At 63.8% G+C, this 57,671-nt stretch carries 53 protein-coding genes and 1 tRNA gene (2 of these 54 only partly in view); 28 read left to right on the top strand and 26 right to left on the bottom strand.

The window, feature by feature from the left end:
- From HNP00_RS04735 to HNP00_RS04725, 3 genes are all read left to right on the top strand, one after another.
- On the top strand, positions 1–107 hold the 3' end of the coding sequence (locus HNP00_RS04735) for an N-acetyltransferase (RefSeq protein WP_184736464.1). It extends 814 nt beyond the left edge of the window; only the last 107 of its 921 coding nucleotides appear in the window; its start codon lies off the left edge, out of view; the stop codon is at positions 105–107.
- Between the two features lie 63 nt (positions 108–170).
- Positions 171–244, top strand: a tRNA-Leu gene (locus tag HNP00_RS04730).
- Positions 245–467: 223 nt separating this feature from the next.
- Positions 468–1,823: an ABC transporter substrate-binding protein gene (locus HNP00_RS04725; protein WP_184736462.1), complete on the top strand. Its 1,356-nt coding sequence runs from the start codon at positions 468–470 to the stop codon at positions 1,821–1,823.
- A gap of 182 nt (positions 1,824–2,005) precedes the next feature.
- On the opposite strand, the gene HNP00_RS04720 is transcribed toward HNP00_RS04725, so the two are convergent.
- Genes HNP00_RS04720 through HNP00_RS04705 form a run of 4 tightly spaced genes read right to left on the bottom strand, consistent with a single transcriptional unit; the run spans position 2,006 to position 6,050 of the window.
- Entirely contained in the window at positions 2,006–2,791 is a 786-nt protein-coding gene (locus HNP00_RS04720) for an ABC transporter ATP-binding protein (RefSeq protein ID WP_184736460.1), read from the bottom strand.
- Positions 2,788–3,801, bottom strand: coding sequence for an ABC transporter ATP-binding protein (locus HNP00_RS04715; RefSeq protein WP_184736457.1), 1,014 nt, complete (start codon positions 3,799–3,801; stop codon positions 2,788–2,790). The genes HNP00_RS04720 and HNP00_RS04715 overlap by 4 nt, the downstream gene beginning before the upstream one ends.
- Positions 3,798–4,766, bottom strand: coding sequence for a branched-chain amino acid ABC transporter permease (locus tag HNP00_RS04710; protein WP_184736455.1), 969 nt, complete (start codon positions 4,764–4,766; stop codon positions 3,798–3,800). Before HNP00_RS04710 ends, HNP00_RS04715 begins: the two co-directional genes overlap by 4 nt.
- Positions 4,767–4,775: 9 nt before the next feature.
- Positions 4,776–6,050, bottom strand: a complete 1,275-nt coding sequence (locus HNP00_RS04705; RefSeq protein ID WP_184736746.1) for a branched-chain amino acid ABC transporter permease — start codon at positions 6,048–6,050, stop codon at positions 4,776–4,778.
- A 423-nt stretch (positions 6,051–6,473) separates the two neighbouring features.
- Between HNP00_RS04705 and HNP00_RS04700 the strand changes: the two genes are divergently transcribed.
- Positions 6,474–7,361 (top strand): Bax inhibitor-1/YccA family protein, encoded by an 888-nt coding sequence (locus tag HNP00_RS04700; RefSeq protein WP_184736453.1) that lies wholly within the window; start codon positions 6,474–6,476, stop codon positions 7,359–7,361.
- A gap of 15 nt (positions 7,362–7,376) precedes the next feature.
- Here HNP00_RS04700 and HNP00_RS04695 read toward each other — a convergent pair whose 3' ends face one another.
- From HNP00_RS04695 to galT, 3 genes are read right to left on the bottom strand one after another with little or no spacing between them, the layout of a single operon-like run.
- Positions 7,377–8,615, bottom strand: a complete 1,239-nt coding sequence (locus HNP00_RS04695; RefSeq protein ID WP_184736451.1) for an acetyl-CoA C-acetyltransferase — start codon at positions 8,613–8,615, stop codon at positions 7,377–7,379.
- A gap of 52 nt (positions 8,616–8,667) precedes the next feature.
- Positions 8,668–9,837, bottom strand: a complete 1,170-nt coding sequence (galK, locus tag HNP00_RS04690; protein ID WP_184736449.1) for a galactokinase — start codon at positions 9,835–9,837, stop codon at positions 8,668–8,670.
- Complete coding sequence (gene galT / locus HNP00_RS04685) at positions 9,834–10,985, bottom strand: galactose-1-phosphate uridylyltransferase (RefSeq protein ID WP_184736447.1); 1,152 nt, start codon at positions 10,983–10,985, stop codon at positions 9,834–9,836. The genes galK and galT overlap by 4 nt, the downstream gene beginning before the upstream one ends.
- 103 nt (positions 10,986–11,088) lie before the next feature.
- Between galT and HNP00_RS04680 the strand changes: the two genes are divergently transcribed.
- The 4 genes from HNP00_RS04680 to HNP00_RS04665 are packed head-to-tail and all read left to right on the top strand — an operon-like array spanning position 11,089 to position 15,285.
- Positions 11,089–12,039, top strand: coding sequence for an aldose 1-epimerase family protein (locus HNP00_RS04680; RefSeq protein WP_260404758.1), 951 nt, complete (start codon positions 11,089–11,091; stop codon positions 12,037–12,039).
- Positions 12,040–12,080: 41 nt separating this feature from the next.
- On the top strand, positions 12,081–13,406 hold the full coding sequence (locus tag HNP00_RS04675; RefSeq protein WP_184736443.1) for an AI-2E family transporter: 1,326 nt from the start codon (positions 12,081–12,083) through the stop codon (positions 13,404–13,406).
- A gap of 3 nt (positions 13,407–13,409) precedes the next feature.
- The gene (gene ilvA, locus HNP00_RS04670; protein ID WP_184736441.1) at positions 13,410–14,648 is read left to right on the top strand and encodes a threonine ammonia-lyase; all 1,239 of its coding nucleotides are present in this window, start codon (positions 13,410–13,412) and stop codon (positions 14,646–14,648) included.
- 13 nt (positions 14,649–14,661) lie between these two features.
- Positions 14,662–15,285, top strand: coding sequence for a rhomboid family intramembrane serine protease (locus tag HNP00_RS04665; RefSeq protein ID WP_184736439.1), 624 nt, complete (start codon positions 14,662–14,664; stop codon positions 15,283–15,285).
- A 117-nt stretch (positions 15,286–15,402) separates the two neighbouring features.
- Here HNP00_RS04665 and greA read toward each other — a convergent pair whose 3' ends face one another.
- Positions 15,403–15,897 carry a transcription elongation factor GreA gene (gene greA / locus HNP00_RS04660; protein WP_184736437.1) on the bottom strand — a complete coding sequence of 165 codons (495 nt, stop codon included), beginning with the start codon at positions 15,895–15,897 and terminating at the stop codon, positions 15,403–15,405.
- A gap of 153 nt (positions 15,898–16,050) precedes the next feature.
- Complete coding sequence (locus tag HNP00_RS04655; protein ID WP_184736435.1) at positions 16,051–16,509, bottom strand: DUF4307 domain-containing protein; 459 nt, start codon at positions 16,507–16,509, stop codon at positions 16,051–16,053.
- A 115-nt stretch (positions 16,510–16,624) separates the two neighbouring features.
- On the opposite strand from HNP00_RS04655, the gene mca reads away from it, so the two are divergent.
- The 3 genes from mca to HNP00_RS04640 all read left to right on the top strand — a co-directional run bounded on the left by mca (position 16,625) and on the right by HNP00_RS04640 (position 20,142).
- Positions 16,625–17,530: a mycothiol conjugate amidase Mca gene (mca, locus tag HNP00_RS04650; protein WP_184736433.1), complete on the top strand. Its 906-nt coding sequence runs from the start codon at positions 16,625–16,627 to the stop codon at positions 17,528–17,530.
- Positions 17,531–17,600: 70 nt separating this feature from the next.
- Entirely contained in the window at positions 17,601–17,906 is a 306-nt protein-coding gene (locus HNP00_RS04645) for a hypothetical protein (RefSeq protein ID WP_184736431.1), read from the top strand.
- A complete protein-coding gene (locus tag HNP00_RS04640; RefSeq protein ID WP_395893778.1) occupies positions 17,836–20,142 on the top strand; it encodes a thioredoxin domain-containing protein in 2,307 nt (768 codons plus the stop codon). Before HNP00_RS04645 ends, HNP00_RS04640 begins: the two co-directional genes overlap by 71 nt.
- Before the next feature lie 29 nt (positions 20,143–20,171).
- Here HNP00_RS04640 and HNP00_RS04635 read toward each other — a convergent pair whose 3' ends face one another.
- Positions 20,172–20,813 carry a hemolysin III family protein gene (locus HNP00_RS04635; RefSeq protein ID WP_184736426.1) on the bottom strand — a complete coding sequence of 214 codons (642 nt, stop codon included), beginning with the start codon at positions 20,811–20,813 and terminating at the stop codon, positions 20,172–20,174.
- Between the two features lie 241 nt (positions 20,814–21,054).
- Here HNP00_RS04635 and HNP00_RS04630 point away from each other — a divergent pair, with 241 nt between their 5' ends.
- Together HNP00_RS04630 and HNP00_RS04625 are read left to right on the top strand one after the other, a co-directional pair.
- Positions 21,055–21,816 (top strand): isoprenyl transferase, encoded by a 762-nt coding sequence (locus HNP00_RS04630; RefSeq protein WP_184736744.1) that lies wholly within the window; start codon positions 21,055–21,057, stop codon positions 21,814–21,816.
- A gap of 354 nt (positions 21,817–22,170) precedes the next feature.
- Entirely contained in the window at positions 22,171–23,463 is a 1,293-nt protein-coding gene (locus tag HNP00_RS04625; RefSeq protein WP_395893783.1) for a PhoH family protein, read from the top strand.
- A gap of 330 nt (positions 23,464–23,793) precedes the next feature.
- Here the strand turns inward: HNP00_RS04625 and HNP00_RS04620 are convergent, their stop codons facing one another.
- The gene (locus HNP00_RS04620; RefSeq protein ID WP_184736422.1) at positions 23,794–24,564 is read right to left on the bottom strand and encodes a hypothetical protein; all 771 of its coding nucleotides are present in this window, start codon (positions 24,562–24,564) and stop codon (positions 23,794–23,796) included.
- A gap of 59 nt (positions 24,565–24,623) precedes the next feature.
- Here HNP00_RS04620 and HNP00_RS04615 point away from each other — a divergent pair, with 59 nt between their 5' ends.
- A complete protein-coding gene (locus HNP00_RS04615) occupies positions 24,624–25,193 on the top strand; it encodes an A24 family peptidase (RefSeq protein ID WP_184736420.1) in 570 nt (189 codons plus the stop codon).
- Between the two features lie 162 nt (positions 25,194–25,355).
- Positions 25,356–25,829 (top strand): NUDIX domain-containing protein, encoded by a 474-nt coding sequence (locus tag HNP00_RS04610; protein WP_184736418.1) that lies wholly within the window; start codon positions 25,356–25,358, stop codon positions 25,827–25,829.
- Here HNP00_RS04610 and HNP00_RS04605 read toward each other — a convergent pair.
- The 6 genes from HNP00_RS04605 to HNP00_RS04580 form a co-directional block, all read right to left on the bottom strand.
- On the bottom strand, positions 25,817–26,017 hold the full coding sequence (locus tag HNP00_RS04605) for a hypothetical protein (RefSeq protein WP_184736416.1): 201 nt from the start codon (positions 26,015–26,017) through the stop codon (positions 25,817–25,819). The genes HNP00_RS04610 and HNP00_RS04605 overlap by 13 nt on opposite strands.
- 184 nt (positions 26,018–26,201) lie before the next feature.
- Positions 26,202–27,890, bottom strand: coding sequence for an MDR family MFS transporter (locus tag HNP00_RS04600; protein WP_184736414.1), 1,689 nt, complete (start codon positions 27,888–27,890; stop codon positions 26,202–26,204).
- The gene (locus HNP00_RS04595; protein ID WP_184736412.1) at positions 27,887–28,555 is read right to left on the bottom strand and encodes a TetR/AcrR family transcriptional regulator; all 669 of its coding nucleotides are present in this window, start codon (positions 28,553–28,555) and stop codon (positions 27,887–27,889) included. The genes HNP00_RS04600 and HNP00_RS04595 overlap by 4 nt, the downstream gene beginning before the upstream one ends.
- Positions 28,556–28,777: 222 nt before the next feature.
- A complete protein-coding gene (locus tag HNP00_RS04590; RefSeq protein ID WP_184736410.1) occupies positions 28,778–30,214 on the bottom strand; it encodes a class II fumarate hydratase in 1,437 nt (478 codons plus the stop codon).
- 98 nt (positions 30,215–30,312) lie between these two features.
- Complete coding sequence (locus tag HNP00_RS04585; RefSeq protein ID WP_184736408.1) at positions 30,313–30,927, bottom strand: carbonic anhydrase; 615 nt, start codon at positions 30,925–30,927, stop codon at positions 30,313–30,315.
- A 9-nt stretch (positions 30,928–30,936) separates the two neighbouring features.
- Positions 30,937–31,656 carry a DUF4245 domain-containing protein gene (locus HNP00_RS04580; protein WP_184736406.1) on the bottom strand — a complete coding sequence of 240 codons (720 nt, stop codon included), beginning with the start codon at positions 31,654–31,656 and terminating at the stop codon, positions 30,937–30,939.
- Positions 31,657–31,860: 204 nt separating this feature from the next.
- On the opposite strand from HNP00_RS04580, the gene glpX reads away from it, so the two are divergent.
- Together glpX and HNP00_RS04570 are read left to right on the top strand one after the other, a co-directional pair.
- Entirely contained in the window at positions 31,861–32,880 is a 1,020-nt protein-coding gene (gene glpX, locus HNP00_RS04575) for a class II fructose-bisphosphatase (RefSeq protein WP_184736742.1), read from the top strand.
- A 143-nt stretch (positions 32,881–33,023) separates the two neighbouring features.
- Positions 33,024–33,977, top strand: a complete 954-nt coding sequence (locus HNP00_RS04570; protein WP_184736404.1) for an endonuclease domain-containing protein — start codon at positions 33,024–33,026, stop codon at positions 33,975–33,977.
- Between the two features lie 62 nt (positions 33,978–34,039).
- Here HNP00_RS04570 and HNP00_RS04565 read toward each other — a convergent pair whose 3' ends face one another.
- The 5 genes from HNP00_RS04565 to HNP00_RS04545 form a co-directional block, all read right to left on the bottom strand.
- Complete coding sequence (locus HNP00_RS04565) at positions 34,040–34,975, bottom strand: lipid II:glycine glycyltransferase FemX (RefSeq protein WP_184736402.1); 936 nt, start codon at positions 34,973–34,975, stop codon at positions 34,040–34,042.
- A gap of 3 nt (positions 34,976–34,978) precedes the next feature.
- The gene (gene manA / locus HNP00_RS04560; RefSeq protein ID WP_184736394.1) at positions 34,979–36,229 is read right to left on the bottom strand and encodes a mannose-6-phosphate isomerase, class I; all 1,251 of its coding nucleotides are present in this window, start codon (positions 36,227–36,229) and stop codon (positions 34,979–34,981) included.
- A gap of 67 nt (positions 36,230–36,296) precedes the next feature.
- Positions 36,297–37,946: an LCP family protein gene (locus HNP00_RS04555; protein WP_184736392.1), complete on the bottom strand. Its 1,650-nt coding sequence runs from the start codon at positions 37,944–37,946 to the stop codon at positions 36,297–36,299.
- 12 nt (positions 37,947–37,958) lie between these two features.
- On the bottom strand, positions 37,959–38,537 hold the full coding sequence (gene purE, locus HNP00_RS04550; RefSeq protein WP_260404757.1) for a 5-(carboxyamino)imidazole ribonucleotide mutase: 579 nt from the start codon (positions 38,535–38,537) through the stop codon (positions 37,959–37,961).
- The gene (locus HNP00_RS04545) at positions 38,534–39,721 is read right to left on the bottom strand and encodes a 5-(carboxyamino)imidazole ribonucleotide synthase (RefSeq protein ID WP_184736390.1); all 1,188 of its coding nucleotides are present in this window, start codon (positions 39,719–39,721) and stop codon (positions 38,534–38,536) included. The genes purE and HNP00_RS04545 overlap by 4 nt, the downstream gene beginning before the upstream one ends.
- Positions 39,722–39,907: 186 nt before the next feature.
- On the opposite strand from HNP00_RS04545, the gene HNP00_RS04540 reads away from it, so the two are divergent.
- The gene (locus tag HNP00_RS04540; RefSeq protein WP_184736388.1) at positions 39,908–40,483 is read left to right on the top strand and encodes a GtrA family protein; all 576 of its coding nucleotides are present in this window, start codon (positions 39,908–39,910) and stop codon (positions 40,481–40,483) included.
- Here the strand turns inward: HNP00_RS04540 and HNP00_RS04535 are convergent.
- Positions 40,470–41,168, bottom strand: coding sequence for a TIGR03089 family protein (locus HNP00_RS04535; RefSeq protein WP_184736386.1), 699 nt, complete (start codon positions 41,166–41,168; stop codon positions 40,470–40,472). The two genes, HNP00_RS04540 and HNP00_RS04535, sit on opposite strands and share 14 nt — an antisense overlap.
- 364 nt (positions 41,169–41,532) lie before the next feature.
- On the opposite strand from HNP00_RS04535, the gene HNP00_RS23140 reads away from it, so the two are divergent.
- From HNP00_RS23140 to HNP00_RS04520, 3 genes are read left to right on the top strand one after another with little or no spacing between them, the layout of a single operon-like run.
- Entirely contained in the window at positions 41,533–42,078 is a 546-nt protein-coding gene (locus HNP00_RS23140; protein WP_260404756.1) for a WhiB family transcriptional regulator, read from the top strand.
- A gap of 11 nt (positions 42,079–42,089) precedes the next feature.
- A complete protein-coding gene (locus HNP00_RS04525; RefSeq protein ID WP_184736384.1) occupies positions 42,090–45,431 on the top strand; it encodes a glycosyltransferase family 2 protein in 3,342 nt (1,113 codons plus the stop codon).
- Entirely contained in the window at positions 45,424–47,109 is a 1,686-nt protein-coding gene (locus HNP00_RS04520) for a DUF5719 family protein (RefSeq protein ID WP_184736382.1), read from the top strand. The genes HNP00_RS04525 and HNP00_RS04520 overlap by 8 nt, the downstream gene beginning before the upstream one ends.
- 23 nt (positions 47,110–47,132) lie before the next feature.
- On the opposite strand, the gene HNP00_RS04515 is transcribed toward HNP00_RS04520, so the two are convergent.
- Positions 47,133–47,651, bottom strand: coding sequence for a metallopeptidase family protein (locus tag HNP00_RS04515; protein ID WP_184736380.1), 519 nt, complete (start codon positions 47,649–47,651; stop codon positions 47,133–47,135).
- Positions 47,652–47,748: 97 nt separating this feature from the next.
- On the opposite strand from HNP00_RS04515, the gene HNP00_RS04510 reads away from it, so the two are divergent.
- The 5 genes from HNP00_RS04510 (at position 47,749) to HNP00_RS04490 (ending at position 52,858) form a co-directional block, all read left to right on the top strand.
- Positions 47,749–48,123, top strand: coding sequence for a DUF3499 domain-containing protein (locus tag HNP00_RS04510; RefSeq protein WP_184736378.1), 375 nt, complete (start codon positions 47,749–47,751; stop codon positions 48,121–48,123).
- Positions 48,124–48,278: 155 nt separating this feature from the next.
- On the top strand, positions 48,279–48,503 hold the full coding sequence (locus HNP00_RS04505) for a Trm112 family protein (protein WP_184736376.1): 225 nt from the start codon (positions 48,279–48,281) through the stop codon (positions 48,501–48,503).
- 42 nt (positions 48,504–48,545) lie between these two features.
- A complete protein-coding gene (ahcY, locus tag HNP00_RS04500) occupies positions 48,546–50,027 on the top strand; it encodes an adenosylhomocysteinase (protein ID WP_184736374.1) in 1,482 nt (493 codons plus the stop codon).
- A gap of 122 nt (positions 50,028–50,149) precedes the next feature.
- Positions 50,150–51,532: an Ig-like domain-containing protein gene (locus HNP00_RS04495; RefSeq protein WP_184736372.1), complete on the top strand. Its 1,383-nt coding sequence runs from the start codon at positions 50,150–50,152 to the stop codon at positions 51,530–51,532.
- Between the two features lie 93 nt (positions 51,533–51,625).
- Complete coding sequence (locus HNP00_RS04490) at positions 51,626–52,858, top strand: Ig-like domain-containing protein (protein WP_184736370.1); 1,233 nt, start codon at positions 51,626–51,628, stop codon at positions 52,856–52,858.
- A gap of 35 nt (positions 52,859–52,893) precedes the next feature.
- Here HNP00_RS04490 and HNP00_RS04485 read toward each other — a convergent pair whose 3' ends face one another.
- A complete protein-coding gene (locus tag HNP00_RS04485; protein ID WP_184736368.1) occupies positions 52,894–53,694 on the bottom strand; it encodes an RDD family protein in 801 nt (266 codons plus the stop codon).
- A gap of 140 nt (positions 53,695–53,834) precedes the next feature.
- Between HNP00_RS04485 and HNP00_RS04480 the strand changes: the two genes are divergently transcribed.
- Together HNP00_RS04480 and HNP00_RS04475 are read left to right on the top strand one after the other, a co-directional pair.
- Positions 53,835–54,827 (top strand): stage II sporulation protein M, encoded by a 993-nt coding sequence (locus tag HNP00_RS04480; RefSeq protein WP_184736366.1) that lies wholly within the window; start codon positions 53,835–53,837, stop codon positions 54,825–54,827.
- Between the two features lie 146 nt (positions 54,828–54,973).
- On the top strand, positions 54,974–56,092 hold the full coding sequence (locus HNP00_RS04475; protein ID WP_184736364.1) for a TIGR01906 family membrane protein: 1,119 nt from the start codon (positions 54,974–54,976) through the stop codon (positions 56,090–56,092).
- 111 nt (positions 56,093–56,203) lie between these two features.
- On the opposite strand, the gene HNP00_RS04470 is transcribed toward HNP00_RS04475, so the two are convergent.
- Positions 56,204–57,671 carry the 3' portion of a dolichyl-phosphate-mannose--protein mannosyltransferase gene (locus tag HNP00_RS04470; protein ID WP_395893777.1) on the bottom strand. It continues 179 nt past the right edge of the window, so the window shows 1,468 of its 1,647 coding nt (coding positions 180–1,647); the start codon falls outside the window, past its right edge; the stop codon is at positions 56,204–56,206.

The raw sequence follows: 57,671 nt of genomic DNA, 5'->3' as shown, positions 1-57,671 counted from the left end.
CCCCCGACCCCGCATGGGGAGACCATTTCCAGCTGCTGCCCCTCAAAACATGGCCCGACGGCGTCAGCGGCACCTTCCGCTATGCCGCCCCGTTCCAAACGCTCTAGGGGCGCAAGACTCCTTGCCTTTGACGCATTCCAGGCCTCGGGCTGGGTTACCATTATCCGGGCGCCCCAGTAGCCCAATCGGCAGAGGCAGCGGACTTAAAATCCGCTCAGTCCGGGTTCGAGTCCCGGCTGGGGCACGCTTGCGATCCTTGCCGCCCTCGGTAGGTGCGTATTCGCCGCAAAGGTCCGAGGATACTCCCAGCTGACCATAAGATTCCCCCCATGCAACGAGTGTTATAGGGCTGTGACCTGAATCACTTATGTTCGCGGTCCAATTGCATTAGTTTGAGTCTTATTCAGGAACACCTGATCAATCGCATCAAAGGCAGATCGCACCTCTCTCGATCGAGGAGACAATTCATGTTTGATCTTTCCCAAGCGGCGCCCCGTGCGGCCAAGCTCACCGCGCTTGGCATCGGCGTCGCACTTCTAGCCACGGCCTGTGGTGGATCATCCACACCGAGCTCCACTGGAAGCAGTTCCGCCGCTCCTGCGGGGGTCGCTTGTCCCGCACCCAGCGCGGGAGCAGGCGCTGGCGCAAGCCAGGCTGCAACAACTACCGGTCCCGTGCCTCCCTCGACCACCACTTCCGCCGCGCCTTTGAAGATCGGTTCGCTTCTGCCTACGACGGGTTCGCTGGCCTTCCTCGGCCCGCCCGAAATCGCTGGTGTGAACCTTGCCATCAAGCAGATCAATGACGCAGGCGGTGTCCTCGGCCACCCGGTCGAGGTGATCCATCGTGATTCCGGTGACACGAAGACGGATATCGCTACCCAATCAACCACGGCCCTCCTCGGCCAGGGAGTCAGTGCCATCGTCGGTGCAGCGTCTTCGGGCGTTTCGAAGACCGTGATCAACCAGATCACCGGCGCGGGTGTGATCCAGTTCTCCCCGGCCAACACCTCGCCGGACTTCAGCACTTGGGACGACAAGGGCCTCTACTGGCGCACCGCTCCCTCTGACGTCCTGCAGGGCAAGGTCCTCGGAAACTACATGGCATCCTGCGGTGCCCAGACCCTGGGCATGATCGTCCTGAACGACGCCTATGGCACGGGCCTGCAGAAGAACGTGAAGTCGGCGTTCGAGGCGGCCGGTGGAAAAGTAGTTGCGGAGGAGCTCTTCAATGAAGGCGACTCCCAGTTCAGCAGCCAGGTGGACAAGGTGATTGCAGCCAAGCCTGACGCCATTGCACTGATTTCCTTCGACCAGGCCAAGAGTATCGTTCCGCTGCTGACAGGCAAGGGCGTCAAGCCAACCCAGCTGTTCATGGTCGACGGAAACACGTCGGACTACAGCAAGGACTTCAAGGCCGGCACGCTCACCGGAGCCCAGGGCACCATCCCCGGCACCTTCGCGAAGGATGACTTCAAGAAGCAGCTCCTGGCCATCGATCCAAGCCTCAAGGACTACAGTTACGCCGGTGAATCCTGGGACGCAGTCAACCTGATCGCCCTGGCAACGGAAGAAGCGAAGAGCACGAAGGGTGCGGATATCGCTAGCCATCTCCAGGATGTTTCCGAGGGTGGTCAGAAATGCTACGACTTCCCAAGCTGCGTGACGCTACTGCGCCAGGGCAAGGACATCGACTACGACGGCAAGTCCGGTCCGGTGACCTTTGACAAGAACGGTGATCCGAGCGAGGCCTACATCGGTATCTACAAGTACTCCGACGACAACACCTACAAGCCGATCCGCGAAGAATTCGGCAAGCTCTAAGCCGAAGGCTGTACCAGACTGAACCGAAACGAAGCGAAGTAAGCAGGACCCCCGGAGAAAAAACCTCCGGGGGTCCTTTGCTTTGCCTCTTCGCCGCCGAAGTGCGCGGCAAAGTGGCAGCCAAAAGCGGGCAGACAAAGTGGGCAGCAAAAAGCCCGGCACATCAGTGCCGGGCTTTGAGCTTAGTGTCCCTCGCCCTCCACCGTGTCGGCCAGGGTGCCAAGGTAGAGCTGGATGACCTTGGGGTCCTTCATGAGCTCCCTGCCTGTGCCGGTGTACGCGTCCTTGCCCTGGTCGAGGACGTAACCGCGGTCGCAGATCTGCAGGCAGCGGCGGGCGTTCTGCTCCACCATGATCACCGAGACACCGGCCCGGTTGATCTCGTGGACGCGCAGGAACGTCTCATCCTGTTTGACGGGGGAGAGGCCCGCTGACGGCTCGTCCAGCAACAGGACGGCGGGATCCATCATGAGGGCGCGTCCCATGGCCACCATTTGGCGCTCACCGCCGGAGAGCGAGCCCGCACGCTGCGCGCGGCGCTTGCCCAGTTCCGGGAAGAGCCCGGTCACGAAGTCGAAGCGCTCGGCAAAAGCCTTGGGCTTCTGAAACATGCCCATCTGGAGGTTCTCTTCGATGGTCAGCGTGGCAAACACGTTGTTGTTCTGCGGGACGAAACCCACGCCTTGAGTCACTAGCTTGTTGGCTTTCAGGCCGGTAAGGTCCTGCCCGCGAACCACCACGGAACCGGAGTGAACCTTCACTAGCCCGAACATCGCCTTCAGGAGGGTGGATTTACCTGCACCATTGGGCCCGATGATGCCGATCAGTTCGCCCTTGCGGGCTTCGATGCTGCAGCCGTTGAGGATGTTGACGCCGGGCAGGTACCCGGCTACCAGGTTGGTGACGCTGACCACTGCCCCGTCGGCCGGTGTGCTGCTGGCTGCCGGCATTGCGCTGGTCGCACTCATTTGCCATCCTCCTCTTCCAGGTTGGCGACGACGACTTCGGGGGCGATGATGCCTGCATTTTCCGTGCCCACGATCGATTCCTCGTCTGCCTCGAGTTCGGCTTCGAGTTCCTTGATGCCCTCTGCATCCCCAAGATCGACGTCGTGGTGGGCGCCCAGGTAGGCATCGATCACGGCCGGGTTCTTCATGACTTCCCCTGGTGGGCCTTCGGCGACGATCCGCCCTTCGGCCATGACCACCACCCAGTCGGCGATGTGCCGGACCATGTTCATGTCGTGCTCGACGAAGAGCACTGTCATGCCTTCGGCCTTGAGGTTCTTGATGTGGTCAAGGAGGGACTGGGTCAGCGCCGGGTTGACGCCTGCCATGGGCTCGTCGAGCATGACGAGCTTCGGACGGACCATGAGCGAGCGGGCCATCTCCAGGAGCTTGCGCTGGCCACCGGAGAGGGATGCTGCGTAATCGTCCTTCTTGGCGTCCAGCTTGAACTTCTCGAGCAGGATGTTTGCCTGGGCCGTGATTTCCTTTTCCCGGCCGCCCCAGATGCCTTTGAAGAGGGCATTCGAGAGACGCTCGCCTGGCTGGTTCGCGGCACCGAGCCGCATGTTTTCCATGACTGTCAGCTTGCCCATGACTTTTGTCAGCTGGAAAGTGCGGACCATGCCCATGCGCGCCACCTTGTAGGAGGACACTCCCGCAATGTTGCTTCCTTCGAACTTCCACTCGCCGGAATTAGGCGTGTCAAAGCCGGTCAGCAGGTTGAACAACGTGGTTTTGCCGGCGCCGTTGGGCCCGATGAGCGCCGTGATCTTGTGCCGCGGGATCTCGAGGTACTCGACGTCGACGGCGTTGATGCCGCCAAAGCTGCGGGTGACGTTTTCGGCCACCACAATCGGGTCCCTCTTCTTGCAGCCCGGTAGGTTCTCGCCGATGGCGATCGGCCGGGAGTCGGTCATGTAGTTGATTTCTTCTGTTTTCACGTCATGCGAATCATCGCGAGGCTCAGTCATGCGAATGCGAGCTCCTTCTTGTTGCCGAAGACGCCCTGCGGGCGGAAGATCATCAGGAGCATGAGGGCCACGCCCACCAGGATGTAGCGCAGCTGGCCGGCCTGGACCGTGGTGAGCCACGTCACCGCTCCGGACTCGATCAGGCCATACAGGAGGCTCTGGGTCAGGGACAAGACCACCCAGAAGATCATGGCGCCGATCACGGGTCCGAGGACCGTGGCCATTCCGCCCAAAAGCAGGCAGGTCCACAGGAAGAAGGTCAACTCCGTACCGTAGTTGGATGGCTGGACGGCGCCTCGGGGGAGGGTGAAGATCATGCCTGACAGGGCGCCGAGCACGCCGCCGATCATCAGGGCTTGCATCTTGTAGGAGTAGACGTTCTTGCCGAGTGAACGGACGGCGTTCTCATCCTCGCGGATGCCCTTCAAGACGCGCCCCCACGGGCTGCGCATAAGGAGCCACACCAAGGTGCAACAGACAACCACCAGGCCCCAGCCGACAATCCTGATGAAGAAGTCGCGGTTGTTCATGCCCGCGTATGTACCCGGCGGGAACGGATTCATCGAAAAGAAGTCGCCTTCGAAGGCCGCCAGGCCGTTTGCCGAACCCGTAAAGCCGGTCAGCTGGTTGGTGGTGACGATATACCGCAGGATTTCGGCAGAGGCAATGGTCACGATGGCGAGGTAATCTGCGCGAAGCCGCAGTGTGGGAATGCCCAAGACGAACGCAAATGCCACCGAACAGATGACCGCGATGAGCAAACCGACAAAGAACGGAACCTTGAAGGTCAGTGTCGATATGGCGAAGCCGTACGCGCCGACCGCCATGAATCCTGCCTGGCCGAAGTTCAGCAGGCCCGAGTAGCCGAAGTGCACGGCGAGGCCGAGCGCTGCAAGGGCGTATGCCGCCGTCGTCGGGCTGAACAATTCGCCCGCGGCGCTGGAGAAAATAAATCCGAAGTCCATGGCCGTCTCCTAACCCACACGCTCACGCCGGCCGAGGATACCCTGCGGTCGGAACAAGAGGACAACAATCATGATGAACAAGGCGCCGACGTATTTGAGGTCGGCGGCAAGGCCGAACACCGTGGTCAGCTCTACGAAGATTCCGACGACGATCGAACCGATCAGTGCGCCGAAGACGGTTCCCAGACCGCCGAGGGTCACTCCGGCGAAGATGAGCAGCAGGATTTGCGAACCCATGTCGAAGGTGACGCCTGGCCGGTAGTACGCCCAGAGGATGCCGCCGAGGGCGGCCAGCATGCCGCCGACGATCCACACGATGCGAATGACAGAGTCGACGTCGATGCCGGAAGCGGCCGCGAGGGCGGGGTTGTCCGCCACGGCGCGCGTTGCCTTGCCGAGCCTCGTCTTGAGCAAGACGATGCCGATCAGGGCAATGACCACGGCGCTGATGACCAGGGACCAAAGGTTATTGGGCGAGATGGACACTGGCCCGATCTGGATTTCCGAGCTCTGGGCGTAGGGCAGCTGCTGCGTGGCGCCACCGAAGAAGAACTGAATGACGTAGCGGATCGCCAAGGCGAGGCCGATGCTGACGATCATCATGGGCACCAGGCTGGTTCCGCGGCGCCGCAACGGGCGCCAGAGTCCGGCGTCTTGAACGTAGCCGAAGAGTCCACCGCCAAGCAACGCGAGCACGATAGCCAGCCAGAACGGCAGGTTCATCGCATTGAACGTAAAGACCAATACGGCGCCGAGCGTCACCATTTCGCCGTGCGCAAAGTTCGTCAGGCCCGTGGTGCCGAAGATCAAGGACAGGCCGACGGCGGCAAGAGCGAGCAGCAGCCCGAAGCTCAAGCCAGCAACCAGGCGATTGAGCAGGTTCTGGCCGAAGTCCTGCTGCGTGACCACGATGCCCTTACCGAAGGCGAAGATCACAGAGAGGTTTGAGGTCTGGCTAAAAGTGACTTTGCGTGGATTCTCCTGGCCTTCGGCAAGTTTGATGCCATTGGGCAAGGTGGAGGTGTCCAGCTTGACCTCGTAGGTACCCTGAACGGGCACCCCGATCTCCCATGCTCCATTGGCGCCTGATGTCGCGGATCCCTCGAAGCCGTTGCCGGTTGCAGTGATCTTGACTCCCGGGATGGGGGCGCGGGCATCGTCACGGAGGAAGCCGCTGATGCTGTTCTGGAACTGTTCCGGGGACGGCGACGGCGATGGGGTAGCTGCCTGTGCCGCCGGGGCTGTGAGCAGTGCCGCCAGGAGGACGGCGAATAGCGCCCCCATGGCTTTCTGCAGTCCCATGGACGGTCTCTTGGACCGATCTCTGGTTATGCTTCTCAAGATGGAAAACCTTCCACATTGGGGGTGGTCCCGACTGCGCCATTGCGGCCGGTGCGAACGGTCATGGGCTCCGCGGCGGCATCTCACTGCATTGACACCGCCTCTGTGACATTCGTCACCCATGTCCGCTTATGCTACCGCTCGCACGGCACAAAAAATGCCCCTCGAAGGGCCCGGGAGGTCGCGATCAGATAACAACTGTGAAGCTGCAGGCAACTATTTGATTAGTCCAGCTAAAGTAAACCTTTGTTGATTCCGGGTGTATCTAAAGAGTCTGTGAACATGTGGAACTTTCGCTGCGGACCAAGCGTGGGAATTGGTAGCGTGAACTATCACTTCGCCCCCTTACCAAGAAGGACATCCACCATGGCACTCGGAGGCAACCCGATCTTCAACGGAAAGAATTTCCGTGGAGCCACACAGGCGCCGCCTGTTCCCAGCTATTCGCATGGCCAGAACCAGTACGGCCAGAACCAGTACGGCCAGCCCGCCTGGGCGGCACAGCCGCAGATGAGCAGCGACCAGCTGCAGCAGATGTACAACCAGCCTTCGGCCGGTCCGGCCGAAACCGGCCGCATGACTTTCGACGACGTCATCGTCAAGACGGCCGCTTGCCTCGCCGTGCTGTTGCTTGGTGCAGCGATCACCTTGTTCGTGGCTCCTGGCACGGCCAGTCTCCTGATGGTGGTCGGTGCGTTGGGCGGCTTCGTGCTGGCCATGGTCAACACCTTCAAGAAGCAGCCGTCTCCGGCTCTGATCCTCACCTACGCCGGCCTTGAGGGCTTGTTCCTCGGTGGCCTCACGCGGCTCCTGGATGGTTTGTACCCGGGAGTCGGACTGCAGGCAGTCATCGGTACGCTCGCCGTGTTCGGGGTGACGCTGGCCCTCTTCAAGAGCGGAAAGGTGCGGGCCACCCCCAAGGCAGTGCGCTTCTTCATGATCGCCACCCTCGGCTACCTGGTCTTCGCCGTGATCAACATGGTCATGGTGTGGACCGGCGTCGTCCACTCGCCCTTCGGCCTGAGCACCAGCGTGCACATCTTCGGCATCCCGCTGGGCGTCTTCATCGGTGTCCTGGCGATTGGCCTGGCCGCTTTCTCGCTGGTCATGGACTTCACGAGCATCGAGCAGGGTGTTCGGCAAGGCGCTCCGCAGAGGTACTCCTGGACGGCAGCCTTCGGCCTGACGGTCACGCTCGTCTGGCTCTATGTGGAGATCATCCGCCTGCTCGCGATCCTGCGCGGCGACGACTAGCTCCCTCTTGGGGGCTTAGGACAGCCGCTCGAAGACCACCGCCATGCCCTGCCCGCCACCGACGCACAGGGTTGCCAATCCCAAGGTGCCATCCCGTTCGCGGAGGCCGTTGAGCAAGGTGGTGGTCATGCGGGCACCCGTCATGCCGAAGGGGTGGCCGAGGGCGATTGCGCCGCCATGCACGTTGAGCTTCTCCGGGTCTATGCCGAGTTCGCGGGCACTCGCCACTACCTGGACCGCGAAGGCTTCGTTGAGCTCCACGAGGTCAATGTCCGCCATGCTCAGCCCCGCCAAGGCGAGGGCCCGGCGTGAGGACTCCACTGGTCCCATGCCCATGAGTTCCGGGGAAAGGGCGCTGACGCCGGTGGAGACGATGCGTGCCAGCGGTTCGAGGCCAAGCTCCCGGGCCCTGAAATCACTCATGACAACGACGGCGGCAGCGCCGTCGTTGAGCGGGCACGCGTTCCCGGCGGTCACCGTTCCTTCCTTCCGAAAAACCGGTTCCAAGGCGCTGACACCTTCAAGGGTGACGCCGGCGCGGGGCGAATCGTCGCGGTCTACCACGGTGCCGTCTTTGCGCGTGTATGGCGTGATTTCCCGGGCGTAGAAACCGGAGGCAATAGCCGCCTCGGTACGGTTCTGGCTCTGGACTGCCCACAGATCCTGCTCCTCCCGGCTGATTCCGTGGCTTGTGGCGACGTTTTCGGCGGTCTGTCCCATCGCGATATAGACGTCCGGCATCCGTCCACCCATGCGGGGATCCGTCCATGGCGTGTTGGACGCTGCACGGGCGGCCGTGCGGGCACGCGCCGCTTCAAACAGGGGGTTGTGCAGGCTGGTGTCCGTTTCCCCGGCCCCGACCCAGTTCTGGTAACGGGACACGGACTCGACCCCCGCCGAGACAAAGGCATGGCCCTCACCGGAGCTGATGGCGTGGAAGGCCATCCGAAGGGTCTGCAGGCTGGAGGCGCAAAAGCGGTTGATCGTGGCCGCGGGGACGGTGTCCAGGCCGGCCAGGACGGTCACCACGCGGGCCATGTTCGAGCCGGCCTCGCCGCTGGGTTCGGCGCAGCCAAGGTAAAGGTCATCGAGGCCGCGGCCATCAAGTGCGCCCGGATCAAAGGCCGGAATTCTTGCCAGGGCAGCAGTCACCATCGCAGCCGCGAGGTCATCCGGACGTTCGTCTTTCAGGGACCCTTTGAAGGCCCGTCCGATGGGGCTTCTGGCAGTGGAAACGATGACAGCCTCAGTCATGTCCCCAGCTTACGCCGGGCCCGCGAGCCGAATGCGGGTGGAAGCGCCGAAGTCAGGCGAGGCGTGTGGCCCCCGCAGCCGGGGTGACGGTGAAGATGTCCGGCGCCGTGAAACCGGCCTCTGCGAAGGCGCGTACGACGGCGTCGCGCACCTCGTGCTCGTGGCCCACCGGGGTGAGTGCGATGGCTGATCCGCCGAATCCGCCGCCCGTCATGCGGGCGCCGATGGCCCCGTGGGCGCGGGACGTTTCCACCGCAAGATCGAGTTCCGGACAGGAGATCTCGAAGTCATCGCGCATGGACACATGGCTCGCATCCAGCAGCGGGCCGATGTGGGCGGGCCCGTCCGTGATGAGGCGCTCCACGGTCTGCAACACGCGGTCGTTCTCCGTGACGATGTGCCGCACCCGCCGGAAAGTCGTGCTGTCCAGAAGCCCGCTGGCTTCCTCCAGATCGCCGATGCCGACATCGCGAAGGGCTGTGACTCCTAGGACCTGGGCGCCCAATTCGCAGGAAGCCCGGCGGGAGGCGTAACCGCCATCCGCATGCGAATGGGAGACCTTGGTGTCGATGACCAGCAGGACGAGCCCGGCTTCCCGCGCGTCGAAGGGGACCAGCTGCACACTTTGGTCGCGGCAATCCAGGAAGACGGCGTGGCCCGAGGATCCGCGCAACGACGCCGACTGGTCCATGATTCCGGTCGGGGCGCCGACGAACTCATTTTCGGCCTTCTGAGTTGCGAGCACCATGTCTTCGGCGCCGAGTCCCGCGCCAGTGAGATCGTTGAGTGCCGAGATGACGGCGCATTCGATGGCGTGTGAGGAGGACAGTCCCGCGCCAAGGGGGACGTCGGAGTCCATGAGCAGATCGAAGCCCGGAACCTGGATCCCGCGCTGTTGCAAGGCCCAGGCCACACCGAGGGGATACTTCGTCCAGCCCTTCGCGGATCCAGGGGCCAGAGCGGTGATGTCAGCTTCGACCAGGCCCTGCTCGCCGAACGTGGAGAGCAGCTGGATGCGTGAATCGTCGCGGATACGGACCGCAACCTTCGCCGTCTTGTCGATCGCGAAAGGCAGAACGAACCCTTCGTTGTAGTCGGTGTGTTCCCCGATCAGGTTAACGCGTCCCGGTGCCTGCCACACGCCGTCGGGCTCTGAACCGAAAATCGACTCGAAGCGGCCGAACAGGGCGCTCAGCGCGGGGGCGTCGGGAGTGGAGGTCATGCTGTGGCCCCTTCCGGAATGGTGGTAGCTGCTCGGCCACGCATCGGGGAATCGCTTCCGACGGCGCGCAGCCGTTCGGCCACCGATTCGGGCGTGGTGTCGTTGATGAAGGCTCCCATGGCGGCCTCGGAACCGGCAAGGTACTTGAGTTTGTCGGCGGCACGGCGCGGGGAGGTGAGCTGCAGGTGCAGGTGGCCGGACGGGCGCAAGGCGGCATCCAGGGGTGCCTGGTGCCACGCGGAAATGTACGGCGTGGGCGTTGGGTACAGGGCGTCCAAGCGTTTGAGTAACTCGAGGTAGACATGGGCGAGTTCGTCGCGTTCTTCGCCACTCAAGGCGGCGAGGTCCGGGACTTGCCGATGCGGGACGAGGTGCACCTCTAGCGGCCAGCGTGCGGCGAACGGTACGTAGGCACTGAAGTGCTCGGCTTCGAGCACCATCCGGCTGCCGTCCTGCCGTTCCGCTTTGAGGATCGAGGACGTCAGCGATTCCCGGCCCTTGGCCTGGTCGAAGTGCCGGACGGCGGCGGCGCCAAGGCTTGCCGCCCGGGGGGTGACGTAAGGGTAGGCGTAGATCTGCCCGTGCGGGTGGTGGAGCGTTACGCCGATGTCGGCGCCGCGGTTCTCGAACGGAAAAACCTGCTGGATTCCCGGGAGGGCGCTGAGGGCCTCGGTCCGGTGCGCCCAGGCCTCGATCACGGTGCGTGCCCTGGTTTCGCCAAGTTCGGCGAAGGATCCGGTGTGGCTGGGGGTGAACGAGACGACTTCGCAGCGGCCATAGGCCGGACCCGACGTTCCCCAGGAGGGTGCGCCGGGGATGGCGCCGACAGCCGGACCCAGTGAGGGGAAGCGGTTTTCGAAAACCACGACGTCGTAGTCCGGTGCGGGGATTTCCGACGGGTTCGCGGGGGTGGTGGGGCAGATGGGGCATTGGTCTGCAGGCGGCAGATGCGTGCGGCTTTGGCGGTGCGCCGCGACAGCGACCCATTCGCCGCTCAGCGCGTCATAACGCAACTCGCCTGGATCAGCGCGTGGAGGGAGGTCCCGGTGATCCGTCAGCGACCCGGGTTCACGCTCCGGTGAGCCGGCGTCGTCGAAATAGATCAGCTCCCGACCGTCGGCGAGGCGTGTGCTGGTAAGACGAGTCATGGATTTATGGTGGCACAAGGTGCTCAAAAAGGCAAAATATCTAACAAAATTGAACATTAAGCGACGGGGCCAAGCGTCGCCTGGGATGCAGTACGGTGGTGCCATGCCTCCCACAACACCGTTTTCCGCACCGGGCGAAGAGACCGTATCCCGGCGATTTGCCAGCGGCCGCCAATTCGAAATCCGCCGCGGCGACGCGCTCGCCGTTGTCACCGAGCTCGCTGCCGGCTTGCGCCTGTTCAGCCGCGACGGCGTCCAGTTCACGGAAAGCTACGGTGACGATCAACTCCCGCCTGGCGCCACCGGAATCACCTTGGCGCCGTGGGCTAATCGGGTCGAGGATGGGGTCTGGTACCTCGATGGGAAGAAACAGCAGCTGGACATCACGGAGGTGTCCCGCAACAACGCCAGCCATGGGCTCCTGCGCAACTCGTCGTACGCCCTCGTGGCGGAGGACGAATTCTCCGTGACCCTCGAAGCAATGATCTTCCCGCAGCACGGCTACCCGTTCCTGGCCCGCCACCAGGTCCGGTACGGGATTGATGCCGGGCTCGCGCTGAGGGTATCCCAAACGCTCATTAATGATTCGGCGGCTCCCGCACCGTTCGTGCTGGGGGCGCACCCTTATCTGCGTGTTGGAGACGTTCCCCCGGAAGAAACGGTGCTGACGGTTCACGCGGGTACGCGGCTCGTTGCTGACCAACGGCTCATCCCGCGCAGCTCGGCGCCGGTCGACCGTGATTTTGATCTCGGTGACGGCAGGACTGTGGGTAGCCTGGATATCGATGTCGCGTTCAAGGACCTGGAGTTCGACGGCGGCGTTGCCCGCCACACTCTGTCAGCGCCTGACGGGCGGAGCGTCACCTTGGAACAGGACGAGAACTGCGCGTACGTCCATGTTTTCGTCACTGATACCTTTCCCGGCCGTTCGAAAGCGGTGGCGATCGAACCTATGACGGGTCCGGCGAACGCCTTCAACTCCGGTGAGGGCCTCCGTTGGCTTGAACCAGGGGAGGCCTTCACTATGAAGTGGGGAATTGTGGGCGCGCTGTAGTTGGGTTTCCCATCCGGCACGCCCTGGGGAATTATGGGGGCATGACGCCAGCACAGGACGCCACGCCAGGAACTGCCCCAGTTTCAGCTGGGCTCAGACCGCTCTCGGAGCGCCACATTGCACAGGACATCCCCTACGGGGTCCGGATTGCCGCCGCCTGGGCATGGCGGGTGGGACTGATCATGTTGGTCGCGGGGGCCCTCATCTGGTTGTTGGGGAAGGTCAGTTTCCTGATCATCCCGCTCATGGTCGCCTCCCTTCTTTCGGGCTTGCTCTACCCCGTCACCGTGTGGCTCAGGAAGCTCAAGATGCCGCAAGGTGCGGCTGTCGCCATCACGGTGGTGGGGTTCCTTGGAGTCATTGCGGGTGCCTTGGCCCTGGTGGGCAGGCAACTGGCCGAGGGATTCGGCGAGCTGTGGCAGGAAGCGCTCGCCGGCATCCAGCAAATACAGGCCTGGCTTGCCGAAGGGCCGCTGCATCTGACCGCGGACCAGATCGACAAGTACATCCAGGACGCCACTTCGGCCCTGCAGAACAACAGCAGCAGTATTCTCAGCGGGGCCCTGTCGTTTGGCAGCACCGCCGGACATTTTGCCGCAGGCATGGTCCTTGCCCTCTTCATCCTCATCTTTTTCCTTCTGGAGGGATCCAGGATCTGGCGATTCATCGTCGGGCTCCTGCCCCGGACCGCCCGTGCAGCCGCCGACGGCGCGGGCCGGCGCGGTTGGTCGTCCATGGTCAGTTACGTGCGTATCCAGATGTTCGTGGCGTTCGTGGACGCCTTCGGCATCGGCGTCGGTGCCGCGATCATCCAGGTTCCCCTCGCCTTGCCCCTGGCTGTCCTGGTGTTCATCGGCTCATTCATCCCCGTGGTGGGCGCGCTCGTGACGGGAGCCATCGCAGTGCTTCTGGCCCTGGTGGCCAACGGCCCGGTCAACGCCCTCATCATGCTGGGCATCGTGCTTTTGGTGCAGCAGCTCGAAAGCCACATCCTCCAGCCGCTTGTCATGGGCAAGGCCGTATCCCTGCACCCGGTAGCCGTGATCCTGTCTGTCGCCGCTGGTTCCTACCTTGCTGGAATCCCGGGAGCGCTCTTTGCCGTTCCACTCCTTGCCGTAGCAAATACGGCGATTCGCTATATTGCCGCCCGGACGTGGGAACATGATGAAGGACTGACGACGGCGTACGCTGGCGCGGGGACCGCAACACGGGACTCCGATGGGGATCCCACCATCAAGGAAATCCACCTTCCCGCAGCTATGACCGGCGCGCGGTCCAAGAGCGGCAAAGGTGCCGCCAGCCAGAACGCGGCTGCGGAACGGACATCCCCCAAGGATGCCGCAGACCACCCCAACAAAGGAGAATAACCCGTGAATACCCTCGATACACTGCCCGTCACGCTGGACGATGTCCTTAAGGCGCGGGAGCTGCTCGAGGGCATTATTACCAAGACGCCCATCGAGTCCTCGCGGGCTCTGGGAGCGATGGTAGGCGGCGAGGTCTTCTTCAAATGCGAGAACCTCCAACGGGCTGGTTCCTTCAAGGTCCGCGGAGCTTACGTTCGGATGGCCCGTCTGTCTCCCGAGGAAAAAAAGCGCGGCGTCGTCGCGGCTTCGGCAGGCAACCACGCTCAAGGAGTTGCGGTTGCGGCGAAAAGCCTGGGAATCAAGGCGCGCATCTACATGCCGCTCGGCGTCGCGCTTCCGAAGCTCGCCGCGACCCGCAGCCATGGAGCCGAAGTGGTCCTCCACGGACACAACGTGGACGAGGCCCTCGCCGAAGCGCAGCGCTACGCGAATGAGACCGGCGCCGTCTTCGTCCACCCGTTCGACAACGTTGACGTCGTGGCTGGCCAAGGCACCGTCGGGCTCGAAATCCTGGACCAGGTCCCCAACGTCGACACCATCCTCATGGGAGTGGGCGGCGGCGGCCTGCTCGCCGGTGTGGCAGTGGCCGTCAAGGCAAGGGCCAAGGAGCTGGGCCGGGAAATCCGGATCATCGGCGTGCAGGCTGAGAATGCCGCCGCCTACCCGCCGTCGCTGGCTGCCGATGCCTTGGTGCCGCTCAAGAAGGTTTCCACCATGGCGGACGGCATCGCCGTCGGACGCCCTGGCCAGCTGCCGTTCAGCATCATCCGCGAACTCGTGGACGACGTCGTCACTGTCAGCGAGGACTCCTTGGCGCGGGCACTCATCTTCCTGCTGGAGCGGGCCAAGATGGTGGTTGAGCCGGCCGGCGCGGTGGGCGTCGCTGCGCTCATGGATGGCAAGATCGAAAACCCGGGAACCACTGCAGTCATCCTCTCCGGCGGCAACATCGACCCCATGCTGATGCTCAAGGTGATCCAGCGCGGCCTCTCGGCGGCCGGGCGCTATATGACGGTCCGCATGATGCTGGATGACCGGCCGGGTTCGTTGGCCACGATCGCCCGTATCATCGCCGAAAACGATGCCAACGTGACCGGCTTGGACCACACCCGGGTGGGCGGCGCGATCAGCATGGGCGACGTCTCCATCACCGTCAACTTGGAAACCAAAGGTCACGAGCACAGCGAACAGGTCCTCGCTGCCCTTCGCGCCGAAGGCTTCCACCCGATCGTGGTGCACTGACGGGCAGCTAATCATGGCGCTCTACACCAACGGAGACGGGCCGACGCCGGCAAAGGACTCCCTGGCCACTCGAGCCCGGGGCGGGTTGCTGTTCATGGGTGGCTTCGTGGTGCTGTTGGCGGTGATCGAGGTGGTCAACGCGTTGATGTCGCATAGCCTCAACAGCACGTTCGGGCTGCGTCCGCGGAACATCGACGGGGTTTTCGACATCCTGACGTTTCCCCTGCTCCACGCCAACTTCGGCCACCTCCTGTCCAATGCGCTGCCGCTGGTCATCTTCGGTTTCCTGGTGTTTCTCTCCGGTCTCCGGGTGTTCCTCACGGCATTGGCGTTCAGCTGGCTGGGTTCAGGCCTCGCGGTGTGGCTGATCGGCGGGGGAGGCGTGACCGTGGGCGCCTCGGGACTGGTCTTCGGGCTTTTCGCCTTCCTCCTGGTGCGCGGATTCTTCAACCGCAGCTGGTGGCAGATCCTGCTCTCCGTGGTGTTATTCCTGGCCTATGGCAGCATCTTGTTCGGCGTGCTGCCCACCATGATGGGTTTCGTCTCGTGGCAAGCGCACCTCGGCGGGGCCATCGGGGGAGTGGTGGCCGCAGTACTGCTGCGCCCGCGCCCGCGTGCCCTGGCGCAGCCCAACTGACTCGCATTAGGTGTCGTTAAGAGGCGTCTTAACGACAACAACTGCGAGTCAGTTGGGGGAAACAACGACGCCGGCCCTCCCGCGAAGGGAGGGCCGGCGTCGTTCTTTGCAGGACTGTTAGCCAGCGAACGGCTTGGCGGAAACAATCTCCACCGGGATTTCCTTGCCGTTGGGGGCGACGTAGCTGATCTTGTCGCCCTCCTTGTGGCCCATGATCGCCACGCCCAGCGGAGACTTTTCGCTGAAGACGTTGAGATCGGAATCGCCGGCGATTTCACGGGATCCGAGCAGGAAGGTTTCTTCGTCACCGGCGATGCGTGCGACGACGAGCATGCCGGGCTCGACGATTCCGTCATCGGCCGGAGCTTCGCCAACCTGGGCGTCGCGCAGGAGCACGGTCAGCTGGCGGATGCGGGCCTCGATCTTGCCCTGCTCTTCCTTGGCGGCGTGGTAGCCGCCGTTTTCCTTGAGGTCGCCTTCCTGACGGGCGGCTTCGATCTTCTGTACGATCTCCGCACGGCCAGGGCCGGAAAGGTGGTCCAGCTCTGCCTTCAAGCGGTCAAATGCGTCCTGGGTAAGCCAAGCTGCAGGCGCGCTGTTGGTGGTCGACACGGACTTCTCCTTATGGATCTGACAAGCAAAGACCCCGCCGGTGCAGGCCACTCGTGGAACTCAGCAACCAACTCAGCGGGGTTAAGGTATTGATCTAGTGTAGTCAATCCTGTGGACAAACCCAAGCTCGCTGAGTCGCGGGTCACACCTCTGTTATTTGGCGGCGTCCACAATCCAGCAGTTGTCCACGACGGCAGACACGGCCGCGGACTCGGTGTGCAGGATAGTCCTTTGGACAGTTGTCTGGCCGCCGTCGGCGCCGTCTTTGGGGGCATTCGGACCGATTTGAACGACTTTCCAGCCGACCACCGCGAACTTGGAGTCCATGGCCTTGACGGCGCATTTTGCCGTGGCATCAGGGTTCTTGGTGACCTGGAAATCGACCTCGGACTGAGTGACGTCGGTGGCGCTGTAGCCGAGGTCCTTGTAGGACACTGACGATTGTGAGGAAGACGTGGTGACCCATGCCAGGAACCCGATACCGAGGATGAGTGCGGCGATCACGATGTTGCGTTTGGTTTTCCCGCCGAAGGCGTGCTTTTGGCTGCCGTAGCGATTGGCTAGGCTGGTAGTTGCCGGCAGCGCCGTGCCCGATGGGTCCTCCGAAGTCACCCACCTAGTTTAGTGGGCTTCCGGCACCTCGCTGCACACAGCGGAAACGCCTGAGCAGCAACCAGCCATCAGCAAGCCCCAGAAGAGCATTACCCGGAAAGAGGAACCGTACCGGATGAGCACATCCAGCAGCCCCGACACGCAGCTCCGGCTGCTCGCCGTCCACGCGCATCCGGACGACGAGTCAAGCAAGGGCGCGGCAACCATGGCGATGTACGCGGCTTCCGGCGTCGAGGTCATGGTGGCCACGTGCACTGACGGTTCCCGGGGCGACATCCAGAATCCTGCCATGGAGTCCGCTCCGCACCCGAAGCGGGATATGGCGGGCGCGCGTCGGCTTGAAATGAATAAGGCGGCCGCCGTTCTGGGAATCAAACAGCGGTGGTTGGGTTTCGTGGATTCCGGGCTGCCCGAGGGCGACCCCTTGCCGGCCCTGCCTGAGGGCTGCTTCGCGCTTCAGCCTCTGGAGCGGGCAGCGGCACCGCTTGTCCGGCTGGTCCGTGAATTCAAGCCGCACGTCGTGGTGAGCTACGACGAAAACGGGGGCTACCCCCATCCGGACCACATCATGGCCCACAAGGTTGCCGTCGAAGCCTTCCACGCTGCCGGAGACCCGACGCGCTACCCCGGGACAGGCGAAAGCTGGGAGCCCAGCAAGCTGTATTACGATCGCGCCTTCAGCCCTGACCGTTTCCGTGCCTTGCATTTCGCCCTCGAAGAGGCCGGCCTGCAATCGCCCTACGCGGAGCGATTGGCTGCCTGGCTCGAAGCCGATGCGGAAGGCCATACTCCGCCGAGGCCTATCCACCAGACCACCACGCAGGTGGATTGCGGGGACTATTTCGAGGCCCGTGACGATGCCCTCCGGGCGCACCGGACCCAGGTCGATCCGCTTGGCTTCTTTTTCGCTGTGTCCCCGGAGATGCAGCGCAGGGCCTGGCCGTGGGAAGACTACACGTTGGTCGACTCCAGGATCCCGGCCGAACTGCCGGAAAAGGACCTGTTCGCAGGGCTAAGATAGGATCGCCGGCGATTTCTATCACGCGTAGAAGTCGCCAACCGGCTGGAAACTCCCATAGAAGGTTTGAACCGTGCACTACTTTCTCATCGCCCTGGCCACGACTCCGTCGCCTACCCCGACCCCGTCGCTGCGCCCTGGCCTGTCGGAAGACCAGGTGACGCCTGGAACCTGGGGCTTCGTCCTGACTGCCTTCATCGTGGTGCTTACGACCTTCCTGATCGTGGACATGGTCCGTCGGATCCGTCGGGTCCGCTACCGTGCCCAGGTTGAAGAAGCCCAGCTGGCCGCCAATGGCGGAGGCACCAATGGCGACGTCGTCCCGGGCAGGCCGGGTCCGGAAGACTCCGACGGCGATGCCGGCTCCGGAGCCCGCTGACCCGGGCACCACCCGGGAATGGCCGGGGGCATCCAATGCCCTCGGCTCCGAACCGTCCGCTTATCTGCGCCAACACGCCCACAATCCCGTGCACTGGCGGCCGTTTGGGGACGAAGCATTTGCCTTCGCGGCTGCCCGGGATGTTCCCGTCTTTCTTTCCATTGGCTACGCTGCGTGCCATTGGTGCCACGTCATGGCCCACGAGTCCTTCGAAGACCAGGACACCGCTGACTACCTGAACGCCCACTTCGTGGCCATCAAGGTGGACCGCGAGGAACGCCCGGACGTGGATTCGGTCTATATGGCAGCCACCCAAGCGATCAGCGGCGAGGGCGGTTGGCCGATGTCCGTTTTCCTGACACCCGAGGGTTTGGCCTTCCATGCGGGCACCTATTTCCCGCCGTTCCCCCAGCCCGGGCGGCCGTCCTTCCGGCAGGTGCTTGAGGCGGTCCACGAGGCGTGGCTGGAACGCCGCGACGCCGTCGAGCAGAATGCCCGCGGGCTCGCCGCCGGCATGGCCGATGCCCAACTCGCCACGGCAGTGTCCCTGGACCGGCCACCTGAAGTCATCCACAGAAGCATGCTGTCGGAAGCAGTGCGCGTTCTCGCCCGTTCGGAAGACCCCGACGGCGGTGGCTTCGGCGGCGCTCCCAAGTTCCCGCCGTCGGCGGTCCTTGAGTTCTTGATCCGGCACGCTGCGGTGCCGTCTGACACGTCCGACGCCGCCCGCGACATGGCCGGGCGTACGCTCGCCGCGATGGCGCGTTCCGCTCTGTGCGACCAGCTCGACGGCGGCTTCGCCCGGTACTCGGTGACCGCCGATTGGTCCGTGCCGCATTTCGAGAAAATGCTCTATGACAATGCCCAGCTTCTGCGCGCCTACGTCCATTGGGTCCGGCTGCGCGGCGACTGGGTCCTGCCGGCAGGCGAGGCGGCGCAGGTAGCTTCGCGGGCGGCGGACTGGATGCTGGATTCGCTCGGCATGGGGGATTCCGCAGCGCCGGACGGGCTCGCGTCCTCGCTTGACGCCGATACCGTCGTGGACGGAGTGCATCACGAAGGGGCGTCCTACCTGTGGACCCCTGAAAGCCTCGACGCCGTGCTGGGCCCAGGGGATGCCGCGGCCGTGGCAAGGCTGATGAATATCGGGGCATCGGGCACGGTCTCGGCGCTTGGCTCTCCGTTGCATCCCGGGCGCCAACTGACCGGGGCGGAATCGCGGTTGTGGAACCGCGTCCGGCCCGACCTGCGTGCCGCACGTTCCGCGCGCCCCCAGCCGGCCCGGGACGACAAAGTAGTGGCAGGCTGGAACGGCCTGGCCATCGCAGCGCTCGCCGAAGCCGGTGCGGTCCTGGACAGACCGGAACTGATCGCCGCGGCGGAAAGCGTGGCCGCGTACTTAGTGCGGGTGCATTGGCGCCCGGCGACCGGGTCCGGTGCGTCCAAACCCGGTGTGCCTAGTTCCGGTGCGCAGGTGCTGATCAGGGTCTCGCACGATGGCGTTGCGCGAGGGATCAGCGGCCTCTTGGAAGATTATGCGTTTTGCGCCGAAGGCTTCCTGGCTCTCTACGCGGTGACCGGCCACCGGCGCTGGTACGGGTTCGCGGAGGAATTGATTCGCGGAGCCTGCGTCCGCTTCGTGGTGGACGGCAGGTTGTCGGATTCCGTGGGAGAGTCGGCCCAGGTCTTCAACGCACAGGGGCAGCACCCGGGGTTGGACCCCTTCGACAATGCGGCGCCCAGCGGGGCGGCTGCCTTTGCCGGGGTGCTGCTGAGCTACGCTGCGTATTCGGGTTCGCACGAGCACAGGGCCATGGCAAGCAACATCCTGTCCCTCCTGCCTCCGATCGCGGGCCGGGCACCGAGGGGGGCGGGATGGCTGCTTGCGACTGCCCAGGCGGCCGTGGCCGGCCCCGTAGAGGCCGCGGTATCCGGCCCCGCTGGTCGGAAGCAGCGGGAACTCCACCGCGCCTTGTTGGCCTCTCCGAGCCCGGGGATGGTGGTGGCCGTGCAGGGCGAGGAATCCGGAGAAGAGGGGCCCGTCAAAGAAGGAGCCGACGACGGCGCGCTGCCGGAGATCGGGGTCATGGAACCGGAGGTGCCACTGCTGGAGGCCCGAACGGCCGCTGCGGACGGCTCGCCCCAGGTGTACCTATGCCGGGGGATGGTCTGTGACTTGCCGCTTGGCTCGGTCGAGGAACTCGAGCAGCGTCTTGTGGCGATGACGGAGAACTGACTGGTTTCGGGGCGCCCTGGGCGGTACAGCTAGCTGCGCACCGCGATCATGATTGCGGCAAAATGCGCCGCGAACGCCAGCACTGTCAGGGCGTGGAAGAGCTCATGGAAGCCGAAGTTCGTGGGGCTGAAGTTTGGCTTCTTGATCCCGTAGAAAACCGCGCCGGCGATGTAAAGGGCTCCGCCCACGCAGATCAGGACCGCGGCCGGGGCATTTGCCGCGAAAAACTCAGGCAAATAGAACAACGCGCCACATCCTAGTGCCACGTAGATGGGCACGTAGAGCCAACGGGGAGCGCCGGTCCAGAGGACCCGGAACAACACTCCTAGCAGCGCCCCGGACCAAATGACCCACAGCAGGAGCACCGCCTTGGGGCGCTCCAGCAGCGACCACGCCAAGGGCGTATAGCTGCCTGCGATCACCAACATGATGTTGGTGTGGTCTAGTCGCTTGAGGACCATTCTGGTCTTCGGCTCCCAGTCGCCGCGATGGTAGACCGCGGACACGCCGAAGAGCAGTACGCCTGTGAAAGCGTAGATGGCCGAAGCGATCTTCCGGTCTGCCGTAGGTGCCAGCGTCACCAGGGCGATCCCTGCCGCGACGGCGAACGGCGTGGCCACAGCATGTATCCAGCCGCGCCACCTTGGCTTGATTGTGAGCAGCTCCGACATCGTTTAAGCGTAACCCGCGTCCGGAAAAGTTACTGCCGAGTAATGAGCTATTCAATCGAGTTTCAAGACTCCGGTGTGCCGGTGGCCCAGCTTGGGAAGGTAGCCTTGGTGGTGCACCTTCGGCCGCGCTCCGGAGGTGGTGATGGTTGTTTGACTAAGGGCGGCTGCCCGCCCGGCCAGCCGTCGTCGTCGTCGTGTCGCTTTTCAGTTGCCGTTCAAAGGAAGTCAGGTGAGTGTCCGGATGGAGTGGCCCGGCTTCCTCTACGGCTTCTACGAGCGCAAGCTGCTCCGATCGCTCGAGCAGGACAAGATTCCCCGGCACATCGGCGTGATGGTGGATGGCAATCGCCGCTGGGCGCGACAATTCAACGCGCCCACCAGCGAAGGCCACCAAGCAGGGGCGGACAAGATCCACGAGTTCCTGGGGTGGTGCCAGGAACTTGGAGTCAAAGTCGTCACGTTGTACATGCTGTCAACGGACAACATGAGCCGCTCAGGCGAAGAGCTCGAACTATTGATGGGCATCATCGCCAACACCCTGGATCGGCTGGACGAGGACGCCGACATCTCAGTCCACGCCATGGGTGCCCCCGAGCTCCTGCCGGACTATCTCGCCGAGCGGCTCAACAAGCTCACGGCCCGCACTCCGATCCGCGAGCGGCTGCACGTTAACGTGGCCGTCGGGTACGGCGGACGGCGCGAGATCGTCGACGCCGTCCGGGAACTGCTGCACGACGCCGTCGCGCATGGTCGCGACATAGGCGAGCTGGCCGATGAACTATCAGTGGACGACATCTCACGGTTCCTCTACACGCGAGGCCAGCCCGACCCCGATCTGGTGATCCGCACATCAGGTGAGCAGCGCTTGTCCGGCTTCCTCATGTGGCAAAGCGCCTACAGTGAGTTCTACTTTTGCGAGGCACTCTGGCCTGCGTTCCGCAAGATCGATTTCCTACGGGCCCTGCGGGACTATGCGGGCCGCCAGCGCCGCTTCGGTTCTTGACGCAGCGTCTTGCCCGTGAGCTCCCGTTTACGGGAAGTTCACATTTTGTCTACACGAATCGCCGTTTGCGCTCACCGGAAATGTAATGGCACAGGAATACGTTAATCCCATCAGTAGGCAAACCGCCTGCTGATCGGGGAGGCCAGTAGATGGAGCGAATCATCGCACCAGTTACGTGGGGGGCCGCGCCCGGCCTTCCGGCCGAGCCGCCTCACGAATAAGCCGGGTTCGCCCGGGGCTGGAGTCGATGTGGCTATTTCTGAGCAACTGCCCGTAGTCGTTTCCGACGGGGAAAGTTCAGCTACCTCTCGCACCAAGCGGGCCAAAAACGGTCGGGCTGCGAAGTCCGACACCCTGACTGGCCGAAGCTATGTGATTGACACTTCCGTATTGCTTTCCGATCCGCACGCCCTGTTGCGCTTCGCGGAGCACGAAGTCATTGTCCCGATCGTGGTCATCACCGAATTGGAGGGCAAACGCCACGATCCCGAGTTGGGCTACTTCGCCCGCAAAGCGCTCAGGCTCCTGGATGACCTGCGCATTGAGCATGGCGGGTTGAATCAACCCATCCCGATCGGATCCGACGGCGGCACACTGCGAGTCGAGATGAACCACGTCTCCACCGAAGTCCTGCCTGCAGGATTCCGGGGCGCGGACAACGACAGCCGTATTCTGGCCGTCGCGAAAAATCTCGCCAACGAAGGCCACAACGTCACGGTTGTCTCCAAAGACCTCCCCATGCGCGTCAAGGCCTCTGCCATGGGGCTGTTCGCGGACGAATACCGCAACGAACTCGTCAAGGACTCCGGCTGGACCGGCATGGCAGAGATCGAGGCCAGCGAGGACGAAATCACCACCCTCTACGGCCACGAACCGGTCTTCATTCCGGCCGCGGCCGAACTGCCGGTCAACACCGGCCTGGTGCTGCTCTCGAACCGGGGCTCGGCCTTGGGACGTGTTGGCGCGGACAAGCAGGTACGCGTGGTCAAGGGTGACCGTGATGTCTTCGGACTGCACGGCCGTTCAGCGGAGCAACGGCTTGCCATTGATCTGCTCATGGACCCCAGCGTCGGAATCGTCTCGATCGGCGGCCGGGCAGGCACTGGAAAGTCAGCCCTCGCCTTGTGTGCCGGACTCGAGGCAGTCCTGGAACGCAGGGAACACCGCAAAGTGATCGTTTTCCGGCCGCTGTACGCGGTTGGCGGGCAGGAACTTGGTTACCTGCCTGGTTCCGAGGCAGAGAAGATGAACCCCTGGGCGCAGGCGGTCTTCGACACCCTCGGTGCACTCGTCAGCCAGGAAGTCGTGGAAGAAGTCATGGACCGGGGCATGCTCGAGGTTATGCCGCTGACCCATATCCGCGGACGCTCCCTCCACGACGCCTTCGTGATCGTGGACGAGGCCCAGTCGCTTGAAAAGAACGTGCTCCTCACAGTGATGAGCCGTATCGGCCAGAACTCCAAGATCGTCCTGACCCACGACGTCGCCCAGCGGGACAACTTGCGCGTCGGTCGGCACGACGGCGTTGCCGCCGTCGTCGAGACCCTCAAGGGCCACCCGCTGTTCGGCCACATCACCCTGACCCGCTCCGAGCGCTCGCCGATCGCCGCGCTCGTGACGGAACTTCTTGAAGGGGCGGAAATCTAGGTTCCATCGCAGCGCGTAGGGCGGTGGCCGGGTTCGCCGGGCCACGGCCCTACGCCATCCGTGCGTCTGCGTCTGTCACCGACGCTCGCTCACTTTTGTCGCGTTTTCGGCGGACGCTCGCTCAGATACGTCGGCGTTCCGGCGGACGCTCGCTCACTTTTGTCGCGTTTTCGGCGGACGCTCGCTCATAGGGTTTCCGACGCGCAAATGATGTGAGTGAGGGTCCGCGTTTTCGGCCTGATATGCGAGCGAGGGTCCGGGATTTTGACGACATAGGTGAGCGAGCGTTCCTGCCGACGCCTTAGGCGCGACCATCCCCGGCGACCGCTCTCAGGCGCGGGGGCCGATGTCCCAGCTGATGTGCTTCCTGACATCCGTGAGGTTCATCGATTCGGCGAGGAACAGATCGTCCAGCATGTATTCGTCCACCCCCAGGATCCGCATCCAATGCCCCTGACCGGTGGTGTCGCCGTCGAGCGATTGACTCGAAACGCACACGCCCGTTCCTGAGTCCACCCGCAAGAGCGTGCGTCCGGGAAAACAGAGGGGCTTGGCCGCATCCGACGCCACGTAACTGTGTCCCGGCGTCGCGATGGTTTCCAGTGCCGGACGTCCCTCGTGGTCGACTTCCCGGATGGGACCGAGGGCCACGCGGTTTGATCCGGGGAATTCCATGGGAACCGGCGCGTTTCCCGCGAGTTCCACGGGATCCAAGGCGGCAGCCAGCCGTCCATTGCCGAAGGACGGCTCACCGTACGCGGCCTCGGGGCGCCGGCGGACCAAACCTCCGGAGTCGTACACAGGGGTCACCAAATGCGCCGGCAAGAGCCAAGATTTGCGCTTGGAACCAAGGTATGACCCATCGCGGGAGTCGTTAATGCCAGTGGTGCTGTGCAGAAGTGTGCCATCCAGGGTTTCGAGTCGAAGCGCTCCCGGCCGGCGCAGCCAGGCGCGCACAGTGTCTCCTGCGTTGCCCGGCAGCTCCAGGTATTCGAACCTCAGGCTGGTCCATTTCCACGGGGAGGAACGGCAGAGGTTTCGGAAGATGGAGGACATGTCGGCGTCCGGACTGCCTTGGATTTCTGCACTGTAGCGCCCCATATCCACAGTCTAAGGGTGTGCGACCGGCGCGCGTTTCAGAAACCCGATAGCATCCGAGGGTGATCCGACGACTTGGCGAATTATGGGGGACCAGTTTCCCGGCCTTCTGGCTGCTACTCGCAGCATGCGTGTACTTTGCGATCATGGCTGCCCGCCTCACAGTCATCGACGTCCGCCACCACCTGCTGCCCAACCGGATCGTGTTCCCCTCCTACGCCATCGCGGGAGTGTTGTTGCTCGGCGCAGCGATCGCCTTCGCTCTTTCGGGCGGGAACCTTTCCGGCGCGGCAGGGAACGTGCCCGACGGCGGCGCTTCCTTCCTCGGGGTTCCCGCCTTGGGAATCGTGGCCGGGGGAGTGTCGCTGTGGCTTTTCTACTTCGTCCTGCGTTTGGTGTATCCGCCGGGGATGGGCTTCGGCGACGTCAAACTGGCCGGAGTTCTGGGCCTGTACCTTGGTTATCTCGGCTGGGCGCACGTCTTCGCGGGAACGTTTGCGGCGTTCGTCTTCGGTGGCCTGTGGAGTCTTGGAGTCCTGGCGGCCCGTCGCGGGACGCTCAAATCAGCCATACCTTTCGGGCCCTTCATGCTGGCCGGTGCCGCGGCCGCGATGCTCGCCCTGCCCGCCTAAGGACGGCCTCCCAGGCGGCGCGAAGGCACCCGCCCGAACAGTCCCGGCTGCTGTCATTCGGGCGTCCCCGGTGGGATACTCGCCCTACTGGCGGATCCGATCCGGAAGCGGAGGCAATGCTCTTGCTGGTGTTATCTGTTCCAATGAAGGCGGGCTAAGGCAGTGGCGGTCCCGGAATTCATCCTGCAAATCCGCGAGAAGATCGGCAACGACCCGCTGTGGCTGCCTGGCGTGCGCGGCGTGGTGTTGGACGACGAGAACCGGGTCCTTCTGTGCCAACGGGCGGATAACCGCCGTTGGACCTTGATCACGGGAATGCTCGAACCAGGGGAGCACCCTGCCCCCGGATTGATCCGGGAGATCTTCGAAGAGACCGCCGTCGTGGCGGAAACTGAGCGGATCCTGGCCGTAGGGGTGATCGGCCCGGTCACCTACCCCAACGGGGATGTCTGCGACTTCCTGGATATCGCCTTCAAATGCCGCTACGTATCCGGAGACGCCCGCGTCAACGACGACGAATCAATCGCGGTCGGCTGGTTTGCCCTCGACGAGTTGCCTGAGATCAGTGCCGGGCACCGCGAAACCATCCGGCTTGCGCTGGAACCGGGCACCGCCGTCGCGTATCAGCGCGATTGACGGGCCGCCAGGATCGCCCGGGCGCCGAAGACACATGCGGCCGCACCGCAAAGAATGGCGCCGGCAACGGTCCACCATTCTCCCCGGGCAAAGGCCATTGAGACGGCCATAAGGCCGAAAAGCACGGCCCCCAGGCCCCAGCGGACCGCCGGGTTGATGTTCGCTGATTCATCGGGCTCTGGACTCATTGTTCCAGCCTAAGCCAGACGACACAGGGGCGCCGCAACCCCCAAAGATTGCGGCGTCCCGGCGCCCCGACGGCGGCTCAGCCAGCCGGGCGGCCCAAGTGGACATGCCCAGCCTTGCATCCGGGCACTGGGCATATTCCCCATATGTCCACTGGTCCGAGCCAAGGCCGGGCATGTCCTGGCTTCAGCGCCTGGCGAGCTCGCCGTCGTCGTCCGCCACGCTGTCGGCGGTTCCCTCAGCGGAAGCCCCGGCAGATCCCTCTGCGGACGCACGGAGGCGTTCGGCTTCAAGACGTTCTGCCTCCTCGCCCCCGACGGCCTCGCCCCGGGCCACCATTCCGGCGGTATCGGAGAGCGGGATCTGCTTGAGCGTGATGGCGAGCAAGAGCGCGACGGCGATGAACGGGATCAGGTACCAGAACACCGGTGCCAGCGAATCGGCATAGGCATTGATGATGGCGTCCCTGATCTGGGCAGGCAGTTGGGCAAGCGTCTGGGGATCGAGCTTGCTGGTGGACTGCGCAGCCTGTGCGGCGGAAGCGCCGGCCCCCGTGAATGCCTTGGTGAGGGACTCAGCCAGCCGCGTGGTGAAGATTGAGCCGAAGACAGCCACACCCAACGAAGCCCCGACTTCGCGGAAGTAGTTGTTGGTGCTCGTGGCCGTTCCGATCTGTTCCGCTGGAACCGCATTCTGCACCACCAGGACGATGACCTGCATGATCAGGCCCAGGCCGGCACCGAAGATGAACAACTGGATGCAGATGACCCAGATCGGAGTTGCCGCGGTGAGAGTGGTGAGCCACAGCATGGCAATGATGGTGAGGCTGGCTCCGAGGATCGGGAACATCTTGTATTTGCCGGTTTTGGAGATGCGGATACCGGAATAGATCGAGGTACCCATGAGTCCCACCATCATCGGCAGCATGAGCAGACCGGAGACCGCGGCGGAGGTGCCGGAGGACATCTGCAGGAACGTCGGCACGAAGGCGATGGCGGCGAACATGCCGAGCCCCAAGGTGAAGCCGATGGCCGTTGCGTTGATGAAAATCCGGTTCTTGAACAGGCTCAGCGGAATGATGGGGTCGTCGGCCTTGCGCTCCACGAGGACGAAGAGGAAAGCAGCAAGCACCATGCCGGCGCCGAAGGCCCAGGTGAGCGGGGAGTCCCAGCCCTGGTCCTTCTTGCCGCCGAAGTCGGAGAAGAAGATCAGGCAGGCCGTCGCGGCGGATAGCAGCAGCACGCCCAGGATATCGATGCGCTTTTCGGCCTTCTTGTTCGGCAGGGTGAGCGTGAACCAGGCGATGGTGAACGCCGCGATGCCGACGGGGATGTTGATGTAAAAGGCCCATTCCCAGGTCAGATGGTCCACGAAGAAGCCGCCCAGGAGCGGACCGGCAACGGCGGAGAGGCCGAAGATCGCGCCCAGGGGACCCATGTACTTGCCGCGTTCCTTGGCCGGCACGATGTCGGCGATGATGGCCTGGGACAGGATCATCAGACCGCCGCCGCCCAAGCCCTGGATGGCACGGAAGATCACGAAGCCCCAGAAATCCGTGGCGAAGGCACAGCCGATGGAGGCAGCCGTGAACAAGCCGATGGCGATCAGGAAGAGGTTCCGCCGGCCCAGGATGTCACCGAACTTGCCGTAGATCGGCATGACGATGGTGGTGGCCAGCAGGTAGGCAGTGGTGATCCAGGCCTGATTCTCCACGCCGCCGAGCTTGCCGACGATGGTGGGCATGGCCGTGGACACAATGGTCTGGTCCAGGCTGGAGAGCAGCATTCCGGCGATCAACGCCGAGAAAATGATCCAGATCCTTCTCTGGGTCAAGAGCAGCGGTGCGGCCGCTTTGGTCTTGAGCGTGGTACTCACAATTGGTCCTTCTGGGGTTCGACGGGGTTGGTGTCCAGCGGTTGGGCGAAGAGCACGCGTGCCGCGTTGAGGTTCTGATCCAGCAGTTCGCGGTAAGGCCGGGTGTTTTCCTCCGAAAAGAACTGTTGGCTGGTCTTCTTGGTGACTGCCCCGAAGACTGCGGCGGCCATGATGATCTCGGGGTGGTCCGCTGTGAGGCCTTCGCGTGCGGCGATGAGTTCGGCGAACTGGCGCTCGCGTACTTCGCCTTCGCGTGTCAACCGGCCCAGGAGTTGGGGCTCGGCCGTGACGGCAGCGATGAGCTGGCGGATTTCGGACGGGCTGATGGTGGACCGCTCAAGGACCGCCAGAGTGAACTGGCGCAGGGCGGACAGCAGCGAGTCGGAGATGGAGCCCGCGGAGGGGGCGGGGTTGCGGTTGAAGGCGGCCAACGCATCTTCCGGAAGTTCGTCGGAGAACGAGCCGATCACCGCGTCTTCCTTCGTATGGAAGTAGTTGAAGAACGTCCGGCGCGATATTCCGGCTTGTTCGCAGGCTTCCTCGACGGTGAAACCGTTGAGGCCGCGCCGGGCGGTCAGGGACCGTGCGACGGCGGAGATCGCGGCGCGGGTCTGCGCCCGCTTGCGCTCCCGGAGTCCGCCGTCGTTAGTTGCACTATTTTCCACAAAGTAAAGTTTTGCACTCTTAAGAAGAAAGTGCAAGAAATGCTGATGTTGGCTGAGGACACGCAAACGGATTCTCGACACCCGAATTCCCTGTGTGTCAGCCTGTTGCGTGTCGCTGGCCCGGTTTCGCGTCGTACTTTCCGGAAACGACGACGGCGGCCGGCACCTTCCGTGGGGAAGGCGCCGGCCGCCGTCGGGCGCTGCTGTTGAACTAAGTGGAGGCTAGGCCTTGTGGGCCGGGCGGGTCATGGTGGTGACGTCGAGGGCCTTATCCAGCTGCTCCTCGGTCAGTTCGCCGCGCTCGAGGTAACCGAGGGAGACTACGGCCTCGCGGATGGTGAGGCCTTCGGCAACGGCTTTCTTGGCGATCTTTGCCGCTGCTTCGTAACCGATGAACTTGTTCAGCGGGGTCACGATGGACGGAGACGCCTCGGCCAGGAAGCGGGCGCGCTCCACGTTGGCGGTGATGCCGTCGATCATCTTGTCGGCCATGACGCGGCTGGTGTTGGCCAGGAGCCGGATGGATTCCAAGAGGTTGGCGGCCATGACCGGGATGCCGACGTTGAGCTCGAAAGCGCCGTTGGTTCCGGACCAGGCGATGGCGGTGTCGTTGCCGATGACCTGGGCGCAGACCATGATCGAGGCTTCGCAGATGACCGGGTTGACCTTGCCCGGCATGATCGAAGAGCCCGGCTGCAGGTCCGGGATGGAGATTTCGCCGAGGCCCGTGTTGGGGCCGGAGCCCATCCAGCGGAGGTCGTTGTTGATCTTCATGAAGGAGATCGCGATGTTGCGCAGCTGGCTGGAACCCTCGATGAGGCCGTCGCGGTTGGCCTGTGCTTCGAAGTGGTCGCGCGCCTCGGTCAGCGGCAGGCCAGTGTCCGCGGCAAGGAGTTCGATGACGCGCTCCGGGAAGCCTTCCGGGGTGTTGATGCCGGTGCCGACGGCGGTGCCGCCCAGGGGGACCTCGGCAACCCGGGGGAGTGCGGCGTTGATGCGCTCGATGCCGTAACGGACCTGCGCGGCGTAGCCACCGAACTCCTGGCCCAAGGTCACCGGGGTGGCATCCATGAGGTGCGTACGGCCGGACTTGACGACGTCCTTGAACTCCGCGGCCTTGCGTTCCAGGGAAGCAGCCAGGTAGTCGAGGGCCGGGATCAAATCGTTGATCAGGGCCGACGTTGCTGCGACGTGGACGGACGTCGGAAAGACGTCGTTGGAGGACTGGGAAGCGTTGACGTGGTCGTTCGGGTGGACAACTTTGTCGCTCCCGGCGGAGGCGAGGGCGCGCGTTGCCAGCTCCGCGATGACCTCGTTGGTGTTCATGTTGGAAGACGTGCCCGAGCCGGTCTGGAAGACGTCGATGGGGAAGTCGCCGTCGTACTTTCCGGCGGCAACCTCATCGGCAGCATTGGCAATGGCCTCGGCGAGCTCGCCGTCGAGCACTCCCAGTTCTGCGTTTGCCAGGGCCGCGGCTTTCTTGACGCGGGCCAGGGCCTCGATGTGTGCGCGCTCAAGCGTCTTGCCGGAGATCGGGAAGTTCTCCACGGCGCGCTGCGTCTGGGCGCGGTACAGTGCGTTCACGGGGACGCGAACTTCGCCCATCGTGTCATGTTCAATACGGAACTCGGCCGCGTTGGATTCTTGAGTGGAAGTCATGGGGCTAGCTTATGGCGAGCGGCCGCTTGACCGAAAACCGGCGGTGCAAAGCTACGGCCAGCGGTTGCCGTCCCTTCCGGGCGGTCCCGGACTTCGGTTTAGAGCTTGCCGATCCCGGAAACCAGCGCAGCGCGGCCTTCGTCCAGTTTGTAGGAAAGCCCGACGACGGCGGCCCGGCCGTCGTCGATCGCGGCGGAAATCACACGGGAACTGTCCGCCAGACGGCGTGCTGTCTGCTTGACGTGCTCCACCACCATCTCGTTGACGTCCGTCTGCTCGTTGCGCATCGCGGTGAGGACGGACGGCGTGATGCGCTCCACCAGGGAACGGATGAAGCCAGCAGGCATCTCACCGGTCTCCACCGCGCTCTTGGTGGCTGTCACGGCGCCGCAGCTGTCGTGGCCAAGGATCACGATGAGCGGGACATGAAGTTCGGTGATGCTGTACTCGAGGGAACCGAGGACGGCGTCGTCGATCACCTGTCCGGCGGTGCGGACCACAAAGGCATCGCCGAGGCCGAGGTCGAAGATGATCTCTGCGGCCAAGCGGGAATCGGAGCAGCCGAAGATCACGGCAAATGGGTGCTGGTCCTCGACGAGGGAGTTCCGGCGCGAGGCGTCCTGGTTGGGGTGCAGGGAATGCCCGGCGACAAAGCGTTCATTTCCTTCGCGCAAACGGCGCCAAGCAAGGGCAGGAGTCAGGTAGGTGGCCACGGCGCTACTTTACGGCGTGGAGGTGGCAGGCCGCGAAACTGTTTCGCCAAGCTTCGTGCTTGCGTCCGGGGAAGCTGCCGGAGCCCGGTCCAATGCCTTCACCACGGCTGTGGCCAGGGTGGAGAACTCGTCGAGTCCTGCGGAACCGCTCAGGATGATCGTGGTGCCGCGGTAGTTCAGGACCAGGCTGCGGTTGCCCTTGGCCGTGTCATGGAGCTCCCAGTCGTGGCCACCTGCGTTGCGTGTGCCGGTGACCGGAGCGCTGCCAGTTTGCTGGAAAATCCAGGTGGGATTGGCCTTGCGGGTCTGGACAATTCCGATGAACGCTTGCTTGGGAGTGAGGTAGCCGACCTCCCACGTGGGTACGCCGTCGCCGGTCCCGGATACCCAGCGGGCATAGTTTGGACTAAATGTGTCGCCGGTATCGGGTGCTACAGGTGTGAAACCCGCCACATCTTTGGCGTTGGCGGCGCTTGCGGCCACATTGACGTTGGGCCGGTAGCCGCTGCTCTTCGGTGCCGGGTTCATGAGCACGATCGGCAGGAATGCCACCACGCAGAGGAGCAACGCGATGAGCATGCCGATCACCGAGGCGTTGGCTCGTTTGGCTGCTTTCGCCGCGATGACGGGCTTGAACGCCGGTTGACCGGCGTCGTCGGTGCCAGCCGCGCCAGTGTCGCCATGATCCGAGGGGAAAGCGGCAGTTGCTTTGTCTTGCGTTTCACTCACGCTTCAATAGTCCCTTATCCAAGCGGCTAATACACATCGGGCGGTCAACGCAAGGGGCGTTCCGAGAGACGGTCATCCCATGACCGCGCTGCCCGGCCCCGACTATGATCTCTTGTAGAGGAATCATTCAGGCTGCCAAGCGTGGCCGTTCCTGGTCCCACGAATCGCATCATCGAAGAAGAGGTTCACGTGTCTCCAGCGCCAATGTCCCAGAAGTATTCCACGATTTCGCCGGCGCTCGCCGTCGGGACCGATGAGCCGGACCGCAACCTGGCACTCGAACTTGTCCGGGTTACCGAAGCTGCCGCCATTGCCGGCGGCCACTGGGTTGGGTTCGGCGACAAGAACAAGGCCGACGGCGCCGCCGTTGACGCCATGCGCTCCTTCCTCCACACCGTCCATTTCAACGGCGTCGTTGTCATTGGTGAGGGTGAAAAGGACGAAGCGCCCATGCTCTTCAACGGCGAGCACGTCGGCGACGGCACCGGACCGGAGTGCGACGTCGCCGTCGACCCCATCGATGGAACCCGCCTGACTGCCCTGGGGATCAACAACGCCCTCGCCGTGCTGGCAGTGGCCGAACGCGGCACCATGTTCGATCCCTCCGCAGTGTTCTACATGGAGAAGCTGGTTACGGGTCCTGAGGCCGCTGACATGGTGGACCTGCGTCTGCCGGTGAAGCAGAACCTGCACCTGATCGCCAAGGCCAAGGGCGTCAAGGTCAACCAGCTCAACGTCATGATCCTGGACCGCGACCGTCACCGCCCGTTGGTGGAGGAAATCCGCGAAGCCGGCGCCCGGACCAAGTTCATCATGGACGGCGACGTCGCAGGCGCCATTGCCGCTGCACGTTCCGGCACCGGCGTCGACGCCCTGATGGGCATCGGCGGCACCCCTGAGGGCATCGTTGCCGCGTGTGCCATCAAGTCCCTCGGCGGTGTCATCCAGGGCCGCCTGTGGCCCACCAGCGACGACGAGAAGCAGAAGGCCATCGACGCCGGCCACGACCTCGAGCGTGTCCTCTCCACGAACGATCTTGTGACGAGCGATAACTGCTACTTCGCAGCCACCGGCATCACCGACGGCGACCTCCTTAAGGGCGTGCGCTACTCCAAGGACAAGGTCCTGACCCAGTCGATCGTGATGAGGTCCAAGTCCGGCACCATCCGTTTCGTCGAAGGCGAGCACCAGGCCAGCAAGTGGGAGGGCTACGCCCGCAAGTAGGACCCACCCTCCGCTTTGCGCGAACTGGCAGCAGATGCCCTCTAAATTGAATTTTGGAGGCATTTGCTGCCAGTTCGCGTTAACCCGTGAACCCGTCCTGTGGATAACTCAATTTAGGACTCGAAGCCGGGCAAGAATTGGGCATGTCCCGGACACCGATGCCCCCGCAGCTTCCAAACGGTTCCTTTCCGGCGTCGGCCGCCGAGACCCTCGGATTGAGCCAGAAGCAACTGCGCCGCGACGGCATTGTCACGTTGTCGCGGGGACTGCGCTTGCCGCTGCACAGTACGGGGACGGTGGCGGAGCACTTGCTGGGCTACACCGAGCTCGACCCCGAATGCTGCCTGAGCCATGGCTCCGCGGCACGGATCCACTGCATCAGTTTGTCCGTAGCTCTTGAAGCTGACTGGCGGATCCACCTTGCCCGCTCGGGCGAGAAGTGGAAACCGCGGAGGCGCAATGTTGTTGGGCACCAACTGACATTCAAGCCGGGTGAGGTGATAGGGCTCGACGGCGTCCGGCTTACCTCGCCCGCGCGGACGTGGCTGGACTTGGCCCAAATGATGAGTATCGACGACATCGTCGCGGCGGGGGACTCGATCGTCGTCGAACACGGCGAAGACCATCCCAGGCCGCGCAAGGCGTTGGCAACCGTCGACGATTTGAAAGCCATGGTGGCAGCGCATCCAGGCATGCGTGGCGTCCGCAAGGCCAGGCTGGCCCTCGACCTGGTTCGAGTCGGGGCGGATTCACCCCAGGAAACGCAAATGCGCCTCATATTGCTGCATGCAGGCTTGCCTGAACCCATTCTGAACCACGTGATCTTCAACGAGTGGGGCGCTCCCGCTGTATGGCCCGATGCCGCCTACGTGAAGGAACGGATCGCCCTTCAATACGACGGACGGCATCACGCGGAAGTTGAGCAATACCAAAGGGACATCAAGCGCCAGGCGTTGACGGAACGGCTGGGTTGGCGCGAAGTCAGGGTCCAGCACGAAGATCTGCTCGGGCCCCGGCCGGAAGTAGTGGACAAGGTTCGACGGGCTCTGTTTACTGGCCGCGAGTTGGCAGCAAATGCCCGCAAAATCGGATTTTGAGGGCATTTGCTGCCAGTTCGCGCATGGGTGAGTTGGGGGGAAGGTTGGCGCGCAGAAAGAGGTTAGCGGAGCTTTTCGCGCAGCTTCCGGGCGAGTTGGTATGCGCCGTAACGGAATTTGTTGACGGGTAGGTCCCACGTGCCGGGGTAGGCGATTTCGCGGCCGCCGAAGGACTTCTTGAAGGCCGTGAATCCGGCCCATTTATGGTCAGGGTCGTCCTCCGGCGCCACGCCCCACAGGTCGACGTGCTTGAGTCCTTTGTCCTTGGCATCCGCCATGAGTGTCACGAGCAGCGGGATGCCCGCGCTGAGCTTGCGGTGGGTGTCGTCGAGCGCCGCATGGGCGTAGGTACGCGTGTCGGCTGAGTCGTACGCCAGGGCGGCGGCAATGGGCTCGCCTTCGAGTTCGGCGATGAACAGGGTGCCGGCACCGGCAGGCATGAGCGAGCGGGCCACCGAGCTCAGGTAATCGTCGCTTTGGGGCTTGAAGCCGTTGCGTGCCGCGGTCATGTGCAGGAAGTTGAGCAGCACCGAGATCTCTTCGGGATCCTGCGAAGACCGGAAGGTGACACCCTTCTTGTGGATGTTCCGGTATAGGTTCCGGTTGGTGGGTTTCATGCCCGCAAGGACGTCCTTGAAATCGCCGTCCAAGTCCACAATCCAGCTCAGTTCCGGCTGCTGGTTGGACGGTGCGGGCTGTAGCCCGCGTGCCCGCAGTATTGCACCGGCGTCGGCGGCTTCGAACCCGGCGGTGACCGGTTCCATCCGGACAAACACGGCCCGGCTGCGGCGGGCGATGTCCACGAGTGCCGCCACAGCTGCGTCGAAGGCCTCCAACGATTCGGCCACGGGTCCGTACGGCGTGTAGATCACCTTGCCGGCGGGGTTCTTCTCCTCCACAGCGAGGAAACGCCACCCCGGTCCGGACTCCTCGTGGACGGTACGGCCGAGGGAACGCTGGAAAGACGCCCAAGCGGGCGTCTGCAGGAAGTACTCCACCGTTTAGTTCCCCAAGCCCGTTGTGACGGCGAAGGCAACGCTGGTTCCCGTTGCCCCGGCAACCGGGTGCACCATGACGGGCTCTTCAGATGCCGGGATGAACGCGCTTCCGCCCCGCGTCACAGCGAGCTCGCTCTTGGGGGAGTCGAGCACGACGGAACCGGAGACGACCACGACGACGGCGGGACCGGCTTGCGCCATCGGCGCCGGTTCCGCTCCGGGAGCCAACTCGATGCGCTGGAGTTGGAATTCCCGGAACGGCGGCACATAGAGATCCTGGCCAAATCCGGAGGTCCGAGGCTCGATGCGCGGTACGCCCAGGGAAGCGAACTCGATGGTCTTCAGGAGTTCGGGAACGTCTATGTGCTTGGGCGTGAGGCCGCCGCGGAGCACATTGTCCGAGGCCGCCATCACTTCCACGCCGAGGCCCTTCAGGTAGGCGTGGACGTTTCCGCCCGGCAAATACACGGATTCGCCCGGTGACAGGAAGACAAGATTCAGGAGCAAGGAAATCAGGACCCCGGGATCGCCCGGGAATTCACTGTTGATGCCCACCAAAGTAGAAAGCTCGGCCGTGTGCTGACCCATCGGCGCGCCGGACTTCAAGACGGAGACCGCCTGCTCGGTGGCCGCGGAGACGGCGTCCCCGCCGGTAATCAGCCGGGTGAACGCAGCCTTGAGGGCCGCGGACTCATCGGAACCGGACAGGTCGGCGATGACCCCGGTGACGACCTCCGGAACGTCGATCGCGGCCAGGTCCAGGAGGGTCGCGAGGTGCTCGAAGACGCGCCGCGAATCGGCGGCGGGACGGAAACCGCAGAGGGCCTCGAACGGGGTCAGTGCGAAGATCATCTCCGGCTTGTGGTTGTCGTCCCGGTAGTTGCGCTCGGGTGCGTCCGCTGCCACGCCGGCGGCGTTTTCCTTCGCGAAGCCTTCCCGGGCTTGCTGCAGGCCTGGGTGGACTTGCAGGGACAGTGGCTTGTCTGCCGCAAGAAGCTTGGTGAGGAACGGCAAGCGGGGACCAAATTCGGCCACGCTGGATTCGCCCAGGAAATGGGCGGGATCCCCGCTGATCAGGGCGTCCAACGCAACGGAGGATCCATCGGGGCGGGTGGCCATTGATGGCGAGTCCGGGTGCGCTCCGATCCACAACTCGGCCTCGGGGCCACCCGAGGCGGGCTTCCCCAGCAGAGTGGAGATCGCCGTCGTCGATCCCCAAGCATACGGTCGCAGGACGTTCTCAAGCTGGTACACGGCAGGGGATCCTTGTCATTACGGAGCGGTTCGTTCGGGCAAGTCGGTCATTCGGGCGCTTGCCAGCCTACAACGGTCTGCATTGCCCGTTGCTGGCCAGAAGCTGATCCAGCATGGCGTAGTTCTGAGCCTCATAGAGGGAATCGAGATACTCCGCCGTGATTGGCTGGCCGTCTGGGCGGGTAGTGACGGGCGTGAAATCCGCGGGGGAAGGCTGTGCCTCCCCCGGGACCCCGGGAACCTGCTGGCCGCCCGCTTGAAGCCCGACGCCGGTTGCCGGCCGGGTGCCCAGCACCGTATCCGCCGCTTTCGGGGAGGCCTGGGGCTTGAGTAATTGCTGCACGCGATCGTGGATCACGTTGAAGTCAGGCGTGGTGGAAAACGTCGCGTCGAAATCAGGCGGACCGATAGTCAAGCGGGAGACGGGTTGGCTCTTGGACTTGATGGCAAGATCCACGAAGCTGCCCAGCTGCGCAGAGGAAATGTTCGATTCGACAACTTTGGTGCCGGCATTCGCGATGCCCTCGAATTTCGACAGCAGCGTGCCCGGGTCCAATTGCTTGAGCATGGCCTGCTGTACGCACTGCTGACGCTGGATGCGTGCGTAGTCGTCCACGTTCTCACGGGACCGGCTGTACCACTGGGCCTGGAATCCATTGAGCTTCTGTTCCCCGGCCGGGATCCATCCCTGCGGCTTCACGTGCCTCGTGTCGCTTCCTGGCAAGAGGTTTCCACTGATGGGCACCCAGCCGCCGGCCTTGACGCGGATGCCGCCCATGGCATCGATCAGTTTCGAGAAGCCGTCCATGTCTACCAGCACATAAGCCTGGACTTTGATGCCCAGCGTGCCGGAGACGGCTTCCAAGGTGGCTTGGGCTCCGGGATCCGCGACGTCGGGATAGAGGTCCTTGTGGTTGTTGGTGACATCGGTGTTGATGGCATTGATGAGGCATTCGTCGCCGCAGTTGTAGCCGTCAGGGTAGACGGCCCGCATAGGCGAATCAGCGCTGAACTGGGCATTCTGGAGGTTGCGGGGGATCGAGATGATGGAACTCGACCCGGTGGTGGCATCGACGCTGATGACCGAAAGGCTGTCCGGCCGGCGGCCCGTGCGGTCATCGCCACCATCGCCGCCGAACATGAGGAAGTTGTAGCGGCCGTCGACGGGGTCGATCGCAGGACCATTGGCGAAAATGTCTCCGATCGCGTTGCGGCCGACGTTCAAGGCATAGGCCAGGTACCCGAGGGTTCCACTGCTGGCGATCAAGGACACGAGCAAGGCGACTCCCACGATGGGCCGCATTCCGGGCGCCAGCAGCACAGGCCGGATGATCCTGAGCGTGTTGATGAACAGGAGGGCCCAGCCTATGGCCAGGGCTACCAGGACCAGGATCAAGGCGAAGGACGCCACGGGATGCGTCGCGATATTCAGCAACAGGGGCCGGTTGAATATCGCGAGGAGGAGTGCCGCGATCCCCAGGGCCCAGGCCGTGAAGGTGAAGCGCAGGGCCGTCCGGCCAAGCTTGCGGTTGCCTGCCACCAATTGGGCGCTGCCGGGTACAAACAGGGTCAGGAGGAGCAGTACGAAGGCGCGTTTGGTGCGGAGCGTCGCACTGGCTCCCGCCGGGAACCGCAAGGGGTCCGTCAGGTTCGTCCTGGGCTGGTTCGTCCTGGGCTGGTTCTGACCGGGCTGGCTGTTGGACTGGTTGCTAGACACGGAAACGCCCTCTTAGCGGCTGCTCCGGGCGGAAACGTTGGCCTCGGAGAACACTTCGGCCACCTTGGCGCGGAGCCTGGCCCCTTTTTCCGTGGCGGTGTTGTTGAGTTCCTGGGCGAATTCGAGCAAATCGGGCCGAAGCCTGCCGGCCAGCTCATCGGTTCCGGAGGCAAGAATGCGCACGGCCAGGAGGCCGGCATTGCGGGCGCCGCCGATCGAAACGGTTGCCACGGGTACGCCCGCTGGCATCTGCACGATGGACAGGAGGGAGTCCATGCCATCCAGGGTCTTCAGGGGGACCGGGACGCCGATGACGGGCAGTGGGGTGACGGAGGCGAGCATGCCTGGCAAATGGGCAGCGCCGCCTGCTCCGGCGATGATGACGCGGATGCCGCGTTCATGTGCACTCTGCCCGTAGCGGATCATTTCCGTTGGCATGCGGTGGGCGGAGACCACGTCTGCTTCGAAAGGTATGCCGAATTCGGCCAGGGCGTCCGCCGCGGCTTCCATGACGGGCCAATCGGAGTCGGAGCCCATGACCAGGCCAACGATCGGGGCGGGGTTCCCGGCACCCATGTTTTCTGCACTCATGCGGTCTCCTCGGTGGTGGTCTCTGCCGGCATGCGGCCGTCACGGATGATGTCGGCCACAACAGTCGCGCGATGTCGGATGGAATCGACGTCTGCGGTGGAGTTCCCGACGAGGTTCACGTGGCCGATCTTACGGCCGGCACGAACCGATTTCCCGTAGCAGTGGACCTTCGCAGCGGGCTCGTAGGCGAGGGCCTTCGGGTAGGCGCTGAAGAGATCCTGGTTGGCGCCACCCAGGAAGTTCTTCATGACCACCACCGCGCCCAAGGCATCAGTGGCGCCGAGGGGGAGGTTGAGGACTGCCCGCAAGTGCTGCTCAAACTGGCTGGTGACGGAGCCGTCCTGCGTCCAGTGGCCGGTGTTGTGCGGACGCATTGCGAGCTCGTTGACCAGGAACCCAACCCCGACTCCGGGAGTCTCGAAGAGCTCCGCCGCCATGACTCCCGTGACGCCGAGTTCATTGGCGATCCGGAGAGCTGCCTCTTCGGCGGCCGCGGCGACCTCCACGGGAATGTCCTGGGCCGGCGCAATGACTTCGTCGCAGACGCCATCCACCTGGACGGTGTGGACAACCGGCCAGGCACGGGATTCGCCGTCGGGGGTTCTTGCCACGAGCGCAGATAGTTCGCGGCTGAACTCAACCTTCGCCTCGGCCAGCAGCGGGCTCATGGCCTCGAACCAGTCCATGGTGGTCCGGGCGTCGTCGGCAGAGTGAACGATTCGAACGCCCTTGCCGTCATAGCCGCCGCGGGGGGTCTTCAAGACGATCGGCCAGCCGGTCTGCTCACCGAAAGCAACAAGGTCTTCGACGCTGTGGACGGCAGCCCACTCCGGGTTGGGCAGCCCCAGGCGATCGATCGCCGCACGCATCACCAGTTTGTCCTGGGCGTGCACGAGGGCATCCGGGCCCGGCTGGACATTGACCCCGGCCTCGATCAGGGCACGAAGGTGTTCCGTGGGGACGTGCTCGTGGTCGAACGTCATGACGTCCAATCCCTTGGAGAACTCGAGCAAGGCCGCGAGGTCCTTGTAGTCGCCAACGGGAGCCGTTGCCACGGCCTGGACCGCGGAAACGTCCTCACCTTCAGCAAGGACACGGAGCTCAAAGCCAAGAGCAGTTGCGGCCGGAGCCATCATTCGTGCGAGCTGACCGCCGCCCACCACGCCAATTACAGGAAAAGTCACAAGGTTCAGCCTACCGAACCAGCGGCCCGTTCCTAGATTCTGCTGGCCGCACCCGCACAGCCGGGCCGCCGAGAGGGTTCCCGTGCGGGGGCTTTTCTGCGGAACCGTTCGGCAAGCTCCAAGAAATCGGCGCTAAAATGGAGGCTTCGGCCCATCGGCCCCCTAGAACAACGGCCATGGAGGGTCATGATCAACACACTTGCAGATCGCATCCGCGGGCTTGCCTCGCTCTTTTGGCGCGAAGTAGCCAAGTTCGGCGCTGTCGGCGGTGTTGCGTTCGTCATAGATTCAGCTGTGTACATCTGGCTGTTCTCCGGCCCCATGCACGGCAGCGAGGTCTGGGCCAAGGCTATCGCAACGGTCGTGGCCAGCGTGTTTTCCTGGGTTGCCAACAGGTTCTGGACCTTCCGTCACCGCAAGCAAGCCAACGTGGTCCGTGAGGCTGTGCTGTTCGCCGTGATGAACATCGTCGGGCTGTTGATCGCCTCGGGCTGTGTGTGGGTCGCCAAGTACCTGCTGGGTCTGAATGACAAGCCATCGCTCTTCATCGCGGGCAGCGTGGTCGGACTGATTCTCGGAACGATTTTCCGGTTCTTTGCCTACCGGTTCTGGGTCTTCAACGAAGAGCTCGACGAAGAGCCGGCCTTCTCGCATGACCACGAGCTCATCGAGGCCCACCACAGGGCCAAGGCGAAGGCCATCCACGCCACTAGCGCCGACGCTGGCTCCGATGAAGGCGAAGAAGCGGTCAAGCGCCGCTGACGCGCTCGTTGTCCAGCAAATGCTGGGTGATTTCCACATCGGGGTGAACCAGCACCACTGAGCCGTCTTCCTTCCACGCGCCTAGCGCGTCCGCCAAGGCTGATTCCAAGCCGTCGGCCGCACGGACCAGCAGTCGAACGCCGGTCTCGTGTTCTTTGGCAAAACCGTCCAGCAATTCGTCGTGTGAGTGTCCGGCCTGAGGGCGGCGCAGAGCAGGGAGCCCGGCGTCCGGTTCGGCGTGGGCCATGAAGACGTCACCGTGGGAGCGGACTTCTGCTGCGTAGTCGACGACGCCGGCCGGGAGTTCTCCGGGCCAGCGCATCGCGAGTGCCGCCAGCGGCACCGCGACCACGGCATCAAAGTCCGCGCCAGCACCGACGTCGGGAGCGTCTGTGACAAGGAGATCGGCGCTGCCGCCGTCGAGCACCAATTCCATGCCCAATTGCCAGCCGGCCAGCGCCCACACAAGGGACTTCCAATGGGCCGGCAAGTCCAAGCGCAAGGTCATGCCCGGCTCAGCGTCGAACTCGTCCTGGAGCAGGTTGCTGGTCTTTGCAACCCAATTGTCCAGAACCCGGCCTGAAAGCTCCACCCGCTCTGCGTCTGGTCCGTACCAAGTCAGGCGGGGTGATGTAGCGTGCCCGGAACGCAGGGCTGCCATCAGATTCATCGCAGGGGTGCTCATGGCTACATCTTGCCACGGGGCGCTCGGGCAGGAGCCAGGGTATGTGAATTGCGCCACACCGGGCCGCTTGGCGTCGAGTGCGCTGACGATCCGGGAGTCTCATGATTTCCCTGAAATTCAGCGAAAATACAGATTAACTGATTCGGGGCATCCGCTTTTCGACTACGCGCGCGGGTGGTTCGAAAAAATCCCGGGCGTGGCGCGGCAGTAGTTAGTGCGGAAAGTTGATTATTATCCCGGCGCGGCTTGACGGCTTGGTAGTTACACGCGTGTAATTAGATATCGAACGCCGCTGCGGGAGTATCGGGTACATAACCGAGTACCGAATGAGCACGGCAGCAGCTGCAACATCAGGAGGGACGCCATGGGGCAAGCGTTGCGTATCCAGGAAGATGCAGTCGTCGCGGAATACGCGTCGGTGAAGTACCGCTCGCGGGAAGTTCCGGGGGATTGGTATGTTGACCCGGCAGACCCGCAGGCGGCGGACCGCTATATAGAGACCACTCGCGAGTCGCTGGAAGATCAGGCAACAGCCCTTCTTGCTGCACACGAGGCTCTCGTGGGGGACGCGCCGGTAGATCCGGAGGACGATCTGGACGATCCTCCCATGGAGCTGCGCCGTCCGTTCGACAACCCGGCCCAGCCGGTGTGGATCGGGTTTCCGAGCCAAGGGGACTTCGCCGACGAAGGCGAACTCGGTTGGCAGACGGACGCCCTGTGCGCCCAGACGGACCCTGAGGCGTTCTTCCCCGAAAAGGGTGGCTCCACGCGGGATGCCAAGAAGGTTTGCGGAGCGTGCAACGTACGTTCGCAGTGCCTCGAATACGCACTCGCCAATGATGAACGTTTTGGTATCTGGGGCGGGCTCTCTGAGCGTGAACGCCGCAGGCTGAGGAAGCGAGCGGTCTGATTCTCAAGGCAGTGCACGTTACCGCCGTCGTCGTCTCGCATGACGGTGGTAACTATCTCCCCAGAACCCTGGCGGCTCTGCTGGACCAGACGCGTCCGGCAGATGCCGCCATTGGCATTGATACGGGTTCCCGTGACAAGTCCGCAGCGTTGCTGCGGCGGGCCCTCGGCGAGGGCAATGTCACCAACACGGGTGAATCCAAAGTGGGCTTCGGCGCGGCTGTCATGGCTGGCCTGGCCCGTTCGGCCCCTTCCAAGGAACCGGGAACCGCGGAATGGATCTGGCTGTTGCACGACGACGCCGCCCCCGCCCCTGAGGCACTCGCTGAGCTGCTTCAGGCAGTCGAGCGCGCTCCCTCGGTGACGGTGGCGGGTTGCAAGCAGCTTGCCTGGGACACCGAACGCAGGCTTATCGACGCCGGCCTGTCCACGAGCCGGTGGGCCGAACGGCTCACGCTCATCGAGGCCGACGAACTCGACCAGGGCCAGTACGACGGACGGACCGACACTTTCGCCGTGAATTCCGCGGGCATGCTGATCCGGCGCGACGCGTGGGAGGAATTGGGTGGCTTTGACCCTGCGCTCCCGGGTGTGGGAGACGACGTCGATTTTTGCTGGCGTAACTGGCTTGCGGGCAACAGAGTAGTGGTGGTCCCGGCGGCACGTATGTTCCACGTCGAGCACCGGCCCCACAGCCTGGCGACACCCGCGGCTGCCCGCAAGAGCCAGGTCCACTTGAGGCTCACCCATGCCTCGCCGTGGAAGGTTCCATTGCACGCGATCGGCGCCCTGCTCGGAAGCCTGTTGCGGCTAGTATTGAGCATTCTTGTCAAGGAACCGGGCTACGGAATATCCCAGCTTGGTGCCACGCTTGCGGCCCTCGGCCGTCCCAGGGCGATTTGGCGCGCCAGGAGGAATGCTGCCCGGACACGGCGGGTGCGGCGTTCCGTGATCAAGGGCCTGCAGACTCCGCGGCGCGAGGTTTGGGCGCACCGCCGCTCCCTCGTGGAAGCGATTGGTGCAGACGACTTCCAGGAGGCCCCGGATTCCCTTGCACCGGAACCGAGCGGCGATGCCGGCGATGATTTCGCGGCCCTTGCCACGAATGAGCGAGGCTGGGTCGGCTCAGGTGCCGTAGCTGCCGGGTTCGTTGCCCTGGTTGCTTCCTTCGTAGGTCTGTTGGGACTCGTGGGCGCGGGTGGGGTGACCGGCGGCGGACTTCTGCCGGTGGCCGCGGCCGCGGACATCTGGCGGTCAGCCTCCAGCTGGTGGATCAGCTTGGGCGTTGGACTGCCCGGTCACGGTGATCCCTTCGCCTACGTACTGTGGCTCTTGTCGATGCTCGGCGCAGGGGACTCCAATGCCGCCATCGTATGGCTGTTGTTCCTGGCCATGCCTTTGTCCGGACTGGGTGCCTGGTTTGCCGCCGGCGCAATGACTACGCTGCGCCGTTACCGCTTCATCGCTGCACTGCTCTGGGCCGGTGCCCCCGTTCTCCAAGTCGCTTTGAACCAGGGAAGGCCCGGAGCGCTCCTGGCCCACATGGTGATGCCTTTGCTGGTCCTGGCACTCTTGCGGGCTACGGGATCGGCGCTTGGTCGCGACGGATCTACGTTGAACCAGAACCGGCTTCAGGATCAACTCCGGCTGGCCAGCGCCACCTCGGCCAAGCCGTTGCCGGGGAAACCGGGCATCAACGGCACGCCTTCCTGGACGGCTGCTGCGGCGGCCGGCCTTGCTCTGGCAGTAGTGACCGCCTCTGCGCCGTCCCTGCTACTCCCCATCGCGGTCCTCGTTGTCTTTTGCGGTATCGCTCTGGGGCGGCGCGGGCGGACCGTCTGGTGGTCGTTGCTTCCAAGCGCCGCGCTGTTTGCGCCGTACGTGCTCTCGGTCCTCGAGCGGCCACGTGCCATGCTGGCCGATCCGGGCGTCCCGCTCGGTTTCGAAGCCGCGCCGTTGTGGCAGCAGTTGCTGGGCCAGCCCCTGAAATTCGACGTCGATGGCGGATTGGCCGGCTTGGCGCTGTTTGGCCCGTCGGGCGCGCCGTGGGCGCTGCTGCTTGCCGTGCTGGTTGGCGCACCGGTCCTCCTGCTGTCGATCGCAGCCCTCTTCGTGCCCGGGCGGCGCTCACGCGTCACGCGTTTCCTTTGGGCGGGGGCCCTCCTGCTCTTGGCCTGGGCCTGGCTCGCCGGGCACGTGGCGACAGCCGCCAACGGCAACCTGCTCGTAGCACCCTTCACGGGACCGGCAGTTTCCGCTGCCTGGTTCGCCCTGCTGGGAGCCGCGCTGATTGGAGCCGAAAACCTCCTCCAGCTCACGGCCAAGGCGGAAGACGGCAAGCTGGCCAGGCGCGCTGCAGTGCGGGTCCTGTCTGCTCTGACAACCGTTCTCCTGGTTGCCGGACCCTTGGCCAGCATGGGCGTTTGGGCAACTCAGAACGTGATGAGCAATGCGGATACCGCGCCGTCGACCAGCGGTGCCCTCGGTGCCACGCGCCTGGTCCAGCCGACAGGGCAGAACACGCTTCCGGCCACCGCCGTCGACCACGGCCAAGGGCCTGAGCAGACCCGCACTCTGGTGATCACGGCGGGTGAGAACGGTGGCTACACGTCATCCCTGATGCGTGGGGCCGGGACCACGCTGGACTCGCTCTCCACCGTGGCCGCCGCCAGTTCCATCATGGGCTCAGCTGGCCAAGAACGCCTCGCGGCCGATGACGACGCGACCGCGTCCATCCGGAACGCAGTAGCTACTATTGTCGCGGGAACGGGCGTGGACCCGCGGCCCAGCCTTGAGCAGCTCGGTGCTGGATTCGTTGTCCTGAAGTCAGCCGATGCCGCTGCACAGTTGACCGCCAACCGGATAGATTCCGTTCCTGGCCTGGTCGCTGTGGGAAAGACCGACTCCGGGTGGCTGTGGCGTGTCACGCCGCTGAACCGGGCTGCTGCGGCGGACGCCGAAACGGCGCACCGGGTCAGGGTGGTGGATGCCAAGGGAGCCGTTGTTGCCCTCTTGCCTTCCCTCGGGACGTCTGCCGAGGGTGACATCCCGCCAGGCGGGGATGGCCGCTTGGTGGTGCTCGCTGAGCGGGCGGATTCCGGCTGGAGCGCTTGGCTGGATGGCCGCCGGCTGAGCTCGACCACCTCTGGATGGGCCCAAGCATTCGCCTTGCCGCCTGCAGGGGGCAAGGTCGAGATCCGTTACACCACGGTTTGGGAGCCTTGGCTCGGCATTCTGCAGGCCGTAGTGATTGGTTTGACCATCTTGCTGGCCATTCCCATGCCTGCCCGCAGGCCGAAGGCCGGCCTCCTGAAGGAACAAAAAACTCTCCGTAAGGAATACAGCAGTGTCTGACAACCAAGAACCTACGTCAGGGACGCCCGCCCGGCTGGGTAGCGCGGAGCCGGGAAGTGGCGGGACAAGGGAACGCGGCCAGCGCAAAGCCGGGAACAAGAACCGCAAAAAGAACAATGCCGTCGTGTTCGGAGTGCTTTCGGCCGCAATGCTTCTTGCGGCAGGGGCGGGCATAGTCTCGGCGGCATCAATAGTGCCGGCACCCGCAGGGAACAAGACCTTGGACATGTCCCTGGCCGATGTCCCAGCAGGCAAGGCGACCCCTGTGTGTCCCGCGCCTCCCCGCCTCCCTGAGGGAACCGCCGCGGGCACCGACACCCAGTTCAGCCCCGTTTCGCGTTCGGCCAAGAGCTTCTTGGATGCAGTAGTGCTCAGCGATGCTGCCGGATCTGTTCCCGGAAGCAGCCTCGCCTCCCTGGGTGGCGCCGCTATTGCCGAAATCGCCAAGGCCCCTGCCGCCGCCCAGACTCCTGTACCGGGGCCTCCCATCCTCAAGGCGGGCGTCGTGGCCCAGCGGCCGGCGAATGACGTAACTGTGGTGGGAGCGGATCCCATCGGCGGCCAAAAGGCCGCTGTGGCAGGACTGATGAGCTACACCGCCAGCGACGGCGATCTCCGCGGGCTTGCGGCGGCACCCTGCCAGCAACCTGGCAACGATGCTTGGCTCCTCGGTGCCAGCACGGCACTGGGACGAACGGCGGTTTTGAATATCAGCAATGCTTCGGGGACCCCGGCTACGGTCAATCTTGACCTATACGGTGCCCGTGGCCAGATCCAAGCATCGGATAGCCGCGGCTTGCTGGTTTCGCCAGGAACCACCAGGTCTATCAACTTAGCCGGCCTGGCCCCGAACGAAGGCCAGCTATCGGTGCACTTGCGCAGCAGCGGCGGGCCCGTTGCGTCAAGCATTCAGCAGAGCATTCTCCGTGGCCTGACGGCCGGTGGTGTCGAGCTGATGACACCCGGTGCTGCGGCCGCCGACTCCCAAGTCATGACCGGGGTGGACATCCAGGACCCGGCCGCCGTGAAGTCGCTCGCCGCCAAGGCAGGTTTTTCCGACGCCGTTCCAGCGCTGCAGATTACCGTCCCGGGGCCTGCGGATGCGGTACTCGATGTTCGGTTGTTCGGGCCGAACGGGCAGCGCGCGTTTCCCGGAGGGGGAGCGGTGACTGCCAAGGCTGGTTCGGTGACCCAAGTGCCGCTCACGGGCGTGCCCGCTGGCATGTACACAGTCAGCGCCACCTCGGACGTTCCTTTCGCCGCGTCCACCCGCGTCACACGAGGACTCAAGGCTGAGGATCCGGTCGACTTCGCCTGGTCTCCCGCCGCGGTCCGTTTGGGCAGCCAGCACGTGATGGCGGTGCCCCAAGGCGGCACGCGCTTCCTCAGCTTCGGCGTGCCGGCAGGGCGCGCCACCGTCAGCTATGCGCCGGTCACGTCGGACGGCAAGGTGCACAAGACGGAAACGGTGGAGATCGCCGGGGGAACTACCTCAGTCATCGGGGTACCAGAGAAATCCGACGGCGCCACGATCACCGGCTACATCGTGTCAGCAGCAGGGGACGCGGCCTACGGCGCACTCGTGCTTGGTCAGGCCGATCAATCCGGGGTCTCGGTCCTAACCATCCAAGATGGCACGGCGGGCCACGAAAAAGTACAGGTCACCCTGGGTTACTGAGCACCGGCCTGCCGGGTGGCAGCTTACTGATAACGACGGCGATAGACAGGGTCCAGGGTCTCCGGCGGTACGCCGAGCATCTCGGCCGTGTATTCGACGACGACGTCGTGCACCAGGTCTTGGAGGTCCTCGCGGCCACCGGTGGTGTGCTCGACGACGCGGCGATAGATGGTGATGACTGGTCCCGCGCCGTGGGCTGCCGGGGTATATGAGCCCAACGGTGCCGCCGTACCTTGGGCTACCAGCTCCTCCAGGTTTGGCGGGATCTCGTCCACGGCGAAAGAGACGCCGTCGAGCCGTTTGCCCCACATGTCCTGCAGCCGTTCGGCGGAATCCAGCACGAGGTCGTCAAACTTTTCCCCACGCGTCCTGTATCCGGGAACGTTGGGAAGCATGATTTCACCGCGCAACCCCCGCCCGTGGCGGTTTCTGCGGCGCTGCCTGAAGCCGCGTACGGACGTGCCCGCCGTCGTCGTTTCCTGGCTGTCCTCGGTATCAGACAAATGGACTGTGAAGCCCGGAACGTGGTGCTGTGACTGCATATATCGACTTTAGACCCGTGCTTACGCCAACGCGACATAATGCCCGCTAAGAGGCAATGCACCGCGCCGCGGCGAAGTGGGGCTAATCTGGGATGTTGTGGGTGCAATTCGCCAGTGTTCCAGATCAGCTTGCCGCCAATCCGCGGTGGCCACTTTGACGTACGTCTACGCCGAATCGACGGCAGTGCTGGGTCCTTTGGCTACGTATGCCGAGCCCCATTCCTACGACCTGTGCGCGCAGCATGCAGAATCGCTGACCGTACCGAGGGGCTGGGAAGTCATGCGACTCGCCATGCCGTCCTCGCCGCCCCAGCCCGGACCCGACGACCTCCTTGCACTGGCCAATGCCGTGCGTGAAGCGGCCTCGGCCCCGGCACCGGAACAGCGCACGGTCCGCGCCCCCTTTGATGGACCACCGCCTGCCGAGGGAACAACTAGACGTCATCTTCGCATCCTGCGCGATCCTTCCTGAACTGCCTTGGACGCAGCGAGAACCGCGCGGCGTCTGACTCAGTGTGTCGTTACTCCCTTTGTGACAAGGTTCCGTGGGGCAGCGGGTTGTACGCTGGAAGCTGCATATCAGTCCAAAGCGGCGCCTGTGATGGTGCCATCCAGGGAGCTTCAACCATGCCAAAGGTCAGTCCTGAATTGTTGTCCATCCTGCGTTGCCCCGTCACCGGGTCCCCGCTGGAGCAGGACGGCGAGGAGCTTGTCTCGACGGCGGCGGCCGCCTCGGGTGAAAAGATCCGCTATGCCATCCAGGATGGGATCCCCCTGTTGCTGCCTCCAGAGCTGCTGGCGGCCGCCAACGCCGCTGCCTCGGACCGGCACGACGGTCCCCGCCGCGCCTGAGCCCCACCTGACTTCAACCATTCGGTACTTTTAAGGACTTCCATGACTTTCGACTACAAGGTTGCCGACATTTCCCTGGCCGAAGCCGGGCGCCACCAGATCCGCTTGGCCGAGCACGAAATGCCGGGCCTCATGTCGCTGCGCGCCGAGTTCGGTCCGAGCCAGCCGCTCAAGGGAGCACGCATCGCGGGCTCCCTGCACATGACCGTGCAGACCGCTGTGCTCATCGAGACGCTGACAGCCCTGGGCGCCGAGGTCCGCTGGGCCTCCTGCAACATCTTCTCCACGCAGGACGAGGCCGCAGCCGCCGTCGTGGTCGGCAAGGGGACCGTCGCTGATCCCCAAGGCGTTCCCGTCTTCGCTTGGAAAGGCGAGACCCTTGAGGAATACTGGTGGACCGCCGAACAGATCCTCAGCTGGCCCGGCGCGGACGCCAACCCGGAGTTGGGCCCCAACATGATCCTCGACGACGGCGGCGACGCCACGTTGCTGGTCCACAAGGGCGTCGAGTTCGAAGCCGCAGGTGCGGTGCCGACCGCTACGGAAAGCGATCCTGAAGAGTACGCACTTATCCTGGACGTGCTGCGCAAGAGCCTTGCCGCCGACCCCAAGAAGTGGACCCGCATTGCTGCCGGCATCCGTGGCGTGAGCGAGGAAACCACCACGGGCGTGCACCGCCTCTACCAGCTCGCAGAGCAGGGCAAGCTCCTCTTCCCGGCGATCAACGTCAACGACTCCGTGACGAAGAGCAAATTCGACAACAAGTACGGCATCCGCCACTCTTTGCCGGACGGCATCAACCGTGCCACGGATGTCCTTATGGGCGGCAAGGTCGCCGTGGTCTGCGGTTATGGCGACGTCGGCAAGGGCGCTGCTGAGGCACTCCGTGGCCAGGGTTCACGCGTCATTGTGACCGAGATCGACCCCATCTGCGCACTCCAGGCAGCCATGGACGGCTACCAAGTAGCCAAGCTGGATTCGGTCCTGGAACAGGGCGATATCTTCATCACGACCACAGGCAACAAGGACGTCATCATGGCCTCCGACATGCTCCGGATGAAGAACAAGGCGATCGTGGGCAACATTGGCCACTTCGACAACGAGATCGACATGGCCGGTCTGGCAAAGCTCGCGGGTGTGCAGAAGGTCGAAATCAAGCCGCAGGTGCATGAGTGGGTCTTCCCGGCAGCTGATGGCCGCGACGAGCGCTCGATCATCGTACTTTCCGAAGGCCGCCTGCTGAACCTGGGCAACGCGACCGGCCATCCCTCGTTCGTCATGAGCAACTCCTTCGCCAACCAGACGATCGCCCAGATCGAGCTGTGGACCAAGAAGGACCAGCCCAAGGCCGAGCGTGAATATTCGAACCAGGTTTACGTGCTGCCGAAGATCCTCGACGAGAAGGTCGCTCGCCTCCATTTGGACGCGTTGGGTGTGGAATTGACCGAACTCAGCAAGGAACAGGCCGAATACCTGGATCTTGATGTTGCCGGGCCGTACAAGCCCGAACACTACCGGTACTGAGAGCTCCGGCTGGGAGCGCGCAGACCAGCGAGTTCCCAGCCAATATCAAGCCACGCCCCTTAGAATGCGGCTGTGGGGCGTGACTTTTTTTGGGGGGGCGTGAGTTTTTGGAGAAATCAAACATGGGTCTTAATCCTGACAGCGGGCACGCTGACGCCCCTGATCACCGGGACACCACTGAGCGCTGGGACGCCACTGATCACCGGGACACCACTGAGCGCTGGGACGCCTTCGAGCAGGCGGACGCCGCAGAACACACGGACGCTGGCACTGTCCATGCGCACACGAAGCGAAGCAGGTTCCGGAAGGTGGCCTGGATTGTGGTTGTCTGCCTTATTGCTGCGCTCAGCGGGACCTTCGCTGCCGTGGCGCCGCATGCGGCCAATGCGGCGATCGAGTCCGAAGGATCATCCGGGGAACGCAGCGAGGCGGGTGCAGTGCTGCCCGTCGTGAAGCCCCCCACCGTGGTTGTCTCACCCGCGAGTGGGGCCAAACAGGTGAATCCCGCGGCGCCCGTCACCATCACCGTCAAGGACGGAACCCTGGAAAGGGTCTCCTTGACGAGTACCAAAGGAAAGACCATCGAAGGCGCGTTGACCCCGAACGGTCTCAGCTGGACCGCCACTACGCCCCTCGAATTCAACACCTCCTACACTTTCAACTACACCGTGGCGGACACTGCGGGCCGCGCTACGTCAAAAACCGAGTCCTTCACGACGGTCTCCACGCAGAACGAGGCTGACGCCGCGATGTACCCCTTGGATGGGTCCAAAGTAGGCGTCGCGCAGCCGCTCCAGATCACGTTCAGCGAACCCGTGGTCAACAAGGCCGCCGTCGAGCAGGCCATCAAGGTGACGTCCACGTCGGGCCAAGTCGGAGCCTTCCACTGGTTCAGCGACACCATGGTGCGTTACCGCCCGGAGAACTTCTGGGCAGCGAACAGCACCGTGACAGTGGACCTCAAGCTGTTCGGTGTGGACTTTGGGAACGGCCAGATCGGCAACTTCAACAAGACGAACACCTTCAAGATCGGAGACAAGAAGGTTGCCATAGCTGACGCGGTCGCCCACACCTTCACGGTTAGCGTCAACGATCAGCAGGTTGGCCAGTGGCCGGACACCATGGGCGACACAAGGTTCCCTTCTGCACGGGGGTACCTGGTGCTCATGGAAAAGTACCGGGTGGAGCACATGGATGCCTCCACCATCGGTCTCAAACCTGGGGACCCTGCCTACTACGGGCAGCTTGACGTCAACTACGCCACGCGCCTGACGCCCAGCGGGGAGTTCATCCACCAAGCCACGGACACAGCCATGCCGTACATCGGCGTCACTAACCTTTCCCATGGTTGCATCGGCTTGGGACCGGACGGGGCCAAATGGGTGTTCGACAACATGGGCACCGGTGATGTCGTCCAGGTCGTCAACACCGAGGGAGATTACGCCAACTACGATGACGGCTTTGGCGATTGGAACATCCCTTGGGCGCAGTACGCCAAACGATAGGCCAGCACTGATCAGTACGCACCACTCCTCCCGCTAGAATTGACGGGTCAGTCTTGGGGACTGGCCTTCTGCTGGGGGATGTGGAGTTGCACTATGGTGCGTCAAAGGAAGCGCAAGGCCGGGAAAATTCTCGGAGTCATCGGGATTTGTGCTGGCGTTGCGGCCGGAGGTTTCGGTGGGGCCACCGTGCCTACGTGGCTGGGCACTGTCGTGGAGTCCGAATCGGGATCACCGCAGCGCACGGACGCCGGGCTGGCGTCCGCCATCGTCAAGGCGGTGGAACTGGGCATCACCCCACTTGATGGCGCCCGCGAAGTGAATCCCGCCGTCGGGCCTTCCGTCAAGACCGTCCACGGCACGCTTAAGCACGTTGAACTGGTACCGGTCAAAGGCGGCACGGCCGTCGGGGGCACCATCAGCGCCGATGGCAGCACTTGGTCGACGCTGGAGCCCTTGGCGTTCAACACCGAGTACCGTTACGGCTTCACCGTTGTTGACGGCGCGGGCCGGGAGACCCGGAAAACACAGACCTTCATCACGGTGTCCACACCCAATGAAGCCGACGCCGCCGTGTTCCCCCAAGATGGATCCACCATGGGTTCGGGGCAGCCCATCGAAATCAACTTCAGCGAGCCGGTAGCGGACAAGGCCGCCATGGAGAAGGCTGTGAAGATCACCGTTTCCTCAGGCCAGGAAGTGGCCTGGCGATGGTATTCGGATCGGAAAGTGCGCATCCGCCCGGAGAATTTCTGGGCAGCCAACACGAGCGTCACCGTTGACTTGCCTCTGTTCGGCAAGGATTTCGGCAACGGCATGATCGGCAACTCCAACGTCAAGGGCACTTTCAAGACCGGTCCGCAGCGGATAGCGGTAGTGGACGACGCCACCAAAACCATGAAGGTGTTTATCGACGGTGCACTCGTCAAAACGGCTCCCGTCACCCTCGGCAGCCCAGACTGGCTCTCGCCCACCGGGTACGCCGTCATCATGGAGCAAGAACGGCACTCCAAGTTCAACGCAGGCAACATCGGGCTCAAACCCGGCGACAAAGGCTACTACGCGCCGCTCGTCGTGGAGCACGCCAACCGGCTCACAAACTCAGGGGTCTATGTACACCAGGCCCTTCCGTCAGCCTACGGAGCCGTTGGCGCGTATAACGTCTCGCATGGTTGCGTCGGCCTGCTCCCGGTTGACGCCGCCTGGTTCTTCAACAACATGCGGACCGGGGACGTGGTACAGGTCCTCAATACCGGTGCCCCCGCGGTGGAGCCCCTTGAAGGCTTTGGGGACTGGAATATTGCCTGGTCCAGCTACGCGAAGCGCTGAGCGGCCTCGCAAGCGCGCGACGCCGGTTGCTCGCCTTAGCGCGTGAACGGGAGCCTGTTGAGCCGGGCGCCGACCATCGTGCTGCGTTGCTCTGCGCGGCGCAACCGTTCCAGGTCCCGGTTTCGCCGTTCGCACAACACTGCGTGCAAATAGTCTTCCGGCGTGGTTCCGGGAGGCGGTGGCGGGGCGACCTGGGTTGCCAGTTCGGTGGCGAGGGCCGCAGCCAGCCTGGAGCGTGATTCCGGAGCCATCCGGGACGCCTGCTGGATGAATTGTGAAGCGCGCCGCGCCGTGCCGTCCGGCACCCTGCCGATATCCGCGATTGCCACCCAAGCCTGCAGGTGTGGCGGGGCGTAGGGGAGGATCTTGCGTTCAGCGGGAACGCGCTGCCTGAGGGAATAGCTTCCCGCCACGACGTCTCCGAGCCTCTTTGACTTGTCGTTGAATAGGGCCACCGCGATGGCCAGTCCGCCGAACGTCGCGTAGATTTCCAGGAAACCGATCAACCCGCGGATTACCGCGTGCCGGAAGCGGATGGATCCGCCGTCGTCGCGCACGATCCTGAGCCCGGTAGCCAGCTTGCCCAGCGAGCGGCCACGGCTCAGCGTTTCCACCGCAATGGGGACGACCACAAGGCACAACACCACGCTGGACAGGACCATAGCGCGGCCGGCGGCTTCGTCCACGTCAGGTGCCACGAAGCTGAGCAGAAACAGCAAACCGAGCAGCAGCAGGACGTGCGCCACGACGTCGAGCATGAGCCCTAGGGCCCTCGCTCCGAACGATGCCGGCCGCAATTCAAGGACCACGGCCTCACCAGTAATGATCGAACTCAAGCCGTCCCCCAAAACTGCCACGTACCCCGACGATCTGGGCGGGACCGGTCGGATCCCGCTGGATTGAGTCTAGCCGTCAGGACTGATGTGCAGCAGGGGCTGCTGCGGCTCTTTGGAAGCGTTGGCATTAGGGTAGTGCCGTGGACATGGATGCCTTCTCCGTAGTGAACGGGACCAAATGGTCCCGTTTGCACGAGCTCGCGCACAAACGACGCCTTGACGGCAGCGAAGCTGACGAGCTTTTGCGGTTGTACCAAGTGGTGTCATCACACCTGTCCCTCATCCGATCCGTGGCCCCGGAGAGCGCACTGTCCGCGTCCTTGTCGGCAGCCCTGGCCCAGGCCCGCACCCGATTCACCGGGGCGAGGTCGAATTTCATGGAAGACCTCGCGCGCTTTTTCGTTGTGTCCTTGCCAGCCGCGTTCTACCGGTTGCGCTGGCTGACCGTGTGGTGCGGGGTTTTCTTTTGCCTTGTGGCTGCGGGGTACACGCTGTGGATCGGGACGTCGCCGGAGGCGTTGAGGGCCCTGGGAAGCAGCAGCGCCGTCAAACAGTACGTCGACCAAGATTTCGTTGGCTATTACTCGGAGAATCCCGCTGCGTCCTTCGCGGGGGCGGTCTGGACCAACAATGCCTGGATCGGGGCGCAGTCCGTGGCTTTGGGCATCACCGGCTTCTGGGTGCCATATATGCTGTTCTCGAACGCACAGGGCGTGGGGGTTGCTGCGGGTGTCTTTGCCGCCACCGGCAAGATGGATGTGTTTTTCAGCTACATCCTCCCGCACGGCCTCATGGAACTGACCGCCGTGTTCATCGCGTCCGCAGGCGGTCTCCGCATTTTCTGGGCCATGGTTTCGCCCGGGCCGCGTCGCAGGATGCAGGCTGTGGCGGACGAGGGGCGCGCACTGATCACAGTGGCTCTGGGCTTGGTGATTGTCCTGTTCGTTTCCGGACTCGTTGAGGCTTTCGTGACGCCCAGCCCGCTTCCGGTGTGGGCCAAGATACTGATCGGTTCACTGGTCCTCGCGGCATACTGGGTCTATGCGCTGGTGCTGGGTGGACGGGCGTTCCGTGTCGGCGCCACGGGCGACCTGGACAGCAACGACGCCGGCTACCGCGAGATAGCCGCCTAGCCGCACGCGGGTCCGGGCGCAATCCGGCGTCCGCCGGGGTGGCTCCTCGTCTCTCCGTGGAGGCGGACTGTAGGCTCGAAGATAGAGAAGATTGCCAGCGGACCGTTCCCGTACCGGCATGTGAATCCTACGGAAGTGACATTCAAGTGACCGAGAAGAGCCCGATCCCCAAAGACCCGGACGCGGATATCCACGGCGACGGCGATGAGCCGGCGTTCGATTGGATGAAGCCTGCCCCCAAGTCCACGGCACCGGACGCACGCCCGGCAACGGCTGATGAAGGCAAGGACTCTTCTGTGAAGCCGGTACCCGAGGGCAAGCCGGCGGCTGAATCCGTATCCGGCCAGCCCGAGAGCCGGGCTGACCGCAAGGCTGCCGAGGCGGCCGAAGCCGGGCCGGAACCGGCGCTCTTCGCCGAGCCTCTGCCGACGTCGGCCCTTCAAGTCCGCCCTCCGGAATCCGAGGTGGAACGTCGCAACCACGAACGCGAGCAGGCTGCCAACGCAAAACCCGTGGCGCCGCGCATTTTCCAGGTCCTGCTGGCCGTCTTCTACCCGGTGGTCCTTCTGGTGCTGGCAATCCGTGCCGTGGCCAGCCCGTTGTTTTTGTGGGTGGAGTACTACCGGCCGGGGTTCCCGGGAGACGGCTATGGCTTCAACGCCGATGACCGGATGACCTACGGTTCTTATGCCGTGGACTACCTCAGCAACTGGTCAGGTCCGCGCTATTTGGGCGAGCTCGTCAATCGGAACGGCGAGAAACTGTTCAAAGAGGGCGAAGTCTCCCACATGGCCGACGTCAAGACCGTGATGCTTTCAGCGTTCGGCGCCGGCGCCCTCATGATCATCATTGGCATCATCGCCATGCTGTACCTGCGTAAGCGAAGCACGGGCGGAATCCGGCGCGGTCTGTTCGCGGGTTCGATCGTCACCCTTGTGCTCATCCTGGGGCTGGGCACGCTTGCCGCCCTCGGCTGGCAACAGTTCTTCACGGAGTTCCACCAGATCTTCTTCGCGAACGGCACCTGGACCTTTTCGCTCGACGACACCTTGATCCGATTGTTCCCCGGACAGTTCTGGATGGACGCGGGAATAGTGATCGGCGCTTTGGTGTTCCTCGCCGCCCTGCTGACCCTCATCTTCACCTGGCCCACCCGCCGCCGTCGCGGACTGCCGGCCAAGAACGGTCCAGCCGCAGAAGACCCTGCGGACGCGAAGGCCGCCTCTTCGGAGGACGCTACCGCAATGGGCACGCTGGAGAAGTAGCAACCACGGCAATAACGAAAAAGCGCCCCCGGGAACGTCCGTTCCCGGGGGCGCTTTCTTGCGTGGGCGCCGTCCTGTCCGCGAGAGTACAGGCGGCGCGGAGTCAGCGGTTCAGATCCAGGACGGCATCCACATACGCATGCGCCAGTCCTGGTAGCTGATCACTTCCGCCGTCCATACCGGATAGAAGAACGCCGACAGCAACACGGCAAGAACCACCACAAGGCCCACCACGTAAAGTCCGGAGCGACGGCGCCACGGGGGAGAGTCGCTCCGGCCCAGGGCAAGCCCCAGTCCATAGACGAGGGCCAGCACCAGGAAAGGCTCGAAGGAGAGGGCATAGAAGTAGAACATGGTGCGGTCCGGATACATGAACCACGGCAGATACCCTGCGGCGACCCCTGCCAGGATGGCCCCGGCCCGCCAGTCGCGCCGTCCGGCCCACCAGAAAAGCACCACGAGGAGTGCAATCGTCGCGCCCCACCAGATCACGGGGTTGCCCACAGACAGGATTGCCGAGGTGCAATTAGGGAGCTCGCAGCCGGGCGTCCCTTGTTTGGGGGACTCGTAGTAGAACGACGTGGGCCGCCCCATGACCAGCCAACTCCACGGACTCGATTGATACGGGTGGGGTGAGCTGAGGCCCTGATGGAAGTTGTAGGCCTCCATGTGGTAGTAAGCAAGTGAGCGCAACGGTCCGGGAATCCATCCCCAGGTGGCAGACGGATTCGATTCCGCCCATTGCCGGTAGTAGGCGTCCTTGGAAAGGAACCAGCCGGTCCACGTGGACAAGTACACGGCTCCGGCCACCGGGATCATGGTCAAGAACGCCGGCACGCCGTCCTTGAGGATCGCGGAGCTCGGCCAACTCCGAATGCCCGCGATGCGCCGCGCGCTCATGTCCCAAAAGACCGTCATCAAGCCGAAACCGGCCACGAAGAACAATGCCGACCATTTCGTTCCAACCGCAAGGCCGAGGCAAACACCGGCCGCCAGGCGCCACCATCGAAAACCGAGCCACGGCCCTGAGGCGAGTTGCGACGGCGTTGGCCGGCCGTCCTTCGACGTGCCCGCAAGCGCGGCAAGCCGTGCTGCCAGACGGCGCCTGCCGTCGTCGCGATCCATCAAGAGGGCACCAAACGCCGCGAGCAGCCAAAACATCAGGAAGATGTCCAGCAGGGAAGTGCGCGACATGACCAAGTGGTGGCCGTCGACGGCGAGCAGCAACCCCGCGGCCGAGCCCAGGATGTGGGAACGGAACAGCTTCAGGGCGATCAGGGCGATCAGGGCGATGGAGAGGGTACCCGTCAAAGCTGCGGAGAATCGCCAGCCGAAGGAATTATCCGAACCAAAGAGCCACATCCCGAAGGCGATCATCCACTTTCCTACCGGGGGATGTACCACGTATTCGGGGGAGTTGAGCAGGACGTTGGGGTTGCCCGCGTTGAAGGCATCATTGGCCTTATCCGGCCAGGCCCGCTCGTATCCGCTGACCAGGAGCGAGTAGGCGTCCTTGACATAGTAGGTCTCGTCGAACACGAGGCTATGCGGGGCATCCAGGCGGACAAAACGCAGGATC

The sequence above is a fragment of the Arthrobacter sp. AZCC_0090 genome, from assembly GCF_014207375.1.
Taxonomy (GTDB): domain Bacteria; phylum Actinomycetota; class Actinomycetes; order Actinomycetales; family Micrococcaceae; genus Arthrobacter.
Note: the sequence above shows the minus strand (reverse complement) of the source record. Positions and strands in the feature narration are given on the sequence as shown.

Excerpts from the sequence above, each read along its gene's own strand:
- HNP00_RS04725 (WP_184736462.1), top strand. The coding sequence starts at position 468 with ATGTTTGATCTTTCCCAAGCGGCGCCCCGTGCGGCCAAGCTCACCGCG.
- HNP00_RS04720 (WP_184736460.1), bottom strand. The coding sequence starts at position 2,791 with ATGAGTGCGACCAGCGCAATGCCGGCAGCCAGCAGCACACCGGCCGAC.
- HNP00_RS04715 (WP_184736457.1), bottom strand. The coding sequence starts at position 3,801 with ATGACTGAGCCTCGCGATGATTCGCATGACGTGAAAACAGAAGAAATC.
- HNP00_RS04710 (WP_184736455.1), bottom strand. The coding sequence starts at position 4,766 with ATGGACTTCGGATTTATTTTCTCCAGCGCCGCGGGCGAATTGTTCAGC.
- HNP00_RS04705 (WP_184736746.1), bottom strand. The coding sequence starts at position 6,050 with ATGGGGGCGCTATTCGCCGTCCTCCTGGCGGCACTGCTCACAGCCCCG.
- HNP00_RS04700 (WP_184736453.1), top strand. The coding sequence starts at position 6,474 with ATGGCACTCGGAGGCAACCCGATCTTCAACGGAAAGAATTTCCGTGGA.
- HNP00_RS04695 (WP_184736451.1), bottom strand. The coding sequence starts at position 8,615 with ATGACTGAGGCTGTCATCGTTTCCACTGCCAGAAGCCCCATCGGACGG.
- galK (WP_184736449.1), bottom strand. The coding sequence starts at position 9,837 with ATGACCTCCACTCCCGACGCCCCCGCGCTGAGCGCCCTGTTCGGCCGC.
- galT (WP_184736447.1), bottom strand. The coding sequence starts at position 10,985 with ATGACTCGTCTTACCAGCACACGCCTCGCCGACGGTCGGGAGCTGATC.
- HNP00_RS04680 (WP_260404758.1), top strand. The coding sequence starts at position 11,089 with ATGCCTCCCACAACACCGTTTTCCGCACCGGGCGAAGAGACCGTATCC.
- HNP00_RS04675 (WP_184736443.1), top strand. The coding sequence starts at position 12,081 with ATGACGCCAGCACAGGACGCCACGCCAGGAACTGCCCCAGTTTCAGCT.
- HNP00_RS04665 (WP_184736439.1), top strand. The coding sequence starts at position 14,662 with ATGGCGCTCTACACCAACGGAGACGGGCCGACGCCGGCAAAGGACTCC.
- mca (WP_184736433.1), top strand. The coding sequence starts at position 16,625 with ATGAGCACATCCAGCAGCCCCGACACGCAGCTCCGGCTGCTCGCCGTC.
- HNP00_RS04640 (WP_395893778.1), top strand. The coding sequence starts at position 17,836 with ATGGCGACGTCGTCCCGGGCAGGCCGGGTCCGGAAGACTCCGACGGCG.
- HNP00_RS04635 (WP_184736426.1), bottom strand. The coding sequence starts at position 20,813 with ATGTCGGAGCTGCTCACAATCAAGCCAAGGTGGCGCGGCTGGATACAT.
- HNP00_RS04630 (WP_184736744.1), top strand. The coding sequence starts at position 21,055 with ATGGAGTGGCCCGGCTTCCTCTACGGCTTCTACGAGCGCAAGCTGCTC.
- HNP00_RS04620 (WP_184736422.1), bottom strand. The coding sequence starts at position 24,564 with ATGGGGCGCTACAGTGCAGAAATCCAAGGCAGTCCGGACGCCGACATG.
- HNP00_RS04605 (WP_184736416.1), bottom strand. The coding sequence starts at position 26,017 with ATGAGTCCAGAGCCCGATGAATCAGCGAACATCAACCCGGCGGTCCGC.
- HNP00_RS04590 (WP_184736410.1), bottom strand. The coding sequence starts at position 30,214 with ATGACTTCCACTCAAGAATCCAACGCGGCCGAGTTCCGTATTGAACAT.
- glpX (WP_184736742.1), top strand. The coding sequence starts at position 31,861 with ATGTCCCAGAAGTATTCCACGATTTCGCCGGCGCTCGCCGTCGGGACC.
- HNP00_RS04570 (WP_184736404.1), top strand. The coding sequence starts at position 33,024 with ATGTCCCGGACACCGATGCCCCCGCAGCTTCCAAACGGTTCCTTTCCG.
- purE (WP_260404757.1), bottom strand. The coding sequence starts at position 38,537 with ATGAGTGCAGAAAACATGGGTGCCGGGAACCCCGCCCCGATCGTTGGC.
- HNP00_RS04540 (WP_184736388.1), top strand. The coding sequence starts at position 39,908 with ATGATCAACACACTTGCAGATCGCATCCGCGGGCTTGCCTCGCTCTTT.
- HNP00_RS04535 (WP_184736386.1), bottom strand. The coding sequence starts at position 41,168 with ATGAGCACCCCTGCGATGAATCTGATGGCAGCCCTGCGTTCCGGGCAC.
- HNP00_RS23140 (WP_260404756.1), top strand. The coding sequence starts at position 41,533 with ATGGGGCAAGCGTTGCGTATCCAGGAAGATGCAGTCGTCGCGGAATAC.
- HNP00_RS04515 (WP_184736380.1), bottom strand. The coding sequence starts at position 47,651 with ATGCAGTCACAGCACCACGTTCCGGGCTTCACAGTCCATTTGTCTGAT.
- HNP00_RS04505 (WP_184736376.1), top strand. The coding sequence starts at position 48,279 with ATGCCAAAGGTCAGTCCTGAATTGTTGTCCATCCTGCGTTGCCCCGTC.
- ahcY (WP_184736374.1), top strand. The coding sequence starts at position 48,546 with ATGACTTTCGACTACAAGGTTGCCGACATTTCCCTGGCCGAAGCCGGG.
- HNP00_RS04495 (WP_184736372.1), top strand. The coding sequence starts at position 50,150 with ATGGGTCTTAATCCTGACAGCGGGCACGCTGACGCCCCTGATCACCGG.
- HNP00_RS04490 (WP_184736370.1), top strand. The coding sequence starts at position 51,626 with ATGGTGCGTCAAAGGAAGCGCAAGGCCGGGAAAATTCTCGGAGTCATC.